The organism is Cerasibacillus quisquiliarum, from assembly GCF_014202495.1.
In the GTDB taxonomy this organism is placed as follows: Bacteria; Bacillota; Bacilli; order Bacillales; family Amphibacillaceae; genus Cerasibacillus; species Cerasibacillus quisquiliarum.
Genome location: NZ_JACHHA010000011.1, coordinates 1 through 57,671 on the forward strand (window position 1 = coordinate 1; position 57,671 = coordinate 57,671).

Consider the following 57,671-nt stretch of genomic DNA (forward strand, 5'->3'; position numbering starts at 1 on the left):
AAAGCCACCGAATTAAATATAGGAAGTCTATATTTTAATCGGAAAATGTTCAAAATTAATGAGCAAAAAGTGTTCAATTTTACTTGACGGTTACACTTCCCTAACAATTCATTTATATAGCCTTGAATCATTCTTAACTGCCTTGTACTGTAACCCATTTTTTCCCTATAAAATTTCGTATCATTTTGAGGGTATTTTAACATCAATTCATTTAGACGCTTCATTTCTTTGATGTCATATTGTGTTTTAAAAAGGAGGAAGTTCCCAGTATAATCACTTACATTAACTTTATCTATTTCATTACTATTGTTCCAGTGATATATTAATATTCTTTTATGAAATTTATCTAAGTTATAATTTTCTATTAATAATCGATAAATTAAATCACTTTTAACTAAATTAGATATACTTATTTTTTGATTATTTCTTTCTTGATATTTTTTCTCTACAATAAAAACAACAATGCCTAGTAAAATATCAACTATTTGTAAAGGAATACTTTTCTCTGAACAAGCTTGTTCTACCCTGTTTACTTTATATCCAAGGTTTCTGTATGCCGAATGAGCATTCATCTGTTCTTTTAATTTATTCTCAAGCTTAATTTTGTCGTATTCACTATTCTCATCAATAATAATATCTACTTGTTTTCCTACATCTAATCTTCTTGTTAATCCGTAAAAAAGTCTTTCTGGAATCTTTACATAAACAGTCTAAATGTCATATTGAACTTGAAGTAAACTTTTATGTATGTTAACATGTTTATTAACATATACTAAAAATGAACTGGCTTTTCCCCCCTAACGTTTTGCAGGGCTGGAGCAGTTCTATAAACACCCTTTCCTTGCTAACGTCTTGCTAGGTTGGGGTGTTTTGTTTTTATAAAAGAGAAAGACAACTCTCGTCATCTTTCTCTTTAAAAAATCTTCCTCACCACTTCTTCATCCAATATCCGCTTTCGTTCCTTCCAGTCTGGCATATGGAGTTGGAGTTGATTAAAAAAGTGTTCATCATGATCTGGGTATATGAAATGTAGTAGTTCGTGGAGAACAACGTAATCGATACAATGTTTTGGTGCGATAATAAGATTTTTATTGAGTATTATTTTTTGTTCGCGTGTGAGACAGCTTCCCCAGCGGACAGTCATCTTTCGTATCTGCAAATCGGGCTTAAGAATCCCCTTGTGACTTAACTTATTATGCATTCTTGTTAGTGCGTCATGATAAATAACCTGACGGCGCTCGTCATACAAGTTTTAAGCATTATCTTATAAGATTTTAAAGACTTGGAAAGAAAAACACATTATTTATAAGTTGGTTTATTTTCCGCTACATAGATATCTTTTTTAAAAAATTCGTCTGGTCTATATTCCTGTATATTTTTAATACGTTCTTTTAAATAATTAGCGAGTGGCTTGTTTGTACAGAATACAAAGCAACCTTTTTGCCCTCTTGTTAACAAAGTTCGGTATGTATTTCTAATAATATCATCTGCAAGTTTTGTTGCTTTTTCTGGTTTTTCTTTCATCATCTTTTTTATACCAAATAATGAACGATCTGTTTTAGCCCGCTTTGTATAGTCTGTTTGAACTCTTCCTTCTTGGTAAATTAAATCATCTCCTATAATGACACCTACATAATCAAACTCAAGTCCTTGACACGTATGAATAACACCCGCTTCATTGACAGAATCTTTATCGATTGCCCATGTTTCTGTATTACCTAAGTTCCAACTAATACCGAAGTTATGTTCAGGAATGACAATATCTGGAACATCTGACTTCATTCTCGTATCTTTATTCCAATCCCAACAATACCCTGCAACAACCCTTGATTTATTATTTACTTTATTTAACTCCTTAATATCATTTAAGAGAATATTAGGATCATCATATACTCTAAAATCATAATCTTTTCCAATATAATTCATATTAGCTGTTTTCCTAATTTGTAATACATCATCTATCCAGGCTAAATAACCATCAGATCCATTACATCTAAATTGAGATATTAATTCAGTTTTATGTAAATCCCCCTTCAATTCATGAGCAAACTTTTCTATTAAGTCAATACTCCCTATATCTTTAATAGTCACTTTTTGGTGTTCATCAATAAAAAATATTGTTGTTTTAGCCGCATTTATTAATTCTTTAACTTGATTTTCACCTAAATTCTGAAACAATCCCGACTTTTCATTAAGTCGATGTGCTTCATCAACAATTAATACATCAAATTCATCTTTTGAAGCATTAAAATAGCTTCCCGAACCCTTAAATAAATTATCAATATGAGATTTTTTGAAATCTCTTTTTAATTTATTTGAATAAATGTGTCTTGGTGCTGCATTTTTTGTAACATATTGTGCTACCATTCCTCTATTAGTCAATTCAACTAATAGATTTATAGCTAAAACTGATTTGCCTGTTCCAGGACCTCCCTCAACAACTAAAACTTGTTTAGTGTTTGTCCGCTGTGCAGCATTAACAATTTGTAAAGCTTTTTCATAAACAACCTTTTGTTCATCAATCATAATAAACTCTTGATTTCCTTTTAACATAGAGTTTAATGAGTCTTGCAGGGACTTAGATGGACGTATTTTTCCTTTTTCAATTTTATATAACGTTTTCTTTCCGTCACCATATTTTATATACTTTTTGATAAAGTTACGTAGTTTAGCTGCATCACCTTTTGCAAATATTGGAGCCTTATTAATGTAATAATTGTATATATCATCTGTTAGCGGATCATCGTCCTTATGAATAATATAATTATGTAAATATGCACAGGGGTATAACTCAATATTTTCCTGTTGTACCGTTTCGTTAAAATCTTTTATTAATGACGCATATGACCAAGCTTGGTAAGAAGGATGTGTTGTTTCAACCATTCCATACCTCATTGGTGTTTTTACAATTGCTTCCTTACCTTCTATCTTTTCAATTTTTTCCCATTGCTTAAGTTCGACAATAATAATAGATCCAATTGATTCTTTTGATTTACCTGTTATTAAAAAATCAACTCGTTTAGAGGAATACGGTATTCTAAATTCAATGGCAACTCCCGAATCTTTAGGTATCTCTGGATCCATAAGAACCCTAAACATGAATTGCATCGAATTATCCCATGACCTTACTTCTGCTTCATTTACTGACCCAATCTTTTCATTAAAATTGTTAATAATATTATTCGTCAATTCATCATTAAAGACGTCTTGTAGAAATTCTTGTTTTGTTGATTCATATATTAGCATAGAATCCCCCCTAATTACTCTATATTTATCTACGTTAAAATGTCCAAGCCCTTTTATTTTTTTGTGGTTCGATCTTAGTCTGTAGTTTACACTTTCTAATTCCATCAATTCATGTTTTCCTTTGAATAGCCCTTTATAAAAATCGGCTTTGTTATCTTTCGTTTGCTACCATTTATGACAAAATCCAACATTTTATTTAACATATAGTCACAACCTTGTATACTACTATAGTCCTATTCGACTACATTATACCAAATATTTTAATTTATTCAGAGTTTTTATATCCAATTATTGGATATAATGTTATATTGTTCAATATTTGTCAACATAATAAGATAAATTTAGAGTAAAGAGAGGCTACACTAAAAACTACTATCACTAAATATAATGTGCTTTTACATTATTAAACTTCTACCAATAGCCTTGATTTACTTGAATAAAAAAAGGATTGTCATTTAAGTCGTTTTCTGACTTTTGATAACAATCCTTAAACTATTAAAAGCAAACTCACTCTACTGGTGTCAAAGTTACTTGTGCTGCTGCCTTTATGACGTCTCCATCTTCTGCAAAAAACACATAATTCCCTCTTCCGACTGTTCCACCACCGAGGATTGTGTTTACTTTCAATCCACCGTATTCATCTCGTACGACAAAATTTGATGATCCGCTTGCTTCATATCTCCCTGTTGGAACATCTTCTCCGACAATCCATTCACCGGCTATTAGATTGATTGGCTTGCCTTTCGCTTCTAAAATATCTCCTTCTAATGATTTTAATTCGCTTTTTTTATCCTTTATTGTAGTTTTTAGCGATTTCACCTCAGATTTGTGTTCTTCTTTTTTACTTTTCAAATCCGTTAATTCTTTCTCTACATCTTCTTTCTGGTCAATTAGCTTTTTTACTTTATCATATTCATTCTGTTTATCATCTAATTTCGAAGTCACTTCTTCAAGCTCTTTTTCTGCTTCCAAAACTTTACTCTGTATGTCATCGTAGGTAACTTTCTCATCATTTAATGTTGTCGTAGCACTACTGCTACCGATTGAATACGTTATGATCAGTACTAATATGATTCCGATTGTCTTCCATAATTTCTTTGATTTTGCAATATGACTTTTCTTCTTTTGTTCCATTTAATACCCTCCCACATAAATTAGCTGTAAAGATATTTGTTGATCTACTAAAAAAGTGCAGTTAACTAATCCTTTACCCCCCCTAGTCCGGTATCGTTTCAATATTCAATATAGCAAATAAGGTAGACATATATTTGTCTATCTTTATATTTTGAGTTTTATAGAGATAAAATCTTCATAAGTTATCAATCATATTTTAATAACATAACAAAACATTTCCATAAAAACAGACGTCCGCAATCATCTTCTCATTGCAAACGTCTTCTTCTTTAAGCTTAAGCCTTCTTCACAAATTCTGATTTTAATTTCATTGCGCCTATTCCATCTATCTTACAATCAATATTATGACCGTCAACAGCATCATGGATGAGGCGAATTCCTTTTACTTTTGTTCCTTGTTTTACGACGGACGAGCTGCCTTTTATCTTAAGGTCTTTGATTACGTTTACGGTGTCACCGTCTTCAAGAACTTGTCCATGTGCATCTTTTATTGTTGATTCGTCATCGTTTTCTTCTACTTCATTTTCCATCCATTCGTGCGCACATTCGGGACAGACGAATAAGTCACGATCTTCATACGTGTATTCTGAGTTACATTGTGGGCAATTCGGTAATGCTGTCATTTCTTCACTCCTAATGCATTTATCGTCTACCACATCTTATCATGTATAATAAATAATGAATAGCTTAATTCAAAGATTAGGATTGACTGTTATATTGTACTAATAATACACCATATTTTGGAGGAGTTACAATAATGATTGTGACTGTGTTCAAAGTATTATTACTCTTTATGATTGCCGTGTCATTCATCTATGTTAGTGGGGAAGATAAAGATAAGGACTTAAGAACACAAATGACAGCCATTTGTATCGCTGCGATCATCGCTTTTCTCATTGCGGAGAAATTTTTATGAAAACATATACAGATAGAACTTACAAGCTCTATCCACATTATATTCAATCATATATTTTTAACGTTTATCTTAGCTAACTTGCCATGGTCTGGCCGATTGACTTCGCTTTGTCACTTTTTGAATCGCTGTTGTTGTTAATTGTTCTTTTGTCCTTATCTGTGGTTCTTTACCCTTTTCAATCGTGTGCTTTAATTTTTTATCCAGTCGATAAACAATCGGCGGTTTAAAAACTCTCTTAGCTATTGCATCACATGTTGGACATGTTGAATATTGTTTATTTCCCTTTGTACTTCGATGCCATTCCGTGAACTCTCCACACACATTACATTTAAATGTATAATAAGCCATCTTGATTCTCTCCTATAAAGGCATAATATCTTTTTTAAAGATTGCTTTTGGTATTGCAAGCGTTGCACAAGTGTTTGGTATATCAACCACACCTGCTAAATGAGCTTGAACAGGTGCTGCACTTAAGAGCATAAAAGCTTGTTCGCCTGTATATCCAACTGTTTTTAAATAATCTATCGCATTAAGGCATGCATTTTTAAAAGCAACGTTCGCATCTAAATATGTTTGTTTTCCATTCTCTTCAACTGACACACCTTGAAAGACAAGATATTCGTTATAATTTGGATTTACTGGACCAGGTTCATAAAGTGGGTTTTTCTTTATATTATATTTTTCCATACCACCTTTAATCACATTAACACGTAATTCGATCCAACCGGACATTTCAATTGCACCGCAAAATGTAATTTCTCCATCACCTTGTGAGAAGTGTAGATCTCCGACAGAAAGTTTGGCACCATCTACAAAAACTGGAAAATAAGCTCTCGAACCTTTTGATAAGTCTTTAATATCACAGTTTCCTCCGTTCTCACGTGGTGGAACTGTACGTGCTCCTTCTCTTGCTACACGATCAAATTCTGCTCCCTTTAAATTGCCTAAAATAGCACCTTCTGGCGTCGGGAGATTCGCTAATGGTGGGATGCGGTTAGGATTTTTGGAAACGAGTTCTCGCTCACGGCGATTCCATTCATCTAACATCTCTTGTGATGGTGCCACCCCCATTAATCCAGGATGTAAGATACCTGCAAATTCCACATCTGGTATATGACGAGAAGATGTATAAATACCATGAAAATCCCATATCGATTTATTCGCTTCTGGAAAATGATCGACTAGAAAGTTACCACCATTTTCTTTTGCAAAAATACCACCAAATCCCCAAGCTTGTTCGCGGAAAATACCGATATCTAAAATATCAACAACGAGCAGATCACCAGGTTCAGCTCCATTTACATGTACAGGACCACTTAACACGTGAACACGTTCAAGTTGAACATGACGAATGTCAGAGGGATCATCATTATTTTTAATTTGACCATCTGTCCAGTCTTTACATTCAAATCGAAACGCTTCTCCTGGATTGACGGAACAAATAGCTGGAATATCAGGGTGCCAACGATTATGCCCAACTTGTGACCATTCTTCCATTGGTTTGTCCAATTCAATTTCAAACAAGGTTTTAATTCCTTTGTTTTGCTTATCTAACGCCAACGTCTTTATCTCCTTCCTTAAGATTCATATTAGTACAATATACGATAAGGACTCTAAATTTATGTCACTTTAACCTAGTTACACAGCTAAAATCCCCTGCCTTACAATAAGAAGACAGGGGATTTAATTAATTATATTTTCTCTTGCGATACATCAGAAGTGCTAAACCTAAGATAGTCATCATAACACCGACGAAAACCCAATGATATATCGATGTTGCCGTGTTTGGTAATTTTTTATGACCTTGTTGATTATCTTCATTCATTTCCTTGTTCTTACTTCCAGCTTTATGCTGACTTGATTTATCTTTTCCTTGACGTTTTTCAGATTGCCCATTGTTATCCTGTTTATCACTAATACTTATACCTGGTTTATTGTTACCGTCTTGTTCATCTTTATTACCACCGTCGTTAGGGTGAGTTGGTTTTTCTTTACCTGGTCTTTCTTTACCCGGTTTTTCTTCATTAGAATCTCCCGGCTCTTCATTTTCGGGTTTTTCCGGTTGTTCTTTATCATCATCTCCAGGTTCTTCACCTGGATCAACAGGAGGAGCTTCTTCTTCCTTGAGTACTGTGACTTTAAAGCTATCTTCAATATCTTGATAACTAAATTCTACTGTTGCCTCTCCTTCTTTATTAGCAATAAGCTTGCCGTCTTTAATTGTTACGAACGGATTCGGTTTATAGTATAGTAAGCTTGCATCAATAGCAAATTTGTTTCCATAGTAATCAGTTGCTGTTGCATTGATTATTATTTCATCACCAACATTTACTGTATCTTGTAGTGGAGAAACGTCTAGTTTATAAATATCAACAGATTCTGGATCAACGACTCGAACAGTAATTGGTTCAGATCGCTTGTCATATGTTTCATCGTCTAAGTAAAGTGATTCACCTATGACTGCATACACTTCCGCTTCACCAATCTGTTTTGCAATAATTTCATTATGTTCGCCAATTTCTATAACATCTGGATTAGAAGAAATGAAACGTAAATCGAGTAATCCATCTTTATTTAATTGCATAAGCGATACGAAATAGTTTGCTCTCAATTCACGGAAGTCACCGTAAACATCTAACTGACGTGAAGCTCCTTTAGCAATATCAAGTGTTTTCTCATTTACTTGAAATGTATCATCATGGATATACATATCCGTTAAATATGGAACAAATTTCCAAGTTGTCTCCTGATCTCTTATTTGTAAAACGGACGTTCCTAATAAGTTACCATTTTCATTCGGTACGTATTTCTTCAATGCACCTTCACCGTTAATCGTATAAAGAACGCCATCTTTTTCCCATTTTTCTGCGACATGTAAATGCCCTGTCATGACATGAATATTTTTTTCTGGGTTGTTTTTCTTATAGTCTCCTAATATGCCTTCCAACATTTCGACATCTGCTTGCTCCATTTCATGACCTGTTCCCCATTTATCACGTGGTGTCACATGGGTAGCGACAATGACGTTTTGTTTTGAATGATTGTCTAAAACTTTTTGTAGATAATCAAATTGTGTTGAATCAGAATGTGAAATAGACTGTCCTAATGACGAATTTAATACGACAACTAATGTATTACCATATTCAAGATGATAAGTAGCTGAGCCAAAGTAGTCATAATAAGGGCTTAAATCGCCTTGGAACGCTTCGTGATTTCCCGCCACAGCTAAATAGTCTTTTCTTGTCACTTTCGAAAATTCTTCTGTTAATGTTTTCTCAAACTCTTCTGTTTTCCCTTGATCAACCATATCACCTAAATGAATCACCAATTCAGAGTCATCTTGATTCAGACGGTTCATAAAATGTTTTCCAAAGCCTGATAAATGTGTATCTGTAACGAATGAAATATTAAAGTTATTCGGATCTTTCGGTTGTTTGACCGCTTTAACTTCAAATGTTACTTCATATGGTTCCATACTGTTACCAGCATTGTCTTGTGCTTGAATAACTGCTACATGTTTACCATCTTTTAGTTCATGTGAAATAGCGTAGCCCCAGCCTGTTTTTTCATCATAGAATGTTTCTAGTTTTTCTTCATCTACGAGAACTTGAACACTTTCTGAATCCACACCTGTTTTATCATCAGATAACTTAAATGTTACTCTTGGTATTGGTGTTTTCTCCACTGCAGTCGCTGTAGGTGTTACTTGAGATATTTCTGGTGCCTTTTCGTCCGGGCTTAAATCAATCGTAAAAATTTCATCCAAATATGGCACCGCTTCATTACCTTGTTTATCCTTAGCTGTTAAAACGACATGATAATCCTCTTCTGCTAGATGAGTAAACTCTGCTGTTACTTTAACTGATTCATCATCTTGCACGCTGATTTGTGGTTTAACTTCTTTATCATTAACCATTAACTGAATCGTTTCTAAATCGACTCCAGATTTATCATCACGAATCACCGCATCGAAAGTAAAATGGTCAGCTAGGACGAGTGATGATTTAGGATTAATTAATGAAATTTCTGGTCCCTTCACATCGAGATCATTGTTATAAATCCACTGAATATCGTCAATATAAACAGTTCCTTTAGCATTTGAATCACCCTGAATTTTTTTATCAAGTTCTACAAGATAAATCTGGTATAAATTAATTGGTGTTACATAATCTTCAGGGATATCTACTTCTAAAAAGCGCCATCCATTCCATGCTTGCTTACCACTTGTTAAGTTGAGAGTTTTATTTTGCCCATTTCCATCTTTCACAACAGCACGAACCCATGGAACAGGGCTACCATCAGAATAAACCCACATACCGAGTTTCTTTGGCAAAACATCTGCTATGACGTGGTCTGGAGCTGGTTGTCCATACGGATACATGTTAGCATACATGGCACCATTACCTGTGACCCAGCCACCATAATGATAATCTAATTTTAAACTATGTTGGCCATTTTTTACGACTTCATCAGACACAGTATAATGATAAGTTCTGACGAAATTTCGACTCCCTTCAAATGGCTCGTCTCCAAGATTAAAATTCTCCATATCTTGAATCATTTTATTAGCAATGCCTACACTAATAGAAATTTCTTCTTTCAAGTCACCTAAACGAACTGTTACTGTTCCTTCTGTTCCTGATGGGACATCTTTGTTCACCCGTAACACGCCATCTTTTATCGTTCCAATAGATGCATTATCTAATTCCCATGTAAAGACATCGGAGGTAATATAAACTTCTTCTTTTTTATAAAAAGCTTTTAAATCAAATGTATGTGTATCACCTTTATTTAAAACAAGTGATGTATCACCAATAACTTTAATTTGGTCAATTTGATCTACGACAGATATGTTAGCATTTCCTGGTACTTTGTTAATTGTTGCGGTCACTTTTGCTTCTGTTGCATGATTAGGTGCCTTATATACACCTTTTTCATCAATTTCTCCAATAGATGTTTCCCATTTCACATCGCGATATTTTAAGTTTATAGCATGTCCGTTTTTATCAGTTGCTTTTACATTAAATGGATAAGAAGCATTTTTATACATTGTAATCTTCTTAGGTTCAACAATGGTTTTTCCAACTGTTGTGGTTTTCTTGCCTTTGTAATTAATAAAAATTCCATTCGTAATAGGACGCTCTTCATTGTCACCTGGATAGTTTTGGACAATAAGTTTGTTTGTTCCTTCTGGCTTAATATTCATTTGAGTTGAACCGCCACCATCTAAGTTGACAGCTACGATTGCCCCTTCAGCTTTCATTGCTTTAGCAAGTGTTTCATTTGTAAATCCAGTTGCCTGTGAATAAGTAGCACTTGGTTTGTCGACTGTGTATAAGATAAGTTCATTGTTTGCTGTTAACCCTATTGCGGTTCGAGCATTTGTTGAGTCCGTTAATCCCGAGCCATACCCCATATTTTTTAATTCTTCTGATGTATAGGCATGTCCATTTTGAACTAACCAATTTTGTGAAGTAATCGCTTCTTCTATATCATTTTTAACTTGTCCATTAGCATAAACATTGAAGATCAATGATGTATCGTCATCCTCAGTTTCTTGCATAACATGTCTTAATGTATCTGCTTTATCTCCGAATGCAGCTAAGAGGAACTGGTTTTGTTTTAACTGTACTTGTGTTCCCTTTTTACTCTGTTCAACATATGTATCGCGTTCCATTTTAGCGGAAATTGTTTGACCTGGTATAATTCCACTAAACGCCTCGGTTGCCGTCATAAGGACATACGCACCGTTGTCATACGGCACGTCAAGCGATGATTTCTGATTGATTTCACTTGTGTATAAAATCGTTCGATTGTTAATATCATTACGGTTAAGAGTATCAAGAATTATCTCTTGATTTTCAAGCTTCAACTGACCTGTCGCATACATTTCAGCAATCATTGGCTGCTTATGACGATCAATGGCAAATGAAGGTCTTAATTTACCACCATTCGAACTAGCATGTGTGACGAGTAGTTTTCCATTTTTGATATGCACACCTAAAGGTGAACCATCAATCATATGAAATAAATCTGCATTAACTCCCGCTACAAAATGATATCCACCACGCTTTTCTTCTCGTGCCGCTTGTTGTGATAGTGTTTCTCTAGCAATCACACGATCTAGTGCTTTAGTTGTTTTCACCTCTACATCTGGATGATTTAAGTTTGCCTTTACGATATTAATATTCTGTCTTAAACCCGAATTACTATAATTAGAGGTATTGATTTCTTTATGAGTAATACCGTCTCCAAGTGTTTGTTCTTTCACCTTTTCGGTAGATGATTGAGCACTAATGGGCAGGACATTTATAACTGTGTTCAACATTAATACAACAATCATAAAGAAAGACATCACTTGTTTATTTTTATATTGCATCTCCATTCTCCCCTCATAATATGAATCTAACCATATTCATTATAATTATGATTTGTTAAACGTATATGAAGTTAAGATAAGTATTATGTAAATGTTTCATATTTTTTTATATTAAATGGGGCTTTCTACTCTGCACAATAAAAATAGATTAGCAGACACAATTGCTCACGAGCGCCGTATCCCATGCTCTGTTAGTCCATTCGATGATGAGCTATTACAAATGGTTAAAATAGATTTGGAGCTGAAAGAGATTGATGAAAATGAAAGTGTGAGAATTGTTTGAGGTGCCATTTGGAAATTATAAATTTTAAATCCCCTGTCTCACATGAGAAGACAGGGGATTTTATTAATTATATTTTCGCTTGCGATACATCAGAAGTGCTAAACCTAAGATAGTCATCATAACACCGACGAAAACCCAATGATATATCGATGTTGCCGTGTTTGGTAATTTTTTATGACCGGAATTTTCATTGGAGTCAGCAGATGGATTATTTGTCTTAGCTGCATTATTTTCTGCCGTTTTATCCGTGTTCTTAGGTGATGTGACTGTTTTATTGCCAGTATCTTTTGTATCACCTTTGTTATCTTCTTTGTCACTCGGTACTTCTGTGTTGTCTTTATCTGACGGTGTTTCGTCTTTGTGATCTGGTGTTTCTTCCTCGTTGTTATTGTCACCCGGTGTTTCACCTTCGTCGGGTGTTTCTACTGGACCACCTGGCTTTTCTTCTTCATCAGGGGTTTCTTCAGGTACTTCTTTTGTCATTGTGAATGAATCAACGAGCTCATCATGAATGGTATAGGCTTCGATTTTCAATTCATTACCATCGACTAAGATAGACGTAAAGACTTGCTCTTCCTTTGCATGGAGGACCTTTACGTAGTCTGTTTCTTGTCCCGGATAAAATTTCGGTCCAGCAGAGCCACCGATTAAATATTGCGTTCCTTCTCCATCAGGTTGTGGTTCCCCATTTTTAATCAAATGTGAACGCATATAGGCATGGTCGTGACCCGTAAGGACTAAATCTACGCCCAACTCTTCTAATAGTGGTGCGAAAGTTTCAGCCGTAGCATCTTGTCCTCTTTTTGGATTACTTTTATAAGGCGAACGGTGAAACGTAACGATTGTCCAAAGTTTATCCGTGTTTTCAACTTCTTGGCGAATCCACTCTTGTTGTTCTCTCATATCTTGAACACCAAATTCGGAATTTAACATAATGAAATGAGCATTTCCGTAATCAAATGAGTAAACGAAATTCTCTTTCCCTTCTGGCCCATTTTGTGGATAAGGGAATAAATGCTTATATGTGTTTGCACCTTTTCCATATACATCATGATTACCGAGAACAGACATAAATGGAATGTTTTCATTTAATCCTTTTGATGCGTTTAAAAATAAATTCCACTGGCTTAGCTTATTTCCTTCTTCAACAATATCCCCCGCATGAACAGTGAATGCCGTATCAGGGTATTTTTCTAAACCGAGCTTATATAACTGAGTCCATAAAGCAAATCCAGCTTCATCATATGCTTGTGTATCAGCAACGAACATAAAGCGGAATGGATCATCTTCTGAAGATGCTGTTGTAAATGTATTAACATTACTCCAGCCCGAATCGGTTCCATCTCCGACACGATACTGATATGTCGTTCCAGGTTGTAATCCGCTCGCCTCGACGTGATGAATATTCATTTCACCTTCTGGATCAGAGAAAAGTACTTTTTTTCCAGTAAATTGTTCGACTGCTTCACTTTGAAAACCATCCCCATCTGTCGCTGGAACGACTTCAACCACACTATCTTGGACGGCAGTATTTGTTTTCCACGTAAAATGTTGTGTCGTTTGTGGATCATTTTTCCATGTGAGTGTTACATGTTCAGGTGTTTCTGTACCAAGCTGTGGTAAAATCGTTAAATCAAGCACTTGGCTAACGAGTTCACCTTTAGTCGCTTGCATCCGAAGCGGAATACGTGACAATGTCAGTAAGTCTGTTTTCACTTCACCATTTTTATCTGTTTTGTCAAAGACTGTGCTCCAATCTATTTCTTCAACATCATCTTTTGGCACATGGTAATAACGTTGTTCACCGTTTGGCATGAAAATACGATAGTAATCAAATCCAGCATACGGCACTTTAGCTACCGGTATATATGTCCCTACTTCAACCGCTTCATAAGGTTCTCCAGCAACGCCACTTCCACCTTTATAAATATGAGTTGGCTTTGTAACTTTAATTAATTTTTTATTGTCTAATACATTGATTGTTGCCCCTTCGACTGGTTCACCGTAACGGTCTGTCACCTTAATCATACTTGGTGTATTTACTGATTTCCCTTCGACATCAATTGTTAAAGGTTGGGCAATTTTTGCCTGGTAAGGTGCGACGAAAAACGGAATTGTTCCCATTTTATTATCTGTATAATGGTGGTATCCATCTTTCATCTCAATAGCTAGTTCACCTGATGCATCTAATCCTAATCGGAAAGTAAGTGTTGCAAATACTTCTGAATCAGTGAGGTTAGCTTTTTCCAATTGACTCCAATTGAACGAAATATCACCTGTTTCTTCATTAACGACTTGCTCAACGTTTGCTTCATTAAAAGCAGACGGAATATTAGCTTTTCCATCGACAAGTTTTAAAAGCTGTGGATCATAATGAAGTTTAAGTTCGGTTTTAGTTAAAGCTTTTGGTTCATTGATTTTAATTTTCACATCAAAAGTCGAACCTGCATATGCTTCTTCTGGACCATCCCAAACAACTTCTGGTCCTCCTGTTGAGACGTAAAATTGCCATGTTTCAAACGTATGGTTTCCTGCTTTATCAAATACTTCAATCCAAGCCCTATGTAGCCCTTCAGCAAGTGGTTTTTCTGGTGTATAAGATACGACTCCTGTCTTCGCATCATAAGCAGGTGTGACAGATTGATCATCTATTTTCATATAAATACGAGTCGGATCAATACCAGACCCTGCTTTTTCATCCATCGCAACAGCACGTATTTCTGGAACATTCGAGTAAGCTATTTCATCTTTACCTGGTTTAAAATCTGATAAAACTGGATTTGTGACATCCTCATCAATCGAGTCCGTATAAACGGCACGAATATTGTCTATGTAAATCGTTCCTTTTGTCTTGGCATTATCTTTTGTAGCCATGTAGCGTACGGCTTGACTTCCCATTGTAAATGGCGCTTCCCAATGCTCAGGGATTTCTGCTTCAACATATTTCCAACCTTTCCAAGTGACACCATTTGGGTTATCAGATGTGTAGTCAATATTAAAGCTCGTCCCATTCGCATCATATAATTGTTGTCTAAGCCATTGTTTATGACCATCACCATAAACCCACATACCCATTTTCTTCGGTTTTCCTGGAATAACAATTTCTTCACCTCGTGACGCATAGACGCCCGATACACCTTGTGTGCGAATAAAATCATAATCCATGCGCAGTGCATGCTTTCCAAATCGAGCTACTTCATCTGTTACTGAAACATCAACAGAATGATAGCGGGCACCACTTGCTGTCCAACTTCCTATTCCATTTTCAAAATCCTCAAGAACGATATAAGGTTTGTCCACTTCTTTAGTTGAACTTATGTTTTCCTTCGTTTGTTTTTCTGTTGTAGGTTTTGTTTCATTTGCCGTAACAGTCTTTTCTTCAGGCTGTTCTTCATTTGTTGTTACTTGTTTTTGTTCGACGGTTGGAACTGTTTCTTCTTGAGCCGTCTTTTGTTCATCTTTCTTACCCGGTTCTGTTTCTATAAGATTAGTAGACGGTTCAGCAGATTCACTCTGTAATGCTTTACTAGATTCTGCTCCTCCTGTTTCTGTTTCTTGCTCAATGGTCATTTCTGTTTCGGTATTTCCAGTGTCTACTCCTTCAGCAAAAGCCATATAAGTCGGGTGTGGTAACACTGTTGTGAATAACAATAACCCTAATAACATGAATATAAATGCTTTTCTCCTCAAAAGTATTCCCCATTTCTTCATTAATTTACTTGATATAAAAACTATAGCACCCGTTTATTAAGTCATTGTTAAGATAATATAAATTTAATTTAATAAAAGTCTATTCGTAACTACGGGATGCATTTTTTCTTGTCAATAGAAACAGTAGATTTAAAAAAACGTATAGAGTAAAACAACGAAGAACAAAACAATTGTAGGAATCACCACGCTAATCATGAAGATTGGTTTGTATGCTTTTTGATGTGTTTCACGACAAACACCTTGTACTGTTGTGACGATGTATCCATTATGTGGTAAGGAGTCCAAGCCACCAGAAGCAAATGCTGAAATACGGTGCATCGCTCCCGGATCTAATCCTTGTGCTAGGTATATGGGCGCTAATATAGGAAGCGCAATTCCTAACCTTCCTGCAGCTGAACCTGTTATACCCGCAATCAAAGTTACAGCAATAGCTAAACCGACATATTCTAATCCAGGCATATTTGTTAATTTATCAACGATAGTAGAAAACGCCGGTACTTGAGAAGCAACCGCGCCAAATCCGACAACTCCACACGTATTCGCTATAGCAACAAGAGCGTTTTCGGTTCCTTTTGTTAAAATGGTCATATGTGTTTTCGTATATGGAAACATTAATATCCATGCCATCAAGGCACCTATGACTAGAGCGACTAGAACGGCTTCTTCGGTAACAATATATTTTGATAAAATATTGACGACTGAAACGACAATGATGAGTGGAATTAGTGAAATGAGTATATGTGGCAATTTTTCATTTGTCGAGTGTTTGAATGTTGTATCCTTATATGGTAATTGAAACGTTTCGCCATTTTTTACTGCTTTCCCTACCATCTTTTGTAGAGCAAAGCCACCTGCAATCATAATAATAAAAGCGCCAAGAAAACCAATCCACCCGCCCGCCATTGGTGTAGTCCCGAAATGTTGTGTTGGAATGATATTTTGTATTTCAGGTGATCCAGGCGATGTCATTGTAAACGAAATCGAGCCAAAAACTAATGCTGCCGGAATGAAACGATGTGGTAAATTAGCATGTCTAAATAAAGAAACCGCGATTGGATAGACACAAAACGCAACAATATAGACACTCACGCCACCATAGGTCATGATTGCACTCGCACCAACTACTGCTAGGACAGCCCCTTTAGAGCCGACTTTTTCTTGAAACCAAAAGGCAATCGATTGAGCCGCTCGAGTGTCCTCCATGACTTTACCGAATATAGCACCAGCTAAAAAAATGAGAAACCATGATTTAAAAAAATTCGTAAATCCCTCCATATAATATTCCGTTAAAGCCTCAATGATATTTAATCCCCCGGTCAAAGCTAAAATAAGTGAACAAAAGACTGCAGAAATAATAATGTTAATACCACGCATCGTAAAGTAAATGAGTAATGCCAAGCTACCAATCAAGCCAATAATACTCAACATTTTAATACATCCCCTTTGCTAGCTTTAAATTCTGATTGGTTGTCTGTCGTGTTGCATAAACAAATCCATGCGGAGTAGAGCTCTACACTCCTCACGAAATAGTGAATTTATCGTTATCCGTACGGAGTACAGCCCAATACTCCACACAGAACTTCATGTATTTCAATATCCATGGAGAGTAGAGTTCTACACTCCGATGAACCCTTTAGAAAATTGAAAACTGTGTGGCGTGTAGTCTTCATAAAACTATGTATCTTTGTCCAATCTTATTCATGAGCTGAGCCTTGAAGATACAAATCTTTCGTTTAGCTTTGAAAGGTTTTAGTGGTTTATGAATGAGGTAATTCTTGTTTTAATGGTTGATTAGCAACGAAGACAGGGGATTTTTTAGTATTTTCTGTGGTGTGCTAGATCAATTTTCTATAAAAATAGTGTGATTTGTTTCTGTCACACAAAAGATATAGCCTTATAAGTTTTTTTATATTTTTACAATGATGTAAGTGGAAATAATAGAAAGAAAATAAGATGAAGTTCCTGTAAGAGAAAGCAAATTGCTAATCCGGTTGAAAAAGCGATTGTTTCGATTACAAAAAGAACCTCATCCATTTTAGGTAAAATATAGGAAAATGAAGACAAGTAAATGATTGTTTCTATCGATTAATGGATATATCAAAAAAATTTTACCTATTCTGTCATAAACAATACACCGAGCGTATTTGGTCCACAATGAGATGAAATTGTACATCCAGCTCGCGTGACGAAAATTTCATCAAAGTCTACTAATTCTTGGATGGTTTCTTTAACAACATCAATGTTTTCTTGGGATGTACCAGAGTGAGTAATAAAAACACGGTCTTTTTTAATATTGTCGTGACTTGTTAGTTGATCTTTCGTATAGCGTTTGAATGCTTTTGTAAGAGAACCGCGATATTTTCTGCCTACGTCCATTTTTCCACTCGTATTATCGACTTCAATACAAGGTTTTATTTTTAGTAGGCTCGCACTAAAGGCTTGGAGTGCAGAACAACGGCCTCCTTCATATAAATAGGTGAGCGTATCAATGACAAAGCTGGCATGTACTTTTGATTTTAATGCATCTACTTCTTCATAAATTTGCGATGCAGGTAAGCCTTTCTTTATTCGTTCTCCAGCCTCGATAACGAGATGTCCCATACCTGTAGAAAGATTTCCCGAATCTATGACATAGACATTCCCCAATTCCTCACTTGCTAGTTTCGCATTTTGATGTGAAGAAGAAATGCCGGAACCTAGGCTAATATGAACGACTTCATGCCCCTCGTCCGTCCATTGACGAAAGTAATCAATGTATTCTTGGGGGTTTGGCGCAGATGTTTTCGGTAATATACGGTCTTTTTCAAAAGTTGCATAAATCTCATCTGGTGTAATATCAACCCCATCTTGATAAATGTTATCGCCTAAGTTTATACGAAGAGGCTGGAGATGAACATCGTAACGTTCTAATAAAGCGGTGCTTAAATCACAAGTACTGTCAGCACTGAGAATAATTTTTGACATATGTATTCAACCTCTCTCATTTCAGTAGCTATAATGACCTATTATAGTTATTTTATCAAGATTGAACATAAACATCCATATATTTGATACTTTGTTCATATGATATTGCATAATTTTACTAGAATAATATATCTTATACATACTTTTCGAATATGAAATTATGTAAGATTTTGTTGTTCATCTTTTGTAAATACGCGTGAGCGTGTAATAAATCGCTTACCTTCCACTCCTTCCAAAGAGAACATGCCCCCACGCCCATCAACGACATCAATAATTAATTGCGTATGCTTCCAATATTCATATTGATCTTTCGCCATGTAAAACGGTGTGTCTCCTATTTTTCCTAATAAAACATCTGAATCTCCAACGCGAAATTCATCACGTGGATAACACATCGGTGAGCTTCCATCACAGCAACCACCAGATTGATGAAACATTAATAGACCATGCTTTTCTTTTAAGAAATCGATTAATTTTAACGCCTTTTCCGTGGCAACAACGCGTTTTACCATTTCATATCATCCTTTTCTTTTTGGTCGCTTACAATTGTAGTCCCACCAGTGATATGCATTAAGAACATTAACAAGAAATACTATAGCTGCAAGCGTTCTCATAAGTATAGAAAATATATCGCGGGTACTTAAGAGACGTTTTAAACGGTATTGTTTTCGCTACATTATTTAAGCAAGTATCCTTCTCATACGATTCGCTATTCCCTACACACTCGACATATTTGAAACATTTTCAACACTGTTGTACCCGCTTAAAAAATACTAAATCTACATTCCATGCGAAATGTTATCCACAAGAGACATGAATCGTCCTTAAAATGATAACAAATGCTAAACTAAAATAACCCCGTCGGTTCTTCACTATAGCTAATCAGCAAATTTTTCGTTTGCTGATAGTGGCTAAGCATCATTAAATGGTTTTCACGTCCGATGCCTGATTTTTTATAGCCACCAAATGCGGCATGAGCTGGATATTGATGATACGTATTCGTCCACACACGGCCTGCTTGAATCCCACGCCCGAAGTGGTAAGCTTTATTAATATTTCGCGTCCACACACCTGCACCAAGTCCATATAATGTGTCGTTCGCGATAGACATCGCCTCGTTATCATCTTTAAATGTCGTAACAGATAGAACAGGTCCAAATATCTCCTCTTGAAAAATACGCATGTTATTATGTCCTTTAAAGATAGTCGGTTTGACATAATAGCCGCCACTCAACTCACCGCTCAATTCATTCCTACTTCCGCCTACTAATACTTCTGCGCCTTCTTCTTTTCCAATTTCCAAATAGGACATGATTTTTTCCAATTGTTCCATCGACGCCTGTGCACCCATCATTGTTTCGGTATCTAATGGATGACCAACTTTAATTTCCTTTACCCTTTCAATGGCACGCGCCATAAAATCATCATAAATTGATTCTTGAATAAGTGCTCGAGATGGACATGTACAAACTTCACCTTGGTTTAACGCAAACATAACGAGTCCTTCAACGGCTTTATCTAAAAATGCATCATCTTGGTCCATCACATCACTAAAGAATATATTTGGTGACTTTCCTCCTAACTCAAGAGTAACAGGAATAATATTTTCAGAAGCATATTGCATAATTAACCGACCTGTCGTTGTTTCACCAGTGAACGCCACTTTTGATATACGGCTACTTGTCGCTAGTGGTTTACCCGCTTCTAATCCGAATCCATTGACAACATTCAGTACACCTGGTGGTAATAAATCACCGATTAACTCGAGAAAGACATGAATCGATGCTGGGGTTTGTTCTGCTGGTTTTAATACGACACAATTTCCTGCTGCGAGTGCTGGTGCAATTTTCCATGTGGCCATTAATAGTGGGAAGTTCCATGGAATAATTTGTCCAACAACACCGAGTGGTTCATGGAAATGATAGGCAACCGTCTCATCATCAATTTGACTAATTGAACCTTCCTGTGCTCTAATCGCCCCGGCAAAATAACGGAAATGATCAATGGCTAGTGGGATATCCGCAGCTAATGTTTCCCTTACCGCTTTACCATTATCCCAAGTTTCCGCCACAGCTAACATATCAATGTTTTCTTCTATTCGATCTGCTATTTTGTTTAATATATTTGCCCTTTCAGCTGGTGATGTTTTTCCCCAGGCATCCTTTGCCTTATACGCCGCATCCACCGCACGTTCCACATCTTCTTTCGTTGACCTGGCAACTTCACAAAACACCTCTCCCGTTACGGGACTCATATTTTCAAAATAATTCCCTTTTACAGGTGGAACATATTCACCCCCTATAAAATTGTCATAACGGTCTTTAAATTGCACAACTGAGCCTTTCGTATTTGGATTGACATATCTCACTCATGAATCCTCCCTTATAATAATGATTTGGTCGTATCATGTTATTGCTTATGTAATCATGGGTTTCAAGTTTCTACAAAAAACATGACACTCCTTGATACATGTTTATAGTAAGTATTGTAAAAATATTCATTATTTGACTATTTTAATAAATATGATAGTCTTAACGAGAAATATATTTTCGTTTCTACTAGGGGAGCCTGAAAAAGGCTGAGACTAATTAGGTTTAGGACCCTTGGAACCTGATCTGGTTAACACCAGCGGAGGGAAGTGGACGATTCGCCAAGCTATTAATTTTCTAGGATTGCTCTCTTGTAGGGGTATTCTAGTCAATTTGAGATGCGATATCACTTTCCTCCTCAAGAATCGGAAACGATATAAAGAGGAGGATATTTTTATGTCATTTTCACAGCAATTAAAAGAAGAGACAAAGCACAGTTGGGAGTTAAGTTTAAATCATCCATTTGTTCAGGGGATTGTGAAAGGCGATTTACCGCTAGAAACATTTCGTTACTATATATTACAAGATATTTATTATTTAAAACATTATGGTAAAATTCATGCCTTTGCCGCTGCTCATGCGGATGATTTCGCTGTATCAGCGATGCTTGCAGAAAAGGCAAAATTAACAGCTGAGACAGAATTAACGGTTCATAAGCAACATGCGCAAATATTAAATATTACTGAAGAGGATTTGAAAAACTTCAAGCCTGCTCCAGCGGCATATGCTTACACATCTCATATGTATCGAGCAGCCTTATCGGGTAGTTTAGCAGAAATTGTCGCTGCCATGTTACCTTGCTATTGGCTCTATGCGGATATCGGTCGCATCAACAAAGATGCTAGACCAAATGAAGAAATCTATCAAAATTGGTTGGCAACATATGCCAGTGACTGGTTCCAAGAATCCACACAAGAGCAAATCGACCTACTCGATGAATTAGCATTGGAAGCAAGTGAAAAGGAAAAAGAGAAAATAAAAGACCAATTCATTATCGCTAAAGAATATGAACTCGCCTTTTGGGAAATGTCATATACGTTTGAAAAATGGCTGTCTGAGTAAGAGTTGACTTTCTTCAATGAAATTCACCCTCTATTGTGAGGGTGAATTTTTTTTGGCTTTGCATCGGGTAGAGTGCCCTACTCATCGCGGGTGAGAACTTTTTCGTGAGTCCGCATTGGTTGCAGCGCTCTGCTCTTTGCGTGTGAGACTATTTTCTAGAGTTCGTATCGGGTGGAAGGCTCTACTCCACACAGATTTCGGTTTTCTTATGAAACTGTAACGAGTAGAAGGCTCTACTCCACACAGATTTCTATTTTCTTATGAAACTGTAACGAGTAGAAGGCGCTACTCCACACAGATTTCTATTTTCTCATGAAACTGTAAGGAGTGGAAAGCTCTACTCCACACAGATTTCGGTTTTCTTATGAGTTTGTAACGAGTGAAGCGCACTAATCAGCATTTTATTCATCTTTCTAGTCTACTTGTAACCTGTGTTCCGCTTCATGAAGCCAAAATAATAAAATATTCATTGACAATTCCAGGACATCTTTTATTATCGAAGTGAGTAATCACTCATTATATGTGAGGAGGTCATGAAATGGGCATCTCAATAGACGTTAAGAATATTAGTAAGCGTTTTGGCAAAAAGATGTGTTACAGGATATCGATTTTGAAGTTGCAGATGGTGAAATTTACGGGTTGATTGGTCCCTCGGGTTCTGGAAAAACAACCTTAGTGAAAAAGATTGTTGGTATGGATCGGCCTTCTGCTGGAAGTGTTCGTTTGCTTGATAAAAAAGTACCTGACTTAACTGTATTGGAGAATATTGGCTATATGGCTCAGGCCGATGCCCTCTATACAGATTTAACTGGGAGGGAAAACTTACAATGTTTTCTTCACTTTTTTCACTGAACAAAGCACAACAGAAAGAACGCATTACATATGTCAGTGACCTTGTCAACCTAACGACAGACTTACAGAAAAAGGTATCCACCTACTCTGGTGGGATGAAACGCAGATTATCCCTTGCGATTGCACTCATTCAAGATCCTCAGGTTATAATTTTAGATGAACCGACAGTTGGAATTGATCCAGAATTAAGACAAACGATTTGGGAAGAATTAATGCGCTTAAAACATAGTGGCAAAACTATTTTACTAACAACACATGTCATGGATGAAGCAGAAAAATGCGATCGTCTGTCGATGATACGTAATGGAAAAATCATCACATCTGGATCACCAGAATCATTAAAATCCCAATATGACACAACGAATTTAGAGGATGTCTTTTTATTTGCGGGGAGGGAAAGTCAATGAGCGTATTCGCTTTAGCAAAAAGAATTGTAATCCAAATGCTTCGGGATAAACGCGCACTTGCTTTAATGATAATTGCGCCGCTGTTAATTATCACGATTCTTCATTATTTATTTTCAACTGAAGACGTGACACCACGTGTTGGCGTAAGTCATACGAATGAATCATTTATCGAATATTTAAAAGAACAGGATGTTGATGTCGTTCAATACGATGAAAATATGAAGCTAAAGTCAACGACTGAGGATGATGAACTGGATGCGATGGTCACCATGGAAAATGATAATTATGTTATCATTTTTAAAAATGAACAAACGGGAACAACAAAAGCGATTGAAATGAAAGTGAAGCAATCGATTGCCAGCATACAAAAGAAAAACAAACGAGTGAGCTCTCTTCCTTTATAGAGGAGAAAACAAATGGCTCCACAACTTGCACAACTACCAACATTAGCTCCAGAAGACATCCCGGAAGTTGAAAAAGTTTATGTATATGGAGATGAAGAGACAACCTTTTTTGATCAATTGGCACCTATTTTTGTAAGCTTTTTCGTCTTTTTCTTCGTATTTATTATTTCTGGTATCGCTATTTTGCGGGAAAGAACATCTGGCACATTAGAGCGATTAGTTGCAACACCAATTAAGCGACGTGATATTGTATTTGGTTATATACTCGGTTACGGTTTATTTGCTGTCATTCAAACTTTAATCGTCGTTTTTTATGCTATTCGTGTGCTAGATATTATTTTAATAGGTTCTATTTGGCATGTGATACTGATAAACCTTGTCATTGCTTTTGTCGCATTAACACTTGGTACATTACTTTCAGCTTTTGCTAATTCTGAATTTCAAATGATGCAATTTATTCCGCTCATCATTATCCCGCAAATTTTCTTTGCTGGAATCATACCTGTTGATACAATGGCAAATTGGCTCCAGTTCATTGCAAAATGTATGCCGATGTACTATGCTGGAAATGCCATTGTCGACGTGATGTATAAAGGATTGGGCTTTGAATATATCCAAACAGAACTGTTCATTTTACTTGGGTTTGGAATTGCCTTTATGCTCTTAAATATCTTAGCATTAAAAAAATATCGACGTATTTAGTTGGAGGTAACAATGGAGCGTTTTGAATTAATTGTGCAAACACTTTTTGAATCGAATAATCTCACTGAGAAACAAAGGCAAATTTTAAAAGCAGCTGTACAATTATTTTCCGAAAAAGGATATGCTGCTACTTCAACAAGTGAAATTGCTAAACTAGCACAAGTGGCGGAAGGAACGATTTTTCGACATTATCGTACGAAGAAAGAATTATTGCTTGCCATTGTCGGACCTTTTATGGAAAAAATTGCTGACTCATATATTGTTAATGATTTAACCAATTTACTAAAAAAAGATTACCAAAGGCCTGAAGATTTGTTGTCTGCCATCATCGAAAATCGCCGTGATATCATCGTTCAATTTCTACCACTGTTAAAAATTATCTTGCAGGAATTGCCATTTCATCCGGAGTTACGTGAACATTTTTTACAACTCATTTCTGACAACATGTACCATCGGGTTGTAGAGGTTATTAATGATTATCAACAAAAAGGCATGTTAAAGAAGTTGCCACCTACTGCGATTGCTAAGTTTGCCATCACAAATATTCTCGGTCACTTATTTACTCGTTATGTTCTATTTCCTCATCTTGAATGGGATGATGTGCGGGATACCGAACAACTGATTCAGCTGATTATGAATGGAATTGGAAACAGTGATTCAAAAGTCGAATCATGATAAAAAATAATAACACTGTCCTTAACGTAGTTCAAATCTAAAAAGTCCAATAAAATATGCACCAACACCTACAAATAGCGCTGCCTAGGATGCACCGACGAAAGCTGGGGTAGGTTCTCCTTCTTTTTTATTTTCGGCTTTTCTTCTAGTTCTTGTTCTAACAAAGTCTTATAATCATTTGATATTAAGCGTTCACCTTTTTTGTTATATAGATTTTCTGTCAAATGAAAGCTGATTATTAAAAAATATGCATCATAAATTTAAAATTACAATTTATAATCCCATTCATCTTTCAATATTAAATATAAAGCAAGAAGGTCATTTTCTAAATCATAAGTCGTTTTATAGGCGGTATCCCATCCTGTTTTTGGAAACATCATACGCACAAGTTGTTCTGTAAATGATTGTCTTTCCCTTTCAGTTAATGTAACGAAACGTTCACTATATGCACGTATCAGTTCCCAATCTTTTTTCTGAAATGATTTTAATTCCCATTCGCCGAGTTTATAGTTTTCTATCTTAATATCCCTTTTAGCAATTTCTTTTTCTAGTGGGGTAAGTTTCTTCCTTTGTTTGCCATCAAACTGATGCTTTCGTTCATAAACAACAATTGTACCAGCGACAAGATCCCCAACACGTTTATGTCTTGGATGTATAAAAATCATTAAGAGTCCAACTAAATAAAATCCAGGTAGCATGTCAATGATGCGGAATAAATTTCGGAGTAAGCTACCGATAAATGTGATTTGGCTTCCATTATCATTTATAACTCGGATATGCATGAGACGTTTTCCTATTGTTTGGCCGTTTCCAAGAGCTTCAAATAAAATAAAGTAACCAGAAACCAAGAGAAATATAAAAATAACGAAAATAATAACTGAAAAGACAGCATCACCTATATCGAATATTTCCTCAACATTCGCTGTTAAGTAAATACCAAATAATGAAATGATGATTAATGAGATTATTAGAATTGCATAGTCGATGATAAATGCTGTTGCACGGCTCCCGAGTCCAGCTAATTGAAAGTGAAGTGAGACATATTCTGGTGTTTTTACTTCAATTTTTTCTCTGTTCACGATAAACCTCCTCGTTATAAATTTGTTTATATTCTATAAATATCGTATGATAATAAAAAAAGATATATTGCATTTTAATCCCAGCTATGCCATAGCCACACTTGTTTTATAAAACTAGGTAACACTTAGCAATATCCAAAAATTCGTTTGTAAGGAGTCACACCGCTAAAGATAAATAACTGTATGAAAGTAGGGATATTTTGAATGTTAAACAATTTGTCGATCGTTATCGACATGATTGGGACGAGCTTGAGCAATTAATCGGTATCATGCGTAAAAATAAACAGATATCTTTAGAGCATATCAATCAATTTTATCGTCTTCATCAAAAGACGGCACAACATTTATCTTATGCACAAACTTACTTTCCAGCTGAAGAAGTGACATCCTATTTAAATGGACTAGTCGCTCAATCTCATAATCTTTTTTATAAAAATGCATCATTACATCAAGCGCCATTTAGGCATTTTTTTACAGCTACATTTGTTCGACTTCTATGGGAACAGCGTACACCTGTTATTATTGCCTTTTTATTATTTATGCTTGGAACGATTGGCAGTTTCGTAACTGTTCTCGCTAATCCAAATGCGTTTGCTAGTTTTTTACCTGAATATGTTCAACATGTGGAACCAGATCACTTCTCAGAGCTTGATAAAGGCATTCGTTCTGGTCAATCCCTTCTTTCTACCTCTATTATGGTTAATAATATTCAAGTCGCTGTTCTCGCTTTTGCAGGTGGGGTCACTTTTGGAATATTAACGACATTCGTCCTTATTTATAATGGTGTGATTATCGGAACACTTCTTGGACAGTTCTATCTATCTGGTCAACTTTATCCAGCTTTAGCTTATATTGTTCCACATGGGATGATAGAGTTAACCGCAATTTTTATTGCTGGTGGTGCTGGCTTGTTAATGGGCTATAAATTATTTGTACCCGGACGTTATTCACGCCTATATCATTTAAAGACGCAAGCTAAACGTTCACTACAATTACTTATCGGTTCAGTTCCATTATTTATTATTGCTGCCTTTATTGAAGGCTATGTGACACCAGCAGCTTTATCATATGAAACAAAATATTTAATCGCTTTAGCTACAGTCATCGGACTCATCCTTTATTTTTGGCTTGGAAAAATGCGCTCTGATTATTTGTATCGCCGTTCAATGACAGTAAAGGCTTAACATAGGAACTTACTAAAATAAGATGCTGATATTATGATATTAGAATTGTGCGAATTTAGTCTGTGATAGTCTTAAGGCGTGCAACTTTAAATTGTTGGCGGCCGCCTTTCTCAAGTTAATGCCTGCTTCTGCTATCATTGCACATAGAAACACGAAACTCACACAACATGACGGTTAAGTAAATCAATATAATAAGAAACGGCTGTGGCGGCTAATTTTTCCGCTTTCGTTTCAACCATTAATAAGCCGCGGTTTTCCCATTTTCGCTTTTCCTTCTGTTTTAATAATATTTGTTGCTGAGCTGTACTTTTCAACATCGCATTTTCAACATGGTGAATCGGTCGCTTAATTGTCTCTAATAAATGATGATCTTCTATACCGATGATTAAAAAAAGATGGCGTCTTCGGATACGCTCTAAATACATTAAGGTACTTTCCTCAATCAAAAAGGTACGCACATCACTAAATAACATATACAAACTGCGTTTATTTTGCTTTGTTTCTAAATATGAAAAAGCATATGCATAATTAGATTCAACTGGTTCTACTTCTAAATGATAAATTTCATCTAAAATAGTCTGTAAATGATCGACGCCCTTTCGTGCTGGAACATAAACTTGAACATCTTTAGAAAACGCGATGACTGATACATAATCACCGTTTTCAAGCGCTGCGGCTGCTACTGTGAGAATAGCTTCGATTGATCTTTCTAAGCGATTGGTATCACGCCATTCAGCCCCCATCATTCGTCCACAATCGATTAATAAAGTCACATGTTTACCATGTTCAGGTTCATACTCGTTCGTCATCACTTCACGGAGTTTCGCTGTTTGGCGCCAGTTAATCATCCGTGGATCATCGCCGACGACATAATTACGAATCTGTGCAAATTCACCTGCACCACTATGGAACTTGCGAATCTTTAATCCTTTATAAAGTAAATAGCGCTGTGCATCATTTAAATATTGCTTCGTCTCCGTTAAATCGGGAATAACTTTAACATACTCATCAAAATCAACACGCATTTGTTTTTGCCAAAGACCGATCTGGCTCTTGTATCGGATAAAACATGCATTTATCTTATACCGCCCTCTAATCTGAGCACGTGTTTTATAACGAATGCTCGTTATTTCCTTTGAACGAGCCGTTACTTCTAATGGAAATGGTCGCGTAAATGATTGTTCAAGACCGTCAATCAGTGTCACATAAGCATCATATAGCGATTGATTATGAATCTTAATATCAATTAAATAATCTTGACGACGTTCCATTGTATCAGGAAACACTCGCGATACCTTAATATCACGTTGACGCGGTAAATAAAAGAAATCAAGCAAGCTTAAACCTAAAAAGAATAGATTAATAAATAAAATAAAGCCCCAAGATAAATCTGTTAAACTCCCTAGAATAATCAAAATAAGTGATACAATGCCGAAACTTATTAAAAGACGTTTTCCTGGAACGATCCCTTTATCGCGGAACAGGAATCGATCCCACCAATTCTTCGATGACATAATCGACACTCGCTCCCTCCAATTCAATATGTGGGGCTAAATGAATTCGATGTCTTAAAGCTGGTTTTGCAACGATTTTTACATCATCTGGTGTGACGTAATCACGTTGTTCCATAAAAGCCCAAGCTCGAGCTGCTTTTCCAATTGCAATAGCTGCCCGAGTACTTGCTCCATAACGAATCCTCTCCGACTGCCTCGTTTCATAAACAATGCGCATCATATAATCAAGTACTTGATCACTAATCGTAACTTCATGAATCGCTTGCTGCATTTGAATGAACTGTTCAAGATTAACAAGTGGTTCCGTATTTTCCTTCATATTTGTCTTTAATAAATTTTGTTTTAGGACATTTTTTTCATCATCAAACGGCGGAAAATCTATGATAAGTTTAAATAAAAATCGGTCTTGTTGTGCCTCTGGTAATGGATATGTTCCCTCAAATTCAATCGGGTTTTGCGTTGCAACAACGAAGAAAACATCTGGCAATTGGTATGTTTCCCCCTGGATGGTAACTTGTTTTTCTTCCATTGCTTCTAAAAGTGCTGCTTGCGTTTTTGCCGGAGTACGGTTTATTTCATCAGCTAGTAAAATGTTTGTAAAAATCGGCCCCTTTATCGTTTCAAAAACATTTTCATGCAAATTATAAATCATACTTCCTGTAATATCACTCGGTAATAAATCAGGTGTAAACTGAATTCGGTTAAAGTTCCCACCTAATAGCTGTGCCAATGTGCGGACCGTTTTTGTCTTTCCTGTACCTGGTACCCCTTCTAGCAACACATGTCCACCTGAAAAAAGCGCACATAATAATAATCGCAAATTCATCGATTGACCGATAATATGTTGTTCATATTGCTTCAATAGCTGTTCGATTTGATTGTTCACGATTTCTCCACCTCTTTCCGTAATTGGTCTAACTGTTTTGACCATAGGACATATTCTTCTTTATTTATCTTTTCTTTTTGTAAAGTATTCATTAAGCCTTTAACGAACTCATCTACATCAGTATCTGGATTTTTCCATCTGTTTTTAAGCATGTCGGATACATCATGCCATGCCTTTCGATATGGAATAAACCACTTTTCTTGTAATAAATGTTTAACATAATCAGCTTGAATCACGAGTGAATGGTGATAATGCTGTCCAAGTAAATGCCAACTTGCTAAAGCACGTATACTTTCGTCCGTAAACCGTACGTTATCTGATCTAACCGAATCAATTGGTCCAAAACGTTTGCCACGATACCAGAGCCAAAGTAATGTTAGCAACCCACCCTGTAATAAAATTAATAAAAACCCTAGTGAGAAATACGCATGAAACGGTAAACCACCTTGTTTTTGATGAATGTATTCATCAAATATGATGGTGTCGTTACTCGTCTCATTTAGTATGTAGACAAGTAACGGTAGATGATCATTTTGTAACACCGTATCATTCCGCAGCCATTCTGGGTAAACTGAGACGATCAGTTCTCCTTTCCCTATCGATTGTTTCTGGGCAATGACACCATCATCATCAAATAATAAAACATGAGTATCCTTTGTTTCGACGAGGCGTTTACCGTGTTTCATCTTGGCATGAAACATCTCTCCTTGTGACGTATGAACTGTTTGATTGGATAATACAATCTTATGTTGGATATCTAAATCAAATACTTCATCTGGATTTTCAGCGATTAATAAAACCGTATTTCCCCGTTCAATAAATTCGCGATATGCTTTACGATCATCTAGAGTTAAAGTGATAAATGGTTCAATCATTATTAACAATTCATTTGATTTGTCACTTAATTTTGTAGGTGATTTCTTCCACCGCTTGACCGATTGGTTCTCCTTTTTCATATATGTATAAAATGCTTTTACACCTGATGGCGCTGGAGACTCGGAAACAAATTCTGGATAGTCAATTGGACGATTCGATTGGATGATATAACTAACAACTAAAAAGAGTGCTATTATACCGATAAAACTAAGCCACCACTTACGATTTTGCTTTCTCATTCCGTGCATCATCTCGACTCCTTCAGCCACGGTATTGTTTGTTGTCGAAACACTTCATAATCTTTTTTATTAATATTGTGTTCTCCATAAACGACATCATCAAATGTGCGCGCTAATTGTAAAAACGTGTTGGCTCTTTCTTTCGAACCCTGCTTCAGTTCTAAATAATAATCAACATTCGTTTTCCAAATTTTTTTCTCTAAATAGCCACGCTCATCAAAAAATAGTAATAATGCAAGAAAACGATGACGTGTTGCATGTTGAAGATTATTTTCTAATTCAAGTTTTTTAGCTTCAGCTAAATGATTCTCATATGTCCAATCGATTTTATCCCATGTGGAAAGTGGTTGTTGACTACGGTATCTTCGTCGGCGTTGAATATGACGGAGGAATATAAACAGTCCAAATATCATAAACAAAACAATCAATGTGATTATGATAACGAGAATGATTTCAGAAATATTTTGAGATGTCTCCGTCGTTTTAAAAATAGCGATTAATTTATCAGCTAACCATTCAACTAATTTATTCCACCATTTAGAAACAAACCCTTCTCGTTGATTATAATATGATCGGTATTCAAGGCCGTTTAATATATGTTGTAACTGTTCTTTTGCATAATCAACGTCATACATCGTGCTCTCCCACTTTCATCAGCGTTAATTTATGATTCATATGAATCGATCATATCTTGTAAATCACCTGGATCATTCCGTAGTTTAAGATCAAAATACATCACAGCATAACCCACTGTAAGTATAATCGTACCTATTAGGAGAAGTAGATTTATAACAACATAACCTACCACACCATTTCCTAGAATTAGACCTACTGTTATTTGTAAGCCAGCATTAATTAAGACAATAATAATAACTAAAACAAAATACAAACCCAAAGTCGCCCAAGTCCTTTTTCTTGTTAACTTCCAACTTCTTGAAAAGCCTGGCGTCCCTTCTTTAAATACGACAGAACCGAGATAAAAACTAAAGCGTGTGATAAACAGTAAAATTCCCACTAGAAAGGCAGGTAAAAGCAATAAAATAAATATGCCACCACCTACATTGTCATTTGAAAACAAAGTGAAAATTAAACCGAAATATACGAAAGCAAAGACGAAATAAATAGCTGCTATTAATAGTCCGAATAAAATACTACTGCCAAGCATTGGACCATACCTATTAAAGGCTTGCTTAATCACATCTCCTATTTCATATGATTCGCCTTTTCTTATATGATTCACAACGAGTAAGATCGAAGCAATTGCCATCGGTGTTAAGAAAATATTCAATACAATTGATATGATCCAATATGCATCAGGAAGTAACAAGACCAATCCTTGATCTAAATCATAAAAAAACTCCATAAACCATTCTTCCTTTTCTAGGTTCCTTTGAAATAGAGGGTCTCCTTGAAGAAGCATCATAAAGCCTGTTAGCAGTATGATTGGACCAACGAATATGAGCAACACTAAAAACAAATTTTTAAAATGAGCTTTACTAATGCTAAATGTATGGTCTAAAATTTGACCAAATGTTTTAGGACTTTTAAAACGTGCATCCATTTATTCTTCTCCTTTCTTCTTAGTCATGCTTCATGTGGAATAAATGAGTTTTGTTGTGGTTTATGAATTGTCTTAAGTTATGCTTCAATACGATGAAATGATGTTTCGATCACTTTTGTGGCCTAAGTTTACACTGTAAAACAGCTTCATTATAAAGTGGTTGAATTCGTCATGACATTTGCGTGCTCATCATGCTTAATCATGATGTAGTCGGATCAATATATAAACTAAATAAGTGGATTTCCAGTTCATGCTATATATCCATAGTATAATAATTGAGATAATTTTCAATAGATAATGTAATAATAAGATAATTATTTTTTATATATGGAAGTGAAAAAAAACTATTCATAAGTCGTTTAGAACTTATGAATAGCTTTCATTGCTTTATTCGTGTTTAAGCGATTTTTCTTCTTTTGAACAGCATGATTCCAACACCAGCAACCATTAATGCGCTACCAATCATGATTAGATTGAACATATTTGTTGCTGTTTTAGGTAGTTGTGAACCATTACCGTCTGTTTTTGTTTCTTGTTTATCACCTGATTTGTCACCAGGTTCACCTTTTCCAGAATCTTTATTATCACCAGGGGTGCCTTTATCGTCACCTTTGCCTGGGTCTTTTCCATCACTTGGGTCTTCGCCTGTGCCTGGATCTTCACCTTCACCTGGGTCTTCGCCTTCACCCGGTTCTTCGCCTTCACCTGGTTCTTCGCCTTCGCCTGGCTCTTCGCCTTCACCTGGCTCTTCGCCTTCACCCGGTTCTTCGCCTTCACCCGGTTCTTCGCCTTCGCCTGGCTCTTCGCCTTCATAATTAACGATGACAAATGGAATATTTAGTTGTTCAACTACATCTGTTCCATTTTGATAAAGTGTGACAACGACTTCTAAACCTTCTAAGTTCTCGAGTGGTTCACTACTTTCTCCTATAGCTGTGAAGAAACCTTGGTTCCACTGTGTACCTTGAACCGTATCAAGGTTAATAAATGCTGTGTTTCCATCCCACTCGATATCTAAATTATCACTTGAAGCGTTTTCTTCTAAAAAGTCTTTCAATGAATCTGGAATACTACCTGTTTCATACTCATCTGGTGCATGCACTTTAATCGTTTCTGGTACTTTAAACTCAACTTTTACTTGATCAACATCTTCAATCGTTAAATTTTGTGATGTAAATGCAAATTGTAAAGCAAATAGATTGTCCTCTAAGCCAGGAAAATCTTTTACAATTTGACTTTCTGCATCAAATGTCCAAGCTTGATCCATATTCGAGAAGTCTACTGAAAGATGACCTGCAAAATGTCCACCTGGTAGAAAAACACCATCAATTATAGCGTATGTCTGAATGACATCAGATGCCACCTTATCAGTAGAGGTCTTACCGATTAAAGGTATTTTGTATTGAGCAGTTCCTTCTTCCCCTGCTTTTACTTCAGGCAACTTGACAGCAACCGCTAAAGAACCATCTTCATGCTGTAGTAAAGTTACTCCTTCAGGCGCACCGTCAAGCATGGCTACACCTTCAGGTAATGGGAATGACGTATATAAATTTGTTATATCTTGTTCGGTGTTATTTGTTACATCAACATGAACATCAAGCACATAATGACGATTTTCTTCATCAAATGTTGTTGAGCCTGTTACTTCACCTTCAAGGTCAATAACAGGATTTGCTGTCATATGAGAAAAGTCGATTTCTCTTTGGCCGCGAATTTGTCCAATTTCTTCATATGTGTTCTCATTAACATCTACATTAAAAATATAGAGGTTACGGTTTGGGTTATTATCTTCTGGTTCACCTACTAGTGGTATCTTAAGTTTAATAAATTTTGAATCTGGAAACACATCCACATCTGGAATTTTCACTGCAATACCTGAGCTTCCATCATAAAGTTCTACAGGTACAATTCCACTTGGAACGTCAGTAACAACTGGTACATATACGCCATTTGGTAATGAGAAGGCAATCCATTTTTGTTTTAATGGTGGATTATTACCCCAATTAGATAGACTCGCATATAAGTCAAGGACATAATAACCCTTGTTAATATCATATACGATGTCACCTGTCGCCGCACCACGAATATTTGCTAAATCAAGGTCTCCCTCCTCTTCATTTGCGGTCACTTCTTCCTCTTGTAATTGTTCATCAGCTTTTTCTTGTGTGTGCGCTTCTTCATCAGATGCTTTCTCTTCTTCTTTTTCAATCTGCTTTGATGATGTGTTTTTTTCTTTTGAACTATTCACGGCTTTATCTTTTGATTCTATTTTATTGTTAGCGTTTTTATTTGTTTCGCTTTCATCTGTCTTAACTTCTTCGTCTTGAGATTCATTCTGTTCAATCGATGTATCCTCTTCTTCCTTTAACTCTTCTGCTTGCTCATTTTCATCTACTGATTCAGATGTGACTTTGCTATCTACTAGCACTTCCTCTTTGTTGCCATCTTTAGCTTCATCTTTTCCAGTTTCTGCTGCTAATGCAAAAGTCGGGTAGAAGGCTAGCATAAGTGCAAAAGCAATCATTGAAAATTTTCTAAACAAGTTATCACACTCCTTATTTTTTTGTTTTTTTTACTAAATACCATGAATAGTCAATCAATGCCTACTATATTCAATAGATTTTTTATTGGCAAGAGTCTATTAGACTATATTTTTATTACTTTACGAAGTGGTATACAGTGGTAGGTATTTTTAGCAAATAGAATAAGGTCTAAAGCACGACATTTTTTAAAAATACATTTAAAAGATAAAATAAAAAAAGAAAAATAATGCTTTTGTCCTAGTAAAATACTAGCGTGATTTTTCATAATTTAATTATGACTTTAAAATATTTTTTCATGATTTATTACTATTTAAACAAAAAACCCCTATTAACTTAAGTCATAGGGGTGGAATCATCTTCTAATTTTTCTTGTTTACTTATTTCTTTTTTATTATTCTCTAAGTGTTTTATGTCGTGATTAGAAAGGATATTCTTTATGTCATCTGCATCATTAACAACATCATTCTCTTCTTGTTCTAGCGTTTGATTTTCGTTTTCTTGTTGAATTGAAGTGCTTCCTTCCTTAGCAACTTTTTTATTTCTCTTCTCTGTTGAGTCAGTCATGTCTTTATATCCTTGTATAACCCGCTTCTCATCTAAAGTCCGACTCATTTCTTGAATCCATTCACTCAGCAAATCATCCGCTTTTTCAATACTTGCAATATATCGTGTATTAGATAATGGCTTGTCACCAATTGTCGCATGTGTATGTGTAATCATTTTTCCAAAGCTTAGGGATGGTCGAAAGAATGTTTTAACCTCCTGATTAGATTGAGCTATTCCATCATCAGTCATATCACTCTCTTCATATTCTCCTTCGCCATGGAAATAAATTAAGTAACTTATAAAATAAACTTCTCCCCAATATGCATGTGTCATAACAAGTAGGACAAATGCAAATAGTGTGAGTAGAGCAGGGTAAAACACAACGTGTAAGGTTTGTCCCTCTTGATATGTAGGATTTGTGCGCTCGGCTATTATTTGTTCTATTTGTTCCGTACGATAAAAGATTTTATTGGATTCCAATTGAGTCGTCACTAACGATAACGGGGACATTTCTTCATGATAAAAACGTGCTCTTTTCTGAAAACCTTTGACAACGAATAAAATACCAACAGTGATAAGAAATATACTAATAATCAAAGTCAACCAGCCATTGCCCTGATCTTCTGACATGCTATTTCTCAATGTAAAAAGTTGAATAATTCCAATGATAGCTACGAGACTGCCACTTCCGTAATATAATAATCCTTCCAATTTAAAAGGATTGTCCATCTCTTGTTCATCTCTAATATGCTGCTCAGACATAAAAATATCCCCTTTACTAACATCATCTAAAATAACAAATAAAACAACCAGCTCGTCTACTGGTTGTTTTGAAATCGTTCTTTTTATATTATAAAGAGGAACATCTATAAACTAGAACATCCATATGATAAATATTATTTTAACAACATTTATCCTTAATCGATATTTATCTCAAATATGAAAGGTTTATAATCAAGATCGTAATTTTCAGATGAGCCTTCTGCATGAAATGTGAGTTTTTTTTCCTTCTGATCAATAGCCGGAAAAATAATGACTCCCTCTGTTTCAACGCCTGGTAATATTTCTGATTGAATTTCTGGTAAACCTGTTTCTAAATATGGCATGTTTTCTTCTAATTGTTTATTTCCGGCAATAAGCTTGGCATTAAAACTGTAAAAGTCAATTGTCACATCTGATTGATTGGAAATTTTCAAGTAAACGCGCGTTTCTTCATCTGCTAATTCTACTTTTTGTAGTTCCATATGATAGCCATGTTGGTTGATTTCTTCCTTAATTTCTATTGTGCGATTGGCCGGTGCCACTGCTGTCACATAATCAACGACCTCGAATTTCGTCGCTTCAATGACAGGTGCTTTAACGACACCACCAAAAGCGTTTTCACCTTCAAACTCATCTTTCACAATACCTGTTACTTTGACATAATCATCTGTTTTTACTTTTAGATCCGTATCTAGCAATCCGACAAGTGTGTTTTTTCCACTGTTTATCGGATCAGCAAACATTTGGAAATACACACCGTCTTCATCTGCTTCTGGTTCATTAAAAACGATTCCTGTTAATTCCACTTCATAGTCTTTGAATTGTTTCGGATTGCTGTACATTTTGTCAATATCTTCTTCAGATACGACACCCTTTGCCTCTGTTGTTTTGTTCTTTTTACTAATTGTGTCACTCGTTTCTTCTTCTCCACAGGCAACCATAAATAAAAACAAACCAATAACGATAAATAATAGCGATTTTTTCATTAAAAACCTCTCCTCCTGAATGATTTCATATTGAGCTTATCACATAGGTTATACAAATAAATGTATATATAAGCATTCTATTTTGAAAACATAGAATGTCACTAATTTGTAGGTTTTATAAAAAATAGGCTAGACTGATTGATATGTATGCTTTTGTCAACAATTATTTAGTAGATATCATGACCTCATAATAACCTCAGCTATTATAGAAAGCGATTTCAAATTAACTTAGAATGGATATAAGGAGTTAAAAATATTTAAGGAGTGGTTTACATGAAGGGGAAACAGACGGTTTATGTCAATGAGTTCACGGATGGTGTTCTTGATCCGAACAAAGAGATGGAATATGTCGTAAAGGACGGCGGATATATTGTTGCGAACACAGCGCCTGGTTGTTGGGGTCCCATGATTACGCCAGCCTTAAAAGGAGGACATGAAGTTACAAAGCCTGTCTATGTTGAAGGTGCAGAAGTTGGTGATGCCATTGCCATTTCTATAAAATCAATTCAAGTCACTTCTATAGCCACATCTTCAGGTAATGACGAACCAGTAGAAGGACGTTTTACAGGCGATCCATTTATTGATGCGAAGTGCCCAACATGTGTAACCGTAAATCCTGAAACAGTTATTAAAGGAATCGGAGAAAAAGCAGTCCATTGTAAGACATGTGATACAGACATAACTCCGTTTATTTTTACCCATGGATATACTATGGCATTTAATGAGAATAAATCAGTTGGAGTGACACTACCTAAAGAATCCGCTGAAAAAATTGCCAAAAATGGCAAGCATTATATGGCTACACCTGAACATTCTATTCAAAATCCAATTGTAACATTTGCAAAGCATGATATGCCTGGAGTTGTTGCACGTTTACGTCCTTTCCTAGGTCAATTAGGAACAACACCAGCTCAGGCATTTCCAGACTCGCATAATGCTGGGGATTTTGGCCAAGCACTACTTCATGCACCACATGATTTCAGTATGACCGAAGAAGAATTAGAGGATCGTACAGACGGACATATGGATGTTAACCGTGTTCGTGAAGGCGCTGTTCTAATATGCCCTGTTAAAGTACCAGGTGGGGGCGTCTATTTAGGAGATATGCATGCTATGCAAGGAAACGGTGAAATTGCTGGGCACACAACAGATGTTGCTGGTATTGTTAACCTACAAGTTCACGTTCTAAAAGATGTTCAATTAGAAGGTCCTGTTCTTTTACCAGTCGAAGAAGATCTACCGTATCTAGCTAAACCGTTTAGCGAAGATGAAATCGCTCAAGCGAAAGCGTTAGGAAACTCATGGGGTGTAACTGAATTAGAAGAATCTCTTCCTGTATCTTTCATTGGTACTGGAAAAGATCTTAATGATGCGACAACAAATGGAATGGAAAGAGCAGCGAAGTTCTTTGGTATCTCAGTTCCAGAAGTAATGAACCGGGCAACCGTTACAGGTTCCATTGATGTTGGACGTCATCCCGGAGTTGTGACCGTTACATTCCTCGTTCCAAAAGAATATCTTGAAACAAGAAGTCTGTTAGAAATAGTGGAGAATCAATATTTATAGTGATATAAAGATATATTCTTATCCTGCTGCGCCTCATAAGTTAGCGTTAATAACTTATGAGGCTTTTTTATTTTTTGTTAATCGAGTGTTTCTCGTTGTTTGATAGTTTCTTATAATTTGTGTAGCTGAATGCTTTACTCCCTAATTTGTTCGATTTTTTTCTGAAGTGTTGCAGAGTAGAGCCAAACACTCCACACGGTATATCAAGAATAACTAAAACCATGCGGAGTAGAGTCTTCCACTCCACACGGTATATCAAGAATAACTAAAACCATGCGGAGTAGAGTCTTCCACTCCTCACGGTATATCAAGAATAACTAAAACCATGCGGAGTAGAGCCAAACACTCCTCACGGTCTCATAAGAAAAACTAAAACCATGCGGAGTAGAGTCTTCCACTCCTCACGGTCTCATAAGAAAAACTAAAACCATGCGGAGTTCAGCAATCTACTTTTCACTGATGGTGAGTTTTTTCTAAAGGTGTGCAGAGTACGGCGGTCTCCCCATTGGGTGTGGCGGTTTTTCACAGTATCGCATCTAGTTTATTTATTCACCCTTTACAATAAAGCTATTATCGCAATCAATATCATATGCGTAGTCCTATGAGCTTCCAAGCGACATTCCAAAGAATTTTGAATTAGGTATAAAAATCTCAAAAAATGTCCTTCATTTTTTGAGATTTTTTTGCTAGAATAAAGCTATTACTAAGAACTGAATTAATCGTCTGAATGAAAACGCTTGCATTTTTTGTATTGGACGTTCTTAGTAAAAAACTTCCTTTAACTATGTATCTGTCGAACCCGATAAACATTACGACATACAGCGTTAAGGACATCATATGATCATTGAGAGGGGAAGCAGATGAATAAACAATTATCTATTGGGCAACTTTTTGCAATCGGTTTCATGTTATTGGCTATGTTTTTAGGTGCTGGTAATACGATTTTTGCACCAATGGTAGGCCAGTTAGCAGGTACCAATACATGGATTGCGATGACAGGATTTTTAATTACAGGGGTGGGACTTGTTCTGTTAGCAATTATTTCACTAGCTATTTCTGGAGGTACCGTTGAACAGCTTGCTGGAAGGGTTGGACCACGCTTTGGTGTTTTCTTTTCAATCGCTTTATTTTTAACTTTGGGTCCAATTTATGTCATACCACGGACAACATCTGTTGTTTATGAAGTGAGTATCGTTCCAGTTCTAGGCTCTAATATTTCGGGCAGTATGGTACTATTTATCTTCTCTACCATATTCATCATATTAACAATTTTATTATCTTTAAATCCAGGAAAGTTCGTTGACCGACTTGGAAAAGTCATTACACCAGTGTTCGGAACACTGCTTTCAATATTGATTATTAAATCAATCGTGACACCAATGGGAACGCCAGGCGAACCACGTGAACCTTATATAGAAGATACATTTTTTAAAGGATTCGTCGAGGGTTACTATACAATGGACGTTTTAGCTGCTTTTATTTTTGGTGGAATTTTTATTAAAGCTATCAGTAATGCAGGCGTAACTGAAAAGAAAGCACAATCAGTTGTATTTATTAAGTCAGGGATTATTACGATTATCGGATTAGCCATTTTACAGCTTTCCTTAGGTTGGATTGGCGCCTCTAGTGTCGAGGCAATTGGTTATGCAAATAACGGCGGTGAAGTACTAGCGAACAGTGCAAGGTATTTATTCGGGGATATTGGGCTATTAATGATTGGAACGGTTATTTTCTTAACTGGGATTACGACAAATATTGCTTGTTTATCATCAGTTGCAGAATATTTCAACCGGATTTACCCAAAAATTTCTTATCGTCAATGGATTTATATATTAGCACTTGTCAGTTTGATCATTACAAACTTTGGACTCGCTACCATTCTTGATATTGCATCACCTATTTTATTATTACTCTATCCACTGGCAATTGCTCTAATTATCTTATCCTTTACAAACAATTGGTTTAAAGGACGCCGTGCTGTCTATGTTGGCACAATGATTGGAACTGGATTTGTTGCTTTACTTGATGCAATTAAGGATGCAGGCCTCTTCGTTGATACAATTAATCAAGCGTTTTCTTTTATTCCGCTATTTACAATCGGTGCTGGTTGGATTGTGACTGGTTTAATTGGTGCGATCATTGGATATATTTATACATTGTTTAATGAAACGGAAGAACGTATATTACCGATAGAAAAATAAAATACCTTTTATATTTATATAGAAAAAGAGAGCAGCCTAGTAAATCTTCCTTAGGCCACTCTCTTTTTATTCTATCATTAAAGTGCTTTTTGAATTTGTTTTGTATAAAAATGACGTACAATAAAGAAATATACAACTTGAATAAACGCAAAGACGCTAAGAACAATAACAGATTCATAAACGATATTATAATCGAAAAAGTGCTTCAATGCTGTCAAAGCAACAGCACCATGTATAAGTGCGACAATAATTGGTGCAAAAAATAGAATTGCTGTTTGACGACTAATGACTTTTTTCAACTCATCGTTTGTTAATCCTAATTTCGTAATGGCCTTGAATTTCTCCTGATCATTGTCTAAATCAGAGTATAAACGGAAGTATAAAAAGCTACCAGCTGAGACGAAAAAGACCGTCCCGATAAACAAACCAATAAATAATATCGGACCGTAAGCTCTTTCGATTTGATATACCATATAATCAATAGAAAAAGCATTATTATATTCAATAAAGCTTTCTGAAACTTTCTCACCGACTTCTATTAATTTCTCATCGGTTGCATCTAATATAACCCAAGCAGCAACGGTAGACTGCTTAACAGGTTCTGGAAGATATTTATAGTCATTGTCATTAATAATATAATATGCTTGCATTTCATTAATGACAGCAGAAGAAATGGTGGAATAGGCTTGAATTTCCTTGCCATCTTTTAAGGGTATTTTCGTCTCCATCAGTTTTTCATCATTTTTAAAGTTATTAATATTAGCATGATGGTCTTCTACAACGATGGCTTGATTTTCTTTCGGATCAACTGAATCCTCGTTGATTAACTTCGCAAGTCGATTATACTCTGAAGCTGTCACAATTAGAACTGGATAATCAACACCGATTTCATAATACTTACTTTCTATCACTTCTTGATTTGCCTTAACATTTTCCTCAGTTAATATTTTATTAACATCATTAACCTTTGCTTTAACATCTTCATCTTCCATCGAATTATATATGATGGAGTATGGATTTGCTTCGATGATTCCTTTCGTTAAATATGCCTGAAAACCAAATAACGTACCAATTGCACTAAAAGCAACAGTTGAGATAATCGCCACCATAAAAAATGTCCGTGCGTTATCTTTCATGCGAAATGATAAATCCGAGAATAACAGCATATTCGTCTTTTTCCAGAATATATGTTTATTTTTCTTCAAACGACGTATGACGAAAACACTTAGTTGCGTAAAGAAAAAATACGTACCGATCGTCACGACAATAACAACAGGCAGCAGCGCAAAAACAACTTGAACTCCCTCAACATATAAAGCAACGCCATAACCGACACTTAACAAAATAGCTGCTAAAATCGCCAAGAAGATCGATGCTTTAGGTTCTCCTTTCGATTGTTTATCTGATTTGATTAATTGTACGAGTTTTTTCGTCCGTAACACAAAGGTGACAAAAAATGAAATAACTAAAAACAGAATGATAAATGAAACTAAACTTAACAAGATTGCTTTTGTAGGAAAATAAAAATTTAATGTTTCATCGATGACGAGAACATTTTCCGCTATTAACAAAATGACTTTTGAAAATATAAGGCCAAATCCGATTCCAAATGTCGTGGCAAAAATTCCAATGATCATATTTTCAATAAAAGTCATTCGCTTCACTTGACGTGATGACATACCTAAAAGCATCAATAATCCGAATTCTCTTTTTCGCGATTGTAAAAAAGCACTCATCGAATATAAGACGAAAAAGAATGAAAAAACATAGATGATGCCACCTGCGACTAACATCCCTTTCATCGCACTTGAAGGCATATCCCCTTCTTGAAAAGCAGGATGAAAAGCAAAATTAGCGAAGGTAAAAAAAACCATCACGGCAAACATACTACTTAAAAAATATGCAACATATAGTCGGCTATTACGAAACACATTATGAAGGGCGAACTGACGAAAAGTCATTGTCATTCCCTCCTAATAACGAGAGTGTGTCAATGATTTTTTGGAAGAAGGCCTTTTGACTGTCTCCGCGATGAATTTCTGAATAAAGTCGGCCATCACGAATAAAAATAACCCGATCACTGTAACTTGCCGCTTGGGCATCATGTGTTACAAGTAACATCGTCGTATGTTCTTGTTTATTAATATGCGTAAGCATGTCCATCACATCACGAGATGATTTTGAATCTAAGTTTCCAGTCGGCTCGTCTGCTAATAAAAGCTTTGGGTGATGGATCGTCGCCCGTGCTATAGCGACGCGCTGTGCTTGCCCACCCGAAATTTCATATGTGCGTTTCTCCATAATATGTGAAATACCTAGCTTCTTAGCAATCATATCAGCTTTTTCTTTCATATCTTTTACACGTTTTCCATCCAGTGTAAGTGGTAAAACAATGTTTTCCTCGACTGTTAGTGTGTTTAGCAAGTTAAAATCTTGAAAAACGAATCCTAACTGTTGACGGCGAAATTTTGCTAATTTATTTCGGCTCAATAGGTGTGGATTTTCTCCATCAATGAATATGTCTCCAGATGTTGGCTCGTCTATCGTTGCAATTAAATTAAGTAATGTCGTCTTTCCACTTCCAGATGGTCCCATAATTGAAACGAACTCACCTTTTTCAACATCTAAGTCAATATCAGTTAAAGCACGATAAGGAACTTTTCCTTGATACACTTTATTAATCTTTTTTACTTGTAACATGTTCGTGTACTCCTTTACTTTATTTTTCTTCTAAGATTAGTGTATCGCGGATTTTATTATGATACGATCGATTATTCTTTCACTATGATTACATTTATGTAAGATACATCTTAACAACATATATGCGATATTTATCTTTATTAAGAAAGAAAAATGAATAAACAGGTTTTTAATACATATGATTTATGTGTCCTTAAAGGTGATGGTTCATTAATGGATAAGATTCGAAGGAAAATTATTTCATAAGATTAATAAATAGATAAAACAACACCAATAAAGCGATTGCTATAATCATAAATATTATAGATACTTTATAAAAAGTATTATTTTTTCCGCATTTAAAAAGATAATAGTAAGGTATAAACAAGATCAGGGAGTTTTTAGAATCCGCTCCATTTCTTGCTTCGCCTGATCCTAAGAAAGATAAGAAGTATGCAATTATAATTAATAAAAGTGAAATCCTTGGAGCTAAAAGTACGACTAACAAAAGTAAATAACTGATAATAATCCATCCCCTAAATATCATTTCATATATACTTATATAAGTAAAATGTGCTTTGATACTCCATTATTCAGAAATAGTACGCTTTCACTAAATAATAATTCTAAACGTCGTTCCTTCTCCCACTTTACTCTCTACTTCGATATGATGCCCTAGATATTCAACAACTTCTTTTACTAAATAAAGCCCCATCCCTGTTGATTCACGATATTTCCGTCCATTTTCTCCGGTGAAAAATGGTTTAAAAATACGTTTTTGATCAATTATTGGAATGCCTATACCAAAATCTTTTACTTCTAGAGCAACATCTTCGTTTCCTGTTTTGTACAAAGAAATAATAATTTCATGACTTTTTCCTGTCGAATATTTAACAGCGTTCTGTATAAGTTGTCCGATAATAAATCTAAGCCACTTTTCGTCTGTTTCGACAAAGGCTATCTTCTCTATCTTTTTAAACTTAGGGAATACATGATGACGGATATAAAAACGACGATGCTCCTGATTCACCTCATGAATCAATTTTTCTAAATCAACTTGTCCTATGTGAAAATCATCCTGAATCGTGCGGAGACGTGCCGTATAAAGTACCATATTTAACCCTGTCTTAATTCGATCTGTTTCCTCACGTATATTAGACGAATCCGGTTCATCAAGGTCTTGTGCTGTAAGTTCAATGACTGAAAGCGGGGTTTTCATCTGGTGTACCCAACGATCAATAAATTCGAGATGTTGATTTTTCGTATTTTCAATGTTATTCACCTTTTCAATATAACATTTATATTGAGACTGAATGAGCTGATCAAACGATTTAGAAAGAGGTGCTGTATCAGTCGGTGTAAGTGATTCATCAAGTGATAAGAATGACCCTTCAAGCCGATGATATAACTGACGCCGTGTCACATAATAATAAATTAAATAACCAAATAAAAGGAATACACCGATTCCGAAAGCATAAATAAGAATCTGCCATTCTCTAAATCCAGCGAGCCAAATAATACCTATGATAAAGATAAATTGAACACATTGAGTGATTATTAATGAAATATGTTCCCTTACAAACAGTCTCATACCATCACCTCACCTAATTGCGAGTTTATGTCCATGTCACGCGTAATCGATAACCAGCTCCACGAATTGTTTCAACTGCATCTTTAATACCAATTTCAGCAAATTTTTTACGAACTCGCGTTATATTCACATTTAATGTGTTTTCATCCACATACATCTGGTCATCCCATAACTTTTCTAATAAGTCTTCTCGACCGGCAATACGTGGATGACGGATGATTAAATACTCAATAATATCAGCTTCTTTTTTCGCTAAGTGGACGACTTTTTCTTGAAATTTTAACTCGAGTCGCTCGGGATAAAGTTTTAATCCTTCTTTTACAATGATACGCTCATCTTGCTTACTAGCATACTCACCATAAGCACGACGGATTTGACTGCGTATTTTCGCCATAACGATATCTGGATGAAACGGCTTGGCAATAAAGTCATCACCACCATTTTCCAATGCCATGATTTGATCCATTTCTCCCGTTCGTGCAGAGATAAAAATAACTGGACAGACAGACTCTTTACGAATTTGGCGGCACCAGTAATAACCATCATATCGAGGTAAATTAATATCTAATAAAACCAAATTCGGATTAAACGAACGAAAGGACGCCATTATATTGTTAAAGTCTTCTACAACAAAGACTTCATAACCATATTTTTCAATATATGAATGAAGATATCCAGCAATTTTCGGATCATCTTCAATAATCATAATGCGATTCATCTTCCAGCCTCTTTTCACATTTTTGTACGTTTATTATAGCATAGGTATCTCTTAAAACGAGAAATTAAAAAAGAGCTGCTTCAAAACAGCTCTTTTTAATAATATTACTAATTTTATCCTGCCAACACACGTTCTTCCTTATAAGCACGTCTTTTCTCAGAAGCGTCTACGACAACACTTGCTGAAGCATCTCCGACTATGTTAACAGTCGTCCGCATCATATCAAGAATCCTGTCGATTCCTGCAACAAGAGCAATCCCTTCTAATGGTAGATTGACAGCTGTAAGTACCATTGTTAACATAATCATACCAGCTCCTGGAACACCTGCTGTTCCGATTGAAGCAAACGTAGCAATAAGTGCGACAATACCGAGTTGAGATAGCGTTAAATCAACACCGTAATATTGTGCAATAAACATAACCGTTAACCCTTGATAAATGGCTGTACCGTCCATATTAATTGTCGCACCTAAAGGTAAGACAAAACTACTCACATCTTTGGATACTTTAAGATCATCTTCTACACATTTCATCGTTACTGGAAGCGTTCCAGAACTACTGCTTGTACTAAACGCAACCATAGCAGCTGGTAACATCCCTTTTATAAAAGTAATTGGACTCATATTACCCCATGTTTTGACCGCAACAGAATAAATGACTCCGATATGGATCAAACATGTTATAAGCATGGCAATGATAAGCTTAAATAATGGTAATAAGACGTGAGCACCGTATTCACCAATGACCGGTGCCAGAAGACCATATATTCCGATTGGGGCAACAGCCATAACGATTCCCGTGATTTTATACATGATTTCTGCAAAACCTTCAAAAAAATGTTTAACTGGGTCGGCTTTTTTACCAACAAGTGTAATTCCAATTCCTATAAAAATAGCAAAGAAAATAATTTGTAAAATATCCCCTGTAACGAGTGATTCAATTGGATTCGTTGGTACAATATTTAAAATCGTATCGATTACACCTTCTGATTCTTGTACTTCTACTTTTTCACCAGATAATTTAATATCCGTCTCTAGCCCTGGTTTAAAGATACTTCCCATAAATAAGCCTAATGAAATCGCTATCAAGCTCGTTAATAAATAATAAGCAACTGTTTTTCCACCTAGGCGACCCAATTTCTGTACGTCTTCTGTACTAGTAATACCAACTATAATGGTTGAAAGAATTAAAGGTACAATAATAAATTTAATTAATCTTAAAAATAGGTCACCTAACGGAGCGACAACAGCAATTTTATCACCAAAGATGACCCCTGATATGATCGCTAAAACAAAAGCAATTAATATTTGCCATATTAAGTTCTTCCTCATCAATATTTCCCCCTATATGTATAAATATGCCTCTTTCTGTTATATAACAATATTGTAAGTTAAGGAATAGGATTAATCAACTATCATTACGAGATAAAATAACTATTTTAACATAAAAACAAAGGAATTTCCATAATAAAAGGAAGTTTTTATTCCATCTAAAAACAACTTGAAACAGGAACATTAGTTCGTATATAATAGGTGTAACATTTTTATTTATTGATGCCACTTTTTTTATACTTATATCGATAATAAATATAAGAACAAGACAGAAGCTGTAAAGTAAATTTTTTAGAAAGGAGGATGAGAGTTGGACAAGAAAGAAGAAAAATCGTCGTTTACTTTTGAAAAAGTTTATGAACAGAACAAACGTCGCATACATTATCATATTCATCGCATGAATATCCGCGATCCACACAATGACTTTTTCCAGGAAGGGCTATTTGCACTATGGAATGCTTACGAAAAATATGAGACGAATAAGGGACCCATGTCAACATACTTTAATTATATTATCGAAAAACGTCTCATTGACAAAATTAGAAAAGATACACGTACCTTGCATAATGACCTAGAAGTTGTCGCAGAAAGTAAATTGGAATGGGACACTGGAAATCGTGTACGCCGTACTGATCTTGCTTATCCATTATTAGAACGGGAAGAGCCAGCTATTACAGATGTGAAATTTTGGAAAAGCATTAAAGAAAACCTAACTGAAAAGCAATGGAAATGGGTGTATTACTTTATCATTTTAGATATGCCTGTAAAGGAAATTGCTAAACGTGAAAACACCTCAGAGGAAGCAGTGAAAAGTTGGGGAAAGCAAGCCCGAAAAAAACTTCGTGTAAAACTCCCCTTCAAATAGGCGTTTCCCACATCTCTTGAATTTCACTTCTCTTAAGCGTGACATGATGTTCACGCTTTTTTTCATGTCTATTGACCCATGCACAAAGACCTATTTACAAAATATTCTCTCGTGATACAATGTTCATGTTTAATTTAAAAATCAGGGAGGTAATATTTTTGAAAAAAGCATTAGCCATGATGAGCATCATAATATTCACTTTACTCATGCTTGTCGCATGTGGAAAGGAAGATGTGAGTAAGGATGAACCTAAAGATACAACTAAGGAAGAAGTTAAAGATGACGAGGATAAAAAAGAAGAAGATGAGATAGAAAACAATGAAGAAGATGATGACGGGACTTCAGATGATGACAAAGATTTAGCTACAGGAAATATTATGAATCCAGCTATTGCAGAAGAAACGGGTGGCGATGTAGAAGTCATCTATACAAATGACAATCCTGAAATTGAGCATAAAATGAACGGTCTAGATGTTAAAATCAATCAATATCAAATCGTTCGCGTGACAGATATGAATCAAAGCTCAGAGCAACAGTTTCCTGATTTAGAAGGTTATGTTATCACAGCTGATATCACTGCTAAAAATACATCTAAACAAGCATTATACTATACACCTAGTTTTCGTATCCAAACGGATGATCGATATGATTATATTTCTTCAAGGGTCATTTATTATATTCCAGAAGATAAAAAGCTTCAATTGAATGGCGGGCCATTCGAAGCAGGATCAGAGCATAACTTCTATCATGTGTTTTTACTAAACAATGAAGAGTTTGAAAAAGTAAGTTCACTTGAACCTAAGTTTATCGTTGAATCTGGTGTAGCTGATAATAAAGAATTTAAAGGATCCTATAATGAAGAAGGCTTTTTTGATTTTGCTGTTAATGAAGAACAGGTAAAGAAACTTGCAACAGCAACAAAGTTCTATGAAGATAAATTAACAACAGACAGTATTGCAGAAAAGGAACTCATTTATGAAAAAACAGATATAAATGAAACCCAAGAGCTAGATAACTTTAAATTTACAGTTGAAGGTGTACAATATACAGAAATTACACCTAACGAATCTAGCAAAGAGCGTTTTAGAAACTTTGGTGATAATGATTTAGTTGCACTAACGATTCAAGTTTCAATGAATAACGAATCTGATGTTATGGTTTATGGTGACGGAGGTAGTGCGAAGTTAGTTGTCAACGATAATGAAATGACTTTTCTATCACAAGGAATGGTAGAAAACTATCACCCGAGAGAATTAAATCCAGGTGAAGAAGGATATAGACAAATAGTATTTATTTTTGATAAAAAATACTTTGAATTATACGATAAATATGAGCTTGAAGTTGGGCCTTTTTTAGGGAAGGATGGTTATGAATTTAAAGAGAAAACATTGCATTTCGAACTACCTGCTCCTAAGTAAGTAATACCAATAAAAAATAGCACAGTCTTATCTAAGTCTGTGCTATTTTTTTATAGAATAATGTCTACGGCTATAGGCTCAATACGTTCTCGTACTTTTTCTCGGTGAGGATGAGATGGTGGGCTTCAAAGTGATGTCTTTGAAACTTTATTGAGACTGAGAGTAGACGTTGAAGCCATCAACATAGGGGCTTAATGCCTTTTCATAACATGTGAGTAGACGTATGTTGATAGTCTCCTAATGTCCTTCCCCGAAAGAGCTTGCAAACGAGATAATAAGAAAAAGAATAAAGGCAACGGAGGCTTATTGGCTAGCCTACTTCCTAATCATTTAATAATCTCTAAAACATCTTTAAATTCTGGTCTATCAGCAGTTACCATCAGTTCATAGAGAAGCATTTCTACACTTGTACATAAAACCCCTCGGGCTTTCAGTTTCTCTAAGCCAATTCGCTTATTTTGCTCAGTTCGTGACGAAACAGCATCTTCAACGACATGAACATCATAGCTTAGTTCTTTTAATCCCATCGCTGTTTGGTATAGACATATATGTGCTTCAATTCCCGCAAGAACGACTTGCTTTCGTTCAGTTGCTTCTATCGCTCTTATGAATTGATCATTTAAGCAAGCATTAAAGGTTATTTTTTCAATTGGTTGTATTGCTTCAGGCATAAGTAGTGCTATTCTTTCTGTTGTTGGTCCAAGTCCTTTTGGATATTGCTCTAGCCAAAGCATTGGTATATCGAGAATCTTTAATCCTTTGATAAGTTGTGTTAAACGTTGTAACATCATTTCATGGTTATATACCATCTGCGCTAATTTTCCTTGAACATCGACTAACACAAACACCACTTCTTCACTTTTTAACAATTAAATACACCTTCTCCTTTCTATGTACCTATTTATATATCTTATTCACTACCATACTGATTTCTTTCCACAACGAGACTCCTATTCTAAATAAAAGCGTTTCGTATTATCGTACAGGATATCATAGACTTCATCCAACGGTCTACGTTTAACTTCAGCAATTTTTCTAATGACATGATGTAACATTTTAGGATGTGTCATTTCGTTTTTAAATGGTCCATCAAAAGGCCACGGTCCATCTGTTTCAACCATTATTTGCGTTAATGGGACCTGGCTCATTAATGAAAGACGCGAATCACGATAAATCGTATCGGGTGTAAATGATATCATATAACCATTTTGTATCAATCTCTCCGTTATGGTCGTTTTTCCTTTATACCAATGAAAATGCGCCTTTTTAATAGAATATTTTTCTAATAATGTACATACAATAGATGCGTCATCATATATAGCGTGTAGCGCAATTGGTAATTGATATTGTTCAGCTTTTTCAATAAATAATTGTAATATTTCAATATATGGTTCAAGCGGTATATCAGGATGTTCCTGACGTAAATAGTAAGGTAAACCGACTTCTCCAATTGCTGTTATTGATAAATAGTTTTCATCTATTAATGCGATTAAACGCAATAATTCTTCCTCTTTCGGTAACGATTGTTCTGGATGGTAACCGATTGCTGGCTCTATATCTGAATATTCTTTAGATAATAATAATGTTTTTTGTGCTGATACTTCATTCATCGATACTGCAATGAGTTTCTCAATATCGTACGTCTTTAATTCGCGAATAATTTGTTGTTGCTGCTTGTGATCGTAAAGATCAAAATGTATATGTGAATCTATCACTAATTTCATCATATTGACCCCCATGAAATTCCTTCGAAATACGTAACTTATTTATAGATTCAAGTTTTAATTTGTGGTATGATATGGTTTCACAAGATTGATTTTTTATTGAAAGCAGGATGCAAGATGAATATCGAAAAAGAACATGCTTCACAGAATACGCCTTATGGCATCATTATTATTATGTTTATTGGTGCCTTTATCGCTATATTAAACGAAACGCTATTAAACGTTGCATTACCATCTATAATGAATGAGTTTAAAGTGAAGCCGACCGCTGTCCAATGGTTAACGACAGGATATATGCTCGTCAATGGAATATTAATTCCAGCGAGTGCTTTTTTAATTCAACGTTTTACAAACCGTGCGCTTTTTATTACGGCGATGAGTTTATTCACAGTTGGAACGATTATTGCTAGTTTTTCACCTACATTTAATATACTGCTTCTAGCACGTATGCTTCAAGCTGCTGGTTCAGCTGTCATGATGCCATTATTAATGAATATTATGCTTGTTTCATTCCCTATCGAAAAACGTGGCACAGTGATGGGGGTATTTGGACTCGTGTTTTTTGTTGCCCCTGCTGTTGGACCACCGCTATCAGGATTTATCGTTGAGCATTACAGCTGGCGTGCTTTATTCTATATCGTCATTCCTTTTGCTTTATTTATTCTTGTCTATGCCATATTTAAACTGAAAAATTTAACACCTAATCGCCCAATTAAATTAGATGTTTTATCGATTATTTTATCTAGTATCGGTTTTGGTGGGTTGTTATACGGTTTTAGTATGGCTGGAGATAAAGGTTGGGAAAGTTTTTCTGTTTACAGTACGATTATTATTGGAACGATTAGTCTAATCGTTATGATTATTAGGCAGTTACGCATGGACGAACCGATGTTGGAGTTTAGAGTTTTTAAATATCCTATGTTTGCACTCGCTTCAGCCATATCGATTATTCTATCCATCGCACTCTTTTCAATTATGATTCTTATGCCAATTTATATCCAGAACATCCGTGGTTTTTCTCCACTAGATGCAGGATTGCTTATGTTACCTGGAGCAGTCATCATGGGGATCATGTCACCAATTACAGGACGTTTATTTGATAAATATGGACCGAAAATATTGGCTATTGTAGGTTTAACGATTACTGTCATTACAACATATCTTTTTAGTCGACTGGATATGGAAGTATCTTACAGATCACTTGTTATCCTTTTCTCTATTCGCAGTTTCGGTATGTCGATGGTCATGATGCCCATTATGACAAACGGTTTGAACCAACTTCCTGAAAAAGCGTACCCACACGGGACAGCGTTAAACAATACATTACAACAAGTATCTGGTGCTATTGGTTCAGCTCTTCTAATTACAATTATGAACAGTCAAACAGAATCTAAAGCTAAAGAATTAATGCGTGGTGCAACAGCCGAAATATCACAAAGTGATCTATTAAATCAAGCATTATTACATGGAATTAACTTTTCATTTTTTGTATCGACATTAATTGTCATCGTAGCGCTTATTATTACTTTCTTTATTAAACGGGTGACAGAACCAGCGAAAGATATTACTCTTTAACTTAACATGAAGGGTTTCATAGCGAATGAAGCCCTTTTTTTATTTATTTACTTTTTCAGGAAGATGATTAAATTTTTTCAAAGCGGCATAGAGAAGTAAACAATGTTGGAAATTTCTCGTATCAAGTTCTGTTAATTGTTCAATTTTATTTAAGCGATAAATAAGTGTATTGCGATGGATGTATAGTTTTTTTGCTGCTTTTGTTAAATTCATATTTTGATCACAATACATCATAAAATCGCGTTTTAACTCTTGAAATGAATCATATTTAAATAACTTATCTAGCCGCTTTTTCAAAATCATTATATATGTAGAGTTAATTTGACCAGGTAACATCTTTAATAAAATAGGCCAAGAGTAATAATCTAATATTTGTAAATTTAATCTTTGTTTTTTCGCAAATGAAAGCATTTCTTCAGCTTTCTGATATGATGCATTTAATTGTATAAGCGAGCCACATATCGTTCCTGCAGAAATGAGTGGCCAAGATATTTTTAAATCATGACATACATTTAAAAATGCTTGAGCCATATGTCTATACTGTGACATGGCATCTTCATCTTCTATCCTTGAATGAACAGATTTTATTACAATCATTTTTTCCGTATTTAAATAGGCACAACGATCATCTGTTTCTTGTATAAACGTTTCACGAGCATGCATTAACAACGTCTCTTTTAAATGGGTTAATGAGTAAGAGTTATGTTCTTGACTTACCTTCGACATGAGTGAACCATTTAAGTCTATAACGACACAAAAATACTTTTGTCGTTGGTTCATATTTAGTCTGTTACAATATTGATTCACTCTAAGTGGATCAACGGATTGATTTAATAAAATATATTGTAAAAAGGATTCCAGTGTTTTTTCTTCTAAATCTGCCATTTGTTTTAAAAACATTTCTTGCCACATTAATTCAACATATTGCTTAATGAGCTTGGCATGCGGCATAACTTCATTCGGTGGACCGATAATTCCTAATACCCCCATTGTTTCATTGTCAAATTTAAGTGGTACGGCTACACCAGGTAACACATTAGCTTCATTCGCAATATCTTTTTCTTCAAAAATGACAAAGTCGTTCTTACGGAGCACTTCTTTTGATGGTGCATGAATAGAACCAACTCGATTGTAAGCCGAGTCGGCAATTATTTCACCATCAATATCTGTCAAACTAATAGGAAAAGGTAAAATATTTGTAACCGCTTTCATTAGTTTTTGTGCATCTTGTACGAAACGATTCAATTCTTTACCTCCTTATCACCATAACGTTAACTAACACTTTTATCATAACATATTTTTAGATAATTTTAAAAAGTTGATATTAATAAGCCTTATTTTGTTCAAATTAACCATAGACTTCAATCTTTTCGTGATATATATATACATTATTAGAAATAATCAAATGATGAGGTGATTTAATGACAAAACATATAGACATTATCATTGTTGGTGGTGGTGTAATCGGTTCTAGTATTGCATACAATCTTCTCAATGATGGCTATGAAGGAGAAATCATTGTATTTGAAAAAGATCGTATATATGAGTATTCTTCTACCCCACGAAGTGCAGGTGGAATTAGACAACTCTTCACAACAAGCGTCAATATATTAATGGGGAAATTCGGTATTGAAACATATCGGTCTTTTCCTGAAAAAATGGCTATTGATGGAGAACGTGCAGAAATTGATTTCGAACAAGCAGGTTATCTATTTTTAGCTAAAAACGATACAGAAATGAAACATCTTGAGCAACAAATGGTGTTACAACATTCACACGGCGTAATGTCCGAATTGTTAGATAAAAGTAGTTTGCTATCCATTATTCCTGAATTAACAATTGATGATTTAGCTGGTGGATTATTTTCAAAGGAAGACGGTTATCTCGATCCATATTCTGTCATGCAAGGATATGCAAAAAAAGCAAAACAACTAGGTGCACAATACGTTTTCGACGAAGTGGACACTATTTTAACTGACAGGAACGGTGTTCAAGGGATTCGAACGTATTCAGGTGATATCTATCATGCGCCTCTTGTCATAAATTGTGCTGGACCTTGGGCAGCAGGTTTAAGTGAAAAAATTAATTTACCCATTCCAGTAGTCCCGTTAAAAAGACAAATTATTCAATTCGATATTGCTAAACCGTTGGCTCGCAAGTTGCCGCTAACTGTAGACCCTACTGGCGTTTATTTCCGACATGAAGGAGAAACAATTATTTCAGGTTTCTCTGAGGAAGTAAAGCCGGGGATTGATTTCACATGGAAGCGCTCTTTCTTCACTGAACAATTATGGCCAGTACTAGCAGATCGTGTGCCTAATTTTGAACAAGCAAAAATTAAAAGCGGTTGGGCTGGCATGTATAGCTATAATACAGTCGATCAAAATGCGATTATTGGTGAACACCCAGAACTTAATGGATACTATTTAGCTTGTGGATTTAGTGGACACGGCATGCAACAAGGGCCTGCCATAGGAAAAGGTATGTCCGAACTCATTAGAACAGGTAAGTATGAAACGATTGATTTGACTCCGCTTCGTTTTGAGCGATTTAATGAAAAGGATCTCGTCATTGAAGGTGCTGTCGTTTAGTTGAGCATTTCACCTCGTACACATTTTAGGTGAACACTCATTATAAATACGTATCAGGTAAGGTGCTCTACCCATTATGGATTTCAAATTTTAGAGGCGTTTGCATCGGGTAAAGCACTTTATCTTGTACGCTCTATAATTTCTAAATGGATAATAGGATTGATTTAATTTTTCAACATGGGAGGAAGTATCATGTACAAACAAAAAAAGAAAAAGCGTGAAAGTTGGGGTAGTAACTTTGGTTTTATTATGGCGACAGCCGGTTTTTCTATTGGTTTAGGTAATATTTGGCGTTTCTCCTATGTAGCTGGTCACAATGGTGGAGGTGCGTTTCTGTTTATTTATCTTATTATTATCGCACTCATTGGGTTACCAATATTTTTAGCCGAAGCGGGACTCGGTAGAAAAGCTCAGTCAGGTATAATAACTGGGCTAAGAAAATTAACGAGACGTGGAAGTCCTTGGGTACTCATCGGTTGGATTGGCATTTTAGCCGCTTCTCTCATCATGTCTTACTATTTAATGATTATGGGTTGGATTTTTGCATACTTGATTAAGGTGATCGCTGGTGGATTTTCAGGTATGACTGTTGAACAAATTGCACTTCATTACGAACAATTAACATCTAATCCATTAGCGGTATTTGGTTACACTTTAATACCTGTCATACTTATCGGGCTCATCGTTTCAAGGGGTGTAAGAAATGGCATTGAAAAGTTTGTAAAGATTAGTATGCCACTCCTACTGTTCATGTTGATTATCCTTTCAGCTTATTCACTCTCTTTACCGGGTGCCATGAAAGGGGTCTCTTGGTATTTGAAGCCAGACTTTTCAGCTATCAATGGGCAAACTTTTTTAGAAGCGTTAGGACAAGCATTCTTCTCCGTTGGTATTGGATTAGCAGGTGCTTTTACGTATGGTAGTTATTTACATCCTCATAAATCTGATTTAGTAAAGGGAAGTATTTGGGTCATTTCTTTTGATACATGTGTTGCTTTTTTATCTGGTCTTGTCATTTTTCCAGCTTTGTTTGCTTTCCATATTGCACCTGATTCAGGACCTGGTTTATTGTTTATTACCATTCCAAATTTGCTTAATCAAATGCCAGGTGGCATGATTTTTGGATTTTTGTTCTTCTTTTTAGTTGTGATTGCAGCTATTACGACAGCTGTTGGATTAATTGAAACGATATCAGCTAATGCATCTGAATTATTGAAGATAGGTAGAAAAACAAGTGTTTGGCTTTGGCTCGGTTTCATCGTTCTTCTGGCTATCCCATCGATTTTATCTCATGGTCCTTGGGCAGCCATGAAATTTTTCGGCATGAGTATTTTTGAATTGATTGATTATGTATCTGGAAATATTCTTCTTACAACAAGTGGTCTGTTCATTTCACTTTATGTCATTTTCTATTGGACATTCGATCGTTTTCAAATGGATATTAATACAGGTGCAACAACATTAAAAATCACACCGATATGGAAGCCAATTATTTATTTTATCGTTCCGTGTGTCATATTAACCATATTAATTACAGGGTTGACTTCATGATTAAAACAAGGTCAGGAAGATAGATAGTCTCTTATAATAGCCACTGTTGAATAAAAGCAATGATGAGAGGGAAGTTGACAATCTAACGAGAGATTACTTCACATTGGAGAATGCCATGATAGATACACTCATCAATTAGACGAGAGTTACTTAACATTGAAAGATTAATCTAATGACATCGCTAAATACGACTAAATGATTTGACTCTTACTTGTCTCCTTGCAATTTATATGAAATGTTAAAAAAGAGCGTCCTAACTGGACTGCTCTTTTTTTATCGTTTTTTACGCATCATATCGTATTTTTTAACTGGCGCATCGACTTTCATTTTAACAATCATCATCGGATGTGGTGCTCGATCAATCGGTTCTCCCTTTTCATCCCACATTTGTTCAACCTTTTGATATAGATGAGTAAATCCAGGTCCATAAAATTCAATTTCATCGCCTATGCCAAAATTGTTGCGCTGTTCAATAGTGGCGATACCCGTTTCTTCATCATAATCTAAAACTTGTCCGATGAAGCGGTGCACTGGAATTTTACGACGCTTACCAAAAAGTTGTTGGCTTTCATCTGGTATGC

General features: G+C 35.6%; 43 protein-coding genes, 2 pseudogenes and 1 riboswitch (1 of these 46 running past the window's edge). Of the genes and pseudogenes, 14 read left to right on the forward strand and 31 right to left on the reverse strand.

Translation table 11 applies throughout. The features are described from left to right. The 5 genes and pseudogenes from HNQ35_RS10830 to HNQ35_RS10850 form a co-directional block, all read right to left on the reverse strand. Nucleotides 1–572: pseudogene (locus HNQ35_RS10830) on the reverse strand (hypothetical protein); the annotation flags it as partial. 341 nt (nt 573–913) lie between these two features. Further along, nucleotides 914–1,201 carry a M48 metallopeptidase family protein gene (locus HNQ35_RS14530; protein ID WP_146938316.1) on the reverse strand — a complete coding sequence of 96 codons (288 nt, stop codon included), beginning with the start codon at nt 1,199–1,201 and terminating at the stop codon, nt 914–916. Nucleotides 1,202–1,299: 98 nt separating this feature from the next. Continuing rightward, on the reverse strand, nt 1,300–3,246 hold the full coding sequence (locus HNQ35_RS10840; RefSeq protein WP_146938315.1) for a DUF2075 domain-containing protein: 1,947 nt from the start codon (nt 3,244–3,246) through the stop codon (nt 1,300–1,302). A 507-nt stretch (nt 3,247–3,753) separates the two neighbouring features. Then, complete coding sequence (locus HNQ35_RS10845; protein ID WP_146938314.1) at nt 3,754–4,380, reverse strand: hypothetical protein; 627 nt, start codon at nt 4,378–4,380, stop codon at nt 3,754–3,756. 275 nt (nt 4,381–4,655) lie between these two features. Continuing rightward, entirely contained in the window at nt 4,656–5,003 is a 348-nt protein-coding gene (locus HNQ35_RS10850) for a zinc ribbon domain-containing protein YjdM (RefSeq protein ID WP_146938313.1), read from the reverse strand. A 134-nt stretch (nt 5,004–5,137) separates the two neighbouring features. Between HNQ35_RS10850 and HNQ35_RS10855 the strand changes: the two genes are divergently transcribed. Continuing rightward, nucleotides 5,138–5,296, forward strand: a complete 159-nt coding sequence (locus tag HNQ35_RS10855) for a hypothetical protein (RefSeq protein ID WP_170226711.1) — start codon at nt 5,138–5,140, stop codon at nt 5,294–5,296. Between the two features lie 69 nt (nt 5,297–5,365). On the opposite strand, the gene HNQ35_RS10860 is transcribed toward HNQ35_RS10855, so the two are convergent. From HNQ35_RS10860 to exaC, 8 genes are all read right to left on the reverse strand, one after another. After that, nucleotides 5,366–5,644 (reverse strand): zinc ribbon domain-containing protein, encoded by a 279-nt coding sequence (locus HNQ35_RS10860; RefSeq protein ID WP_146938312.1) that lies wholly within the window; start codon nt 5,642–5,644, stop codon nt 5,366–5,368. A 12-nt stretch (nt 5,645–5,656) separates the two neighbouring features. Next, complete coding sequence (gene fmdA / locus HNQ35_RS10865) at nt 5,657–6,856, reverse strand: formamidase (protein ID WP_260173528.1); 1,200 nt, start codon at nt 6,854–6,856, stop codon at nt 5,657–5,659. 127 nt (nt 6,857–6,983) lie between these two features. Then, nucleotides 6,984–11,675, reverse strand: coding sequence for a phosphodiester glycosidase family protein (locus HNQ35_RS10870; protein WP_170226710.1), 4,692 nt, complete (start codon nt 11,673–11,675; stop codon nt 6,984–6,986). Nucleotides 11,676–12,021: 346 nt separating this feature from the next. Further along, nucleotides 12,022–15,648, reverse strand: coding sequence for a fibronectin type III domain-containing protein (locus HNQ35_RS10875; RefSeq protein WP_170226709.1), 3,627 nt, complete (start codon nt 15,646–15,648; stop codon nt 12,022–12,024). A 150-nt stretch (nt 15,649–15,798) separates the two neighbouring features. After that, entirely contained in the window at nt 15,799–17,097 is a 1,299-nt protein-coding gene (locus HNQ35_RS10880) for a GntP family permease (RefSeq protein WP_146938309.1), read from the reverse strand. Nucleotides 17,098–17,781: 684 nt separating this feature from the next. Beyond that, nucleotides 17,782–18,633: a DegV family protein gene (locus tag HNQ35_RS10885; RefSeq protein ID WP_146938308.1), complete on the reverse strand. Its 852-nt coding sequence runs from the start codon at nt 18,631–18,633 to the stop codon at nt 17,782–17,784. Nucleotides 18,634–18,791: 158 nt separating this feature from the next. Further along, the gene (locus HNQ35_RS10890) at nt 18,792–19,145 is read right to left on the reverse strand and encodes a DUF779 domain-containing protein (protein WP_146938307.1); all 354 of its coding nucleotides are present in this window, start codon (nt 19,143–19,145) and stop codon (nt 18,792–18,794) included. A 335-nt stretch (nt 19,146–19,480) separates the two neighbouring features. Beyond that, nucleotides 19,481–21,001, reverse strand: coding sequence for an acetaldehyde dehydrogenase ExaC (gene exaC / locus HNQ35_RS10895; RefSeq protein ID WP_146938306.1), 1,521 nt, complete (start codon nt 20,999–21,001; stop codon nt 19,481–19,483). A gap of 182 nt (nt 21,002–21,183) precedes the next feature. Further along, nucleotides 21,184–21,287, forward strand: a riboswitch (TPP riboswitch). Nucleotides 21,288–21,398: 111 nt separating this feature from the next. Here exaC and tenA point away from each other — a divergent pair. From tenA to HNQ35_RS10915, 5 genes and pseudogenes are all read left to right on the forward strand, one after another. Beyond that, entirely contained in the window at nt 21,399–22,064 is a 666-nt protein-coding gene (tenA, locus tag HNQ35_RS10900; protein ID WP_146938305.1) for a thiaminase II, read from the forward strand. Nucleotides 22,065–22,602: 538 nt separating this feature from the next. After that, nucleotides 22,603–23,323: pseudogene (locus HNQ35_RS10905) on the forward strand (ABC transporter ATP-binding protein). Then, on the forward strand, nt 23,320–23,727 hold the full coding sequence (locus tag HNQ35_RS14460; protein ID WP_307724232.1) for an ABC transporter permease family protein: 408 nt from the start codon (nt 23,320–23,322) through the stop codon (nt 23,725–23,727). The pseudogene HNQ35_RS10905 and the gene HNQ35_RS14460 overlap by 4 nt, the downstream one beginning before the upstream one ends. A gap of 12 nt (nt 23,728–23,739) precedes the next feature. Continuing rightward, complete coding sequence (locus HNQ35_RS14465; RefSeq protein ID WP_307724231.1) at nt 23,740–24,429, forward strand: ABC transporter permease; 690 nt, start codon at nt 23,740–23,742, stop codon at nt 24,427–24,429. Between the two features lie 12 nt (nt 24,430–24,441). Then, nucleotides 24,442–25,104, forward strand: a complete 663-nt coding sequence (locus HNQ35_RS10915) for a TetR/AcrR family transcriptional regulator (protein WP_146938304.1) — start codon at nt 24,442–24,444, stop codon at nt 25,102–25,104. Nucleotides 25,105–25,370: 266 nt separating this feature from the next. Here HNQ35_RS10915 and HNQ35_RS10920 read toward each other — a convergent pair whose 3' ends face one another. After that, nucleotides 25,371–26,183, reverse strand: coding sequence for an RDD family protein (locus HNQ35_RS10920; protein ID WP_170226707.1), 813 nt, complete (start codon nt 26,181–26,183; stop codon nt 25,371–25,373). A 200-nt stretch (nt 26,184–26,383) separates the two neighbouring features. Between HNQ35_RS10920 and HNQ35_RS10925 the strand changes: the two genes are divergently transcribed. Further along, nucleotides 26,384–27,367 (forward strand): stage II sporulation protein M, encoded by a 984-nt coding sequence (locus HNQ35_RS10925; RefSeq protein WP_146938302.1) that lies wholly within the window; start codon nt 26,384–26,386, stop codon nt 27,365–27,367. 158 nt (nt 27,368–27,525) lie between these two features. Here HNQ35_RS10925 and HNQ35_RS10930 read toward each other — a convergent pair whose 3' ends face one another. The 8 genes from HNQ35_RS10930 to HNQ35_RS10965 all read right to left on the reverse strand — a co-directional run bounded on the left by HNQ35_RS10930 (nt 27,526) and on the right by HNQ35_RS10965 (nt 37,280). After that, complete coding sequence (locus HNQ35_RS10930) at nt 27,526–28,881, reverse strand: DUF58 domain-containing protein (RefSeq protein WP_146938317.1); 1,356 nt, start codon at nt 28,879–28,881, stop codon at nt 27,526–27,528. Further along, nucleotides 28,838–29,707, reverse strand: a complete 870-nt coding sequence (locus HNQ35_RS10935; protein WP_371862323.1) for an AAA family ATPase — start codon at nt 29,705–29,707, stop codon at nt 28,838–28,840. Before HNQ35_RS10935 ends, HNQ35_RS10930 begins: the two co-directional genes overlap by 44 nt. 56 nt (nt 29,708–29,763) lie before the next feature. Next, nucleotides 29,764–30,891 (reverse strand): DUF4350 domain-containing protein, encoded by a 1,128-nt coding sequence (locus HNQ35_RS10940; RefSeq protein ID WP_170226706.1) that lies wholly within the window; start codon nt 30,889–30,891, stop codon nt 29,764–29,766. Next, nucleotides 30,891–31,517 carry a DUF4129 domain-containing protein gene (locus HNQ35_RS10945; RefSeq protein WP_146938299.1) on the reverse strand — a complete coding sequence of 209 codons (627 nt, stop codon included), beginning with the start codon at nt 31,515–31,517 and terminating at the stop codon, nt 30,891–30,893. The genes HNQ35_RS10940 and HNQ35_RS10945 overlap by 1 nt, the downstream gene beginning before the upstream one ends. A 29-nt stretch (nt 31,518–31,546) precedes the next feature. Continuing rightward, a complete protein-coding gene (locus HNQ35_RS10950) occupies nt 31,547–32,443 on the reverse strand; it encodes a hypothetical protein (RefSeq protein WP_146938298.1) in 897 nt (298 codons plus the stop codon). Nucleotides 32,444–32,840: 397 nt separating this feature from the next. Next, on the reverse strand, nt 32,841–34,985 hold the full coding sequence (locus HNQ35_RS10955) for an LPxTATN C-terminal sorting signal domain (RefSeq protein ID WP_146938297.1): 2,145 nt from the start codon (nt 34,983–34,985) through the stop codon (nt 32,841–32,843). A 334-nt stretch (nt 34,986–35,319) separates the two neighbouring features. Continuing rightward, on the reverse strand, nt 35,320–36,294 hold the full coding sequence (locus tag HNQ35_RS10960) for a DUF308 domain-containing protein (RefSeq protein ID WP_146938296.1): 975 nt from the start codon (nt 36,292–36,294) through the stop codon (nt 35,320–35,322). A gap of 155 nt (nt 36,295–36,449) precedes the next feature. Continuing rightward, on the reverse strand, nt 36,450–37,280 hold the full coding sequence (locus tag HNQ35_RS10965; protein ID WP_146938295.1) for a TIGR03943 family putative permease subunit: 831 nt from the start codon (nt 37,278–37,280) through the stop codon (nt 36,450–36,452). A 273-nt stretch (nt 37,281–37,553) separates the two neighbouring features. Between HNQ35_RS10965 and HNQ35_RS10970 the strand changes: the two genes are divergently transcribed. Both HNQ35_RS10970 and brnQ read left to right on the forward strand, forming a co-directional pair. After that, nucleotides 37,554–38,846 carry an acetamidase/formamidase family protein gene (locus HNQ35_RS10970; RefSeq protein ID WP_146938294.1) on the forward strand — a complete coding sequence of 431 codons (1,293 nt, stop codon included), beginning with the start codon at nt 37,554–37,556 and terminating at the stop codon, nt 38,844–38,846. Between the two features lie 860 nt (nt 38,847–39,706). Then, nucleotides 39,707–41,047: a branched-chain amino acid transport system II carrier protein gene (brnQ, locus tag HNQ35_RS10975; protein WP_146938293.1), complete on the forward strand. Its 1,341-nt coding sequence runs from the start codon at nt 39,707–39,709 to the stop codon at nt 41,045–41,047. A gap of 77 nt (nt 41,048–41,124) precedes the next feature. On the opposite strand, the gene HNQ35_RS10980 is transcribed toward brnQ, so the two are convergent. From HNQ35_RS10980 to HNQ35_RS11000, 5 genes are all read right to left on the reverse strand, one after another. After that, complete coding sequence (locus HNQ35_RS10980) at nt 41,125–43,008, reverse strand: ABC transporter permease (RefSeq protein WP_146938292.1); 1,884 nt, start codon at nt 43,006–43,008, stop codon at nt 41,125–41,127. Continuing rightward, nucleotides 42,980–43,747: an ABC transporter ATP-binding protein gene (locus HNQ35_RS10985; RefSeq protein WP_146938291.1), complete on the reverse strand. Its 768-nt coding sequence runs from the start codon at nt 43,745–43,747 to the stop codon at nt 42,980–42,982. The genes HNQ35_RS10980 and HNQ35_RS10985 overlap by 29 nt, the downstream gene beginning before the upstream one ends. A gap of 592 nt (nt 43,748–44,339) precedes the next feature. Continuing rightward, nucleotides 44,340–45,317: a sensor histidine kinase gene (locus tag HNQ35_RS10990; RefSeq protein ID WP_146938290.1), complete on the reverse strand. Its 978-nt coding sequence runs from the start codon at nt 45,315–45,317 to the stop codon at nt 44,340–44,342. A 25-nt stretch (nt 45,318–45,342) separates the two neighbouring features. After that, nucleotides 45,343–46,035, reverse strand: a complete 693-nt coding sequence (locus tag HNQ35_RS10995) for a response regulator transcription factor (RefSeq protein ID WP_146938289.1) — start codon at nt 46,033–46,035, stop codon at nt 45,343–45,345. Between the two features lie 113 nt (nt 46,036–46,148). Further along, nucleotides 46,149–47,366, reverse strand: a complete 1,218-nt coding sequence (locus HNQ35_RS11000; RefSeq protein WP_146938288.1) for a dicarboxylate/amino acid:cation symporter — start codon at nt 47,364–47,366, stop codon at nt 46,149–46,151. Nucleotides 47,367–47,676: 310 nt separating this feature from the next. On the opposite strand from HNQ35_RS11000, the gene HNQ35_RS11005 reads away from it, so the two are divergent. Together HNQ35_RS11005 and HNQ35_RS11010 are read left to right on the forward strand one after the other, a co-directional pair. Continuing rightward, complete coding sequence (locus tag HNQ35_RS11005; protein ID WP_146938287.1) at nt 47,677–48,231, forward strand: sigma-70 family RNA polymerase sigma factor; 555 nt, start codon at nt 47,677–47,679, stop codon at nt 48,229–48,231. Nucleotides 48,232–48,389: 158 nt separating this feature from the next. After that, nucleotides 48,390–49,649, forward strand: coding sequence for a DUF5068 domain-containing protein (locus tag HNQ35_RS11010; RefSeq protein WP_170226704.1), 1,260 nt, complete (start codon nt 48,390–48,392; stop codon nt 49,647–49,649). 326 nt (nt 49,650–49,975) lie between these two features. Here the strand turns inward: HNQ35_RS11010 and HNQ35_RS11015 are convergent, their stop codons facing one another. Together HNQ35_RS11015 and HNQ35_RS11020 are read right to left on the reverse strand one after the other, a co-directional pair. Continuing rightward, complete coding sequence (locus HNQ35_RS11015; RefSeq protein ID WP_146938285.1) at nt 49,976–50,518, reverse strand: hydrolase; 543 nt, start codon at nt 50,516–50,518, stop codon at nt 49,976–49,978. Between the two features lie 81 nt (nt 50,519–50,599). Then, the gene (locus HNQ35_RS11020) at nt 50,600–51,373 is read right to left on the reverse strand and encodes a TatD family hydrolase (RefSeq protein ID WP_146938284.1); all 774 of its coding nucleotides are present in this window, start codon (nt 51,371–51,373) and stop codon (nt 50,600–50,602) included. Between the two features lie 117 nt (nt 51,374–51,490). Here HNQ35_RS11020 and HNQ35_RS11025 point away from each other — a divergent pair, with 117 nt between their 5' ends. Then, nucleotides 51,491–52,948: a DHA2 family efflux MFS transporter permease subunit gene (locus HNQ35_RS11025; RefSeq protein ID WP_146938283.1), complete on the forward strand. Its 1,458-nt coding sequence runs from the start codon at nt 51,491–51,493 to the stop codon at nt 52,946–52,948. 39 nt (nt 52,949–52,987) lie between these two features. Here the strand turns inward: HNQ35_RS11025 and HNQ35_RS11030 are convergent, their stop codons facing one another. Then, nucleotides 52,988–54,193, reverse strand: coding sequence for a sugar diacid recognition domain-containing protein (locus HNQ35_RS11030; RefSeq protein ID WP_146938282.1), 1,206 nt, complete (start codon nt 54,191–54,193; stop codon nt 52,988–52,990). A gap of 176 nt (nt 54,194–54,369) precedes the next feature. On the opposite strand from HNQ35_RS11030, the gene HNQ35_RS11035 reads away from it, so the two are divergent. Then, nucleotides 54,370–55,539 carry an NAD(P)/FAD-dependent oxidoreductase gene (locus HNQ35_RS11035; RefSeq protein WP_146938281.1) on the forward strand — a complete coding sequence of 390 codons (1,170 nt, stop codon included), beginning with the start codon at nt 54,370–54,372 and terminating at the stop codon, nt 55,537–55,539. A 192-nt stretch (nt 55,540–55,731) separates the two neighbouring features. After that, entirely contained in the window at nt 55,732–57,090 is a 1,359-nt protein-coding gene (locus HNQ35_RS11040) for a sodium-dependent transporter (protein WP_146938280.1), read from the forward strand. Nucleotides 57,091–57,363: 273 nt separating this feature from the next. Here HNQ35_RS11040 and HNQ35_RS11045 read toward each other — a convergent pair whose 3' ends face one another. Then, on the reverse strand, nt 57,364–57,671 hold the final stretch of the coding sequence (locus HNQ35_RS11045; protein ID WP_218026196.1) for a peptidase U32 family protein. 925 nt of this gene lie beyond the right edge of the window; the window shows 308 of its 1,233 coding nt (coding positions 926–1,233); the start codon falls outside the window, past its right edge; it ends in the stop codon at nt 57,364–57,366.

What these genes read in the sequence shown, in the direction of transcription:
- HNQ35_RS11000 (WP_146938288.1), bottom strand. Translation starts at nt 47,366, where the DNA reads ATGAGGAAGAACTTAATATGGCAAATATTAATTGCTTTTGTTTTAGCG.
- HNQ35_RS10995 (WP_146938289.1), bottom strand. Translation starts at nt 46,035, where the DNA reads ATGAATCGCATTATGATTATTGAAGATGATCCGAAAATTGCTGGATAT.
- HNQ35_RS10965 (WP_146938295.1), bottom strand. Translation starts at nt 37,280, where the DNA reads ATGAAAAAATCGCTATTATTTATCGTTATTGGTTTGTTTTTATTTATG.
- HNQ35_RS10870 (WP_170226710.1), bottom strand. Translation starts at nt 11,675, where the DNA reads ATGCAATATAAAAATAAACAAGTGATGTCTTTCTTTATGATTGTTGTA.
- HNQ35_RS14465 (WP_307724231.1), top strand. Translation starts at nt 23,740, where the DNA reads ATGGCTCCACAACTTGCACAACTACCAACATTAGCTCCAGAAGACATC.
- HNQ35_RS11020 (WP_146938284.1), bottom strand. Translation starts at nt 51,373, where the DNA reads ATGAAATTAGTGATAGATTCACATATACATTTTGATCTTTACGATCAC.
- HNQ35_RS11025 (WP_146938283.1), top strand. Translation starts at nt 51,491, where the DNA reads ATGAATATCGAAAAAGAACATGCTTCACAGAATACGCCTTATGGCATC.
- HNQ35_RS10970 (WP_146938294.1), top strand. Translation starts at nt 37,554, where the DNA reads ATGAAGGGGAAACAGACGGTTTATGTCAATGAGTTCACGGATGGTGTT.
- HNQ35_RS10850 (WP_146938313.1), bottom strand. Translation starts at nt 5,003, where the DNA reads ATGACAGCATTACCGAATTGCCCACAATGTAACTCAGAATACACGTAT.
- HNQ35_RS10860 (WP_146938312.1), bottom strand. Translation starts at nt 5,644, where the DNA reads ATGGCTTATTATACATTTAAATGTAATGTGTGTGGAGAGTTCACGGAA.
- HNQ35_RS10880 (WP_146938309.1), bottom strand. Translation starts at nt 17,097, where the DNA reads ATGTTGAGTATTATTGGCTTGATTGGTAGCTTGGCATTACTCATTTAC.
- HNQ35_RS10890 (WP_146938307.1), bottom strand. Translation starts at nt 19,145, where the DNA reads ATGGTAAAACGCGTTGTTGCCACGGAAAAGGCGTTAAAATTAATCGAT.
- HNQ35_RS10840 (WP_146938315.1), bottom strand. Translation starts at nt 3,246, where the DNA reads ATGCTAATATATGAATCAACAAAACAAGAATTTCTACAAGACGTCTTT.
- HNQ35_RS10845 (WP_146938314.1), bottom strand. Translation starts at nt 4,380, where the DNA reads ATGGAACAAAAGAAGAAAAGTCATATTGCAAAATCAAAGAAATTATGG.
- HNQ35_RS10885 (WP_146938308.1), bottom strand. Translation starts at nt 18,633, where the DNA reads ATGTCAAAAATTATTCTCAGTGCTGACAGTACTTGTGATTTAAGCACC.
- HNQ35_RS10950 (WP_146938298.1), bottom strand. Translation starts at nt 32,443, where the DNA reads ATGGATGCACGTTTTAAAAGTCCTAAAACATTTGGTCAAATTTTAGAC.
- HNQ35_RS10985 (WP_146938291.1), bottom strand. Translation starts at nt 43,747, where the DNA reads ATGTTACAAGTAAAAAAGATTAATAAAGTGTATCAAGGAAAAGTTCCT.
- HNQ35_RS10945 (WP_146938299.1), bottom strand. Translation starts at nt 31,517, where the DNA reads ATGTATGACGTTGATTATGCAAAAGAACAGTTACAACATATATTAAAC.
- HNQ35_RS10855 (WP_170226711.1), top strand. Translation starts at nt 5,138, where the DNA reads ATGATTGTGACTGTGTTCAAAGTATTATTACTCTTTATGATTGCCGTG.
- HNQ35_RS10940 (WP_170226706.1), bottom strand. Translation starts at nt 30,891, where the DNA reads ATGCACGGAATGAGAAAGCAAAATCGTAAGTGGTGGCTTAGTTTTATC.
- HNQ35_RS11035 (WP_146938281.1), top strand. Translation starts at nt 54,370, where the DNA reads ATGACAAAACATATAGACATTATCATTGTTGGTGGTGGTGTAATCGGT.
- HNQ35_RS11040 (WP_146938280.1), top strand. Translation starts at nt 55,732, where the DNA reads ATGTACAAACAAAAAAAGAAAAAGCGTGAAAGTTGGGGTAGTAACTTT.
- HNQ35_RS10915 (WP_146938304.1), top strand. Translation starts at nt 24,442, where the DNA reads ATGGAGCGTTTTGAATTAATTGTGCAAACACTTTTTGAATCGAATAAT.
- HNQ35_RS10935 (WP_371862323.1), bottom strand. Translation starts at nt 29,707, where the DNA reads ATGAATTTGCGATTATTATTATGTGCGCTTTTTTCAGGTGGACATGTG.
- HNQ35_RS14460 (WP_307724232.1), top strand. Translation starts at nt 23,320, where the DNA reads ATGAGCGTATTCGCTTTAGCAAAAAGAATTGTAATCCAAATGCTTCGG.
- brnQ (WP_146938293.1), top strand. Translation starts at nt 39,707, where the DNA reads ATGAATAAACAATTATCTATTGGGCAACTTTTTGCAATCGGTTTCATG.
- HNQ35_RS10930 (WP_146938317.1), bottom strand. Translation starts at nt 28,881, where the DNA reads ATGTCATCGAAGAATTGGTGGGATCGATTCCTGTTCCGCGATAAAGGG.
- HNQ35_RS10980 (WP_146938292.1), bottom strand. Translation starts at nt 43,008, where the DNA reads ATGACTTTTCGTCAGTTCGCCCTTCATAATGTGTTTCGTAATAGCCGA.
- HNQ35_RS10990 (WP_146938290.1), bottom strand. Translation starts at nt 45,317, where the DNA reads ATGAGACTGTTTGTAAGGGAACATATTTCATTAATAATCACTCAATGT.
- HNQ35_RS14530 (WP_146938316.1), bottom strand. Translation starts at nt 1,201, where the DNA reads ATGCATAATAAGTTAAGTCACAAGGGGATTCTTAAGCCCGATTTGCAG.
- HNQ35_RS10960 (WP_146938296.1), bottom strand. Translation starts at nt 36,294, where the DNA reads ATGTCTGAGCAGCATATTAGAGATGAACAAGAGATGGACAATCCTTTT.
- tenA (WP_146938305.1), top strand. Translation starts at nt 21,399, where the DNA reads ATGTCATTTTCACAGCAATTAAAAGAAGAGACAAAGCACAGTTGGGAG.